Here is a 55,547-nt window from a genome sequence, read left to right on the forward strand (position 1 = left end):
ACTCGCGCGCCAGCGCCACCGCGGCGGCGCGCACCTGATAGCCGTCCCACTTCGGCTCCAGCGCGGAGTACAGATGCAGGCCGCGTGAGCCGGAGGTCTTGACTCGGGATTCGATGCCGAGTTCGGTCAGCAGATCCCTGGTGCGGATCGCGGCCCGGCGCAGGTCGGCGAAGGTGATGCCCGGCGAGGGATCGAGGTCGATGCGCAGTTCGTCGGCGATCTCCAGATTGTCGGCGCGGTTGGGCCAGACGTGGAATCCGAGGCACCCCTGATTCACCGCCCACAGAATATGGGCGAGATCGTGGGCGACGAGGGCGTCGCTGGTGGTGCCGTTCGGCGTGGTCACCTCCACCGTGCGCAGCCATTCCGGTGCGGATTTCGGCACCCGCTTCTGGAACCAGGATTTGCCCGATGCCCCGTCCGGGTAGCGCTCCAGCAGCAGCGGCCTGCCGCCGACCACATTCAGGAACGGTTCGGCGACCGCTTGGTAGTAGCGCACCAGATCGAGCTTCGTCTCACCGCGCTTGGTGAAGTAGATCTTGCCCGGATTGCTGATCGTGACGGTGCGGCCGTCGGTCTCGATGTCGACGGACTCGGTCATCGTGCCGCGCCTTCGCCGAACAGCATGCTCAATTCCGCGGGAGCGACTTCGTCGAGCTGCGCGTAGGTACATGATTCCGGGGTCCGGTCGCTCCGGAAGCGCACCAGCCTGCCACCGTGGCGCAGCCGGCCCGACTGCACGTGCTCGTAGCGGACTTCGGCGACCAGCTCCGGTCGCAACGCCTCCCAGGACAGATCCTTGCCGCCGGTCCAGCGGCTGACGCCGCCGGGCATCTTGCCGTCCGCGGCCGCCTGCGCCGCCGCATCGGCCCACTGCCGCCAAGGGTGATCGTCCAGCGCGTTCTCCCGCAACGGCGCCAGCTCCTCGATCAGTTCCCTACGCCGCGCCGCGGTGAAGCTGCTGGCCACGCCGACGTGATGCAGGTGGCCCTCGTCGTCGAAGAGCCCGAGCAGCAGCGAACCCACACCCGCTCCGTCCTTGTGCCAGCGGAAGCCCGCCACCACACAGTCGGCGGTGCGTTCGTGCTTGACCTTCAGCATCACCCGCTTGTCCTGGAGGTAGGCGAGGTCGTCGGACTTGACCATCACGCCGTCGAATCCGGCGCCCTCGAAACGGGTGAACCAGTCCTCGGCAACGTCCGGGTCGTGGGTGATCGGCGTGAGGTGAACCCGCGCAAGCGCGGTGTCCAGGATCGTCTCCAGCAGCCGCCTGCGTTCGGTGAACGGCTCGCCGGTCAGGTCCTTGTCGCCGAGCGCGAGCAGATCGAAGGCCACGAAGCTGGCAGGCGTCTCCACCGCCAGCTTGGCGACCCTGGACGCGGCCGGGTGCAGGCGGTTCTGCAAGGTGTCGAAATCCAAACCCTGCTCGGTGACCACCACGATCTCGCCGTCGACCACGCAGCGGTCCGGCAGCGCCTGCTTCAGCAACTCGGCGACCTCGGGAAAATACCTGGTCAGGGGCCGGTCATTGCGCGAGCCGAGCTCCACTTCGGCGCCGTCGCGGAACACGATACAGCGGAAACCGTCCCATTTGGGTTCGTAGCTCAGGCCCGGCTCGCGCGGCACCGCGGGTGCGGATTTGGCCAGCATCGGCCGCACTGGGGGCAGAACCGGTAGATCCACGCGATCCTCCTCGGGTTCGATCCTCACCCATACCGACGGTGCGCGCCGAGCGAACTCATCGGTCTGTGGCCGTGGTCTCGGCTCGATCGTAGGCGGACACCCCGACAGTGATCGTGGAGTTCGCCGCTCAGTTCTCCAGCCAGCCCTGCTGGTCGGCGAACGCGGTGAGCCGGTCGCGGATGGTGAGGATCTCGCCCGCGGTGAGCGCGGGGCTCGCGTCCAGGAGCAGTTCGGTGATCAGGCGTTTGTGCTCGCCGACGGTGAGCGGTCCGGAACCCGGCCGGTCCTTTCCCTTGTGCCGCGCCGGGGGCGCGGACGATCCGCCGACCACGTTGAGATTGACCGCCTTGGGTCCGCGGTCGCCTTCGGTCACCTCGAATTCGAACACCCGCCCCTGCCGCAACTCGTCCTCGTCCAAGCCGATGTCGTTGACGTGGACGAACACGTCCGGTCCACCGTCCTCCGGCCGAATGAATCCGAATCCCCGAGAGCTGTCGAACGACACCAATTTCCCGATGGACACCAACACCCGCTCCTCGTCGCCGTCGCTACCGGGCAACTTTAACCCGCGTTTTCGCCGTCGTCGGTGGAAAGCGCCTTTTGCAGCGAATGGAAAACGGTCAGTCCTTGACCGACCATTCCGTTCACCAGTTCGCCCACTCCGTCCGGCCCGTTCAGCACGGTGAGATTCGCGTTCGCCAGCCCGTTCGACGCCTGCTTCACGATTTCCGGCAGTTGTTCGATCAACAACTGATCCAGCGCGATCCGGTTGTTCGACGCGGCCGCGTCGGCCTGGATGCGGGTGCGGTCGGCCTCCGCCTCGGCCAGGATGCGCACCCGATCCGCTTCGGCCTGAGCGGGTTTCACGACCTCGGTCTGCAACTGCTGTTCCCGCAACTCGGCCTCTTTGCGCGCCTGCTCGGCCTGGGCGGTGAGCACCTCCTGCAGCGCCATCGCCTCGGCCAGCGGGCCCGCCTGCGCGGCCTCCGCGTTGGCCTTGTCGATATCGCGCTGGTATTGCGCGCGCAGGATCGCCGTCTCGCGCTGATATTCCGCCTGCCTGCGCTGGGATTCCTGCTCGGCCTGCGCCGCCGCCTGCGCGGCCTGCGATTGCGCGATCTGCGCGTCGCGCTGCACGGCGGCATTGTGCGGCGCGGCGAGCGCGGCGATATAGCCGAGGTTGCCGTCGTCGATGGACTGGATCTGGAAGGAGTCGACCCACAGGCCGATATTGCTCATCTCGACTTTCGACGCGACGAGCACTTCGTCGGCCAGTTTCTGGCGCTCCCGGATGATCTCCTCGACCGTCATCGAGCCCACGATCGACCGCAGGTGCCCGGAGAAGATGCGCCCGGTCAGCACCGACATCTCCCGCTCCTGCTCGGAGAGGAACCGCTGTGCGGCGTTCACGATGGACTGGGTGTCGTTGGCGACCTTGAACGCGATCACCGCGCGTACATCGAGTTGGATCGCCTGCTTGGTGACACAGCGCTCCTTGATCTCGGATTCGAACATCGCCAGCGACAGGTAGCGGACTTTCCGGAACAGCGGAACCGCCCAGGCGCCGCGCCCGATGACCACCTTGAACGGCGCGTTGTCGCGGCTCTTGGCGCCGCTGACCAGCATCGCCTCGTCCGGGTCCGGCACATGGTAACCCAGCACGTCTGTCTCCCTTACTTTTTCAGGTTTCTCCGGCCGCGTCCGGGGTGAGCGGAATCCATGGGACGACGTCGACGACGCGCCCCGGATGGACCGCGATGACCAGCACGGCCGCACCGGCCGGGATCGGCTCGGTGGACTGTGCGATGTACAGCTCGGTTCCCCCTCGAATAGCGACCAGGACCTCGCCCAGCGTCCCGGCGCCCCGGATCGGCGATGTGAGCGTACCCGTCAACCCCACCACCGGGTCGATCATCCCAGGATCTCCTTCCGACGATCCGCCCGTCAGCCTACGTCTCGCACAGCACCTTTCGATATCGGCCGGGCGGGACCGCCGCGGGGCGCAGGTATGTTTCTTGCATGGGAGGACGGCTGGCGCTGGTGGTGGGGTCGGAATGCGCGGCGCTGGGAGAATTGGGATTCACCGAGGAACTCGCCCATGGGCTGTACGGGAGCCTGACCGAAGCGGGAGGTTGGCGGCCCGCGATCGATGTCGACGGCCCGGTGCTGAATCCCACTGCCGCGCAATTGTTCACCGCCGTCGACACGGCATTCGCGGCGGCATCGCAGCGGCAGGCCACCCTGCTGCTGGGCTTCATCGGCCACGGCGTGGCGACGACTGCCGAGGACTTCTACCTGTTGAGCCACGACTCACCCGGTGAACCCACCTCGCACAACGCTTTCCACCTGACCCAGGAGATCCGCGAGCGGCTCGACCGCGCCGCGCTCGACGGGCTTGTGCTGCTCGTCGACGCCTGCGAGGCGGGTCAGGGCGTGCAGGGCGCCGCGCGCCGGTGGACCGATCTGCTGGCGCAGTCGGGCGGCCGGATGGAGCTGCTGGTCGCCTCGGGCGACGGTCCCGCGTACTCCGGCTGCTTCACCCGCACCATGCTCGCCACCTTCGACCTGGGCCTGCCGCTGCGCGGGGAGAACCTGCTGCCCTCGGACCTGGTCGATCCGATCGCCGGGCAGTGCACCCATCAGCAGCCGCAGCATCTGTCCTTCAGTTCCGGCGCGGTGTCCACGACGCAGGGTGTCGACCCCGGATTGTGGCTGGTGCCGAACACCGCCCGCCACCGCGACGCGGTGAGCGGACGTTCCGCCGCCGGGTTCGTCGACCAGCTGACCCGGCGTCTGCTGTTGACGCCCGATGTGCGCGAACGTCTCGACGCGATCATCGACGCGGGCAGCCACCGGTTGCGGGCGGTGCTCGGGCCCGCGGGCGTCGGCAAGTCCACGCTGCTGGCCATGCTGATCCGCCCCAGCCTGGTCGACGGCCTCGCCGTGACCCCCGACTACATCACCGCCGCGGTGTTCCTGACGGTGAACAGCTCGGTGGAGTCGGTCGCCTCGGAACTGGCCGCGCAACTCGACGCACGACTACCCGGCTTCCGGGAGGCGGCGCGCGCGGCGCGGGCGCACCGGCCCAGGGACGAGTTCGACATCTTCGACATCCTGGTGCGTCGCCCGCTGGCGCGCCTGTCCACCGCGGGCCGGCGGGTCACCCTGGTCTTCGACGGATTGAATCAGCCGCAGGAGGGCACCAGGCGGTTGCTGGTGGCCGCGATCGCCGATCTGACCCGCCGGGAAGACCTCCGGCACGTCCGGGTGATCGTCGGCATCCGGCCGGGCACCGGTGTCGAGGACGATCCGGGGCTGGCGCACATGTACCGGATAGATGTCGCCGAACCGGCGGCCGACGACATCGCCGCCGTGGTGGACTCGGCGCGCGGAACGGCGCCGGTCGGCCCGGTCGACTGGATCGGCTGGATCCAGCGGCTGCTGGCCGAGACCCCGACCGACGCGACCGGTTCGCGGGTGGTCTCCGGCGGCTGGCTGGTGGCGCGCATCCTGCTGGAGGTGGCCTCGAGATTGACCGACCGCGCGGTCGCGTCCGGGATCGGTCTGGACCGGGTCATCGCGCTGCGGGTCGAGACCGCGCTGCGCGGGGCCGATCCCGCGACCGCGAGTGACACGGCGAACCTGCTCGGGCTGCTGGCCGCGGCGGGAGTCGGGCCCGTGCTGCCGCTGGAGCTGCTGGATTCGGCGCTGTTGTCGCTCGGTGTAGACCTCAGCGCCGCCCGGATCCGCGACATCGCCGTCAATCTCGGCGATTTGATCACCCGCAGTCATCCCGGCACCGTTCGCGAGTCGCTCGGTGTCACCCACAGCGCGTTCCTGCCCGCACTGGAGGCGGAATGCCGTCGTTCCGGTGTGCGCATCGCGGACGCGCACCGTGCCCTCGTCGCGGCGATCCAGGCCGACGACGGTGACCGGGCCGCCGACTACGCGCGGGGCGCGGCCGTACGCCACTGCCTGGCCTACGGTGATTCCGCCTTGGCGATCGACTTCTTGATGAAGCTGGAAACCGGCAGATCGGCCGACGATCGCGACCTGTGGGCGGCGTGGGCGCCGGACTTCGTCGAGTCGCTGGGACCGGATCATCCCGACACCTTCACCACGCGGGAACGGCGGGCCTTCCACCGCGCCGAGAGCGGCGACCTGGTCGGCGCCATCGCCGATTTCGAACAGTTGCTCGCCGACCGGCTGCGGGTCTTCGGCCCCGACGACCCGGCCACCTTGGACACCCGCGACAGGCTGGCCAGCTACCGCGCCCGCTGCGGTGACCACTCCGGTGCGGGCGAGGAATTCGAACGACTGCTCACCGACCAGCTGCGCCTGCTCGGCCGCGATCATCGCGAAACCCTGCGTACCAGAAACAATCTGGCGTCCAATCGCGGCGACGTCGGCGATTTCGCCGGGGCCATCGCCCGCTTCGAACAGCTGCGCGCCGACCGCGCCCGCGTGCTCGGCCCCGACCATCCGGACACCCTGCGCACCCGCAACAGCCTGGCGTACTGGCGTGCCGACAGCGGCGACCTCGACGGCGCCCGCGCCGAGTTCGAGCAGCTCGTGGCCGACTATCTGCGCGTCTTCGGCGCCGACCACCCCAACACACTCGGCGCGCGCAACAACCTCGCGGCGTTCCGCGCGCGCAGCGGTGATCTCGCCGGGGCGGGCGCGGAGTTCACCCGCCTGCTCGACGACCGTCTGCGGGTGCTCGGCCCGGACCACCCCGACACGCTGCTCACCCGCGGCAGGCTGGCCGGTTACCGCGCCGACAGCGGTGACCTCGACGGTGCGATCACCGACCTGGAGAAACTGCTCGGCGACCGGTTACGGGTGCTCGGCCCGGATCATCCGGACACCTTCGGCACCCGCAACGAGCTCGCGGGCTGCCGCGCCCGCCACGGCGACCTCGACCGCGCGGTCGCGGAACTGGAGGTTCTGCTGGTGGCGGAGTTGCGGGCCCTCGGCCCCAATCACGCCGCCACCATCCGGACCAAGGACACCCTGGCGTATTGGCGGGGTCGGTCCGGGGATTGACGGCAGGCGCTCGGCTCGCGAGGCGGGTCAGGACCGGTAGAGCGAGCGGTACACGGTGAGCATGGCGAGGCAGTGCTCGATGATCTGCTCCCGGGTGGCGCGCAGCGAGCCGTTCAGCCACGCCGAGAACATGCCCGCGTTTCCGCTGGCCATGCTCACCGCAGCCAGCCTGCGTTTGACCGGGTCGTCGATGTGGCCGAACAGATGGTCCTGCATGACCCGGGTGAAGACCGGCATGACGGCGAAGGTGGTCTGCCCGAGGCCGGTGCTGGAATACGGCTCGACCAGGAACAACCGCGACTTGCGCGGATCGTCGAGCACCTTGTCCACGAGTATCTCCGACAGCGCGCGGTCGCGGGACGGGTCGTCGGTGGCGGCGAAGGCCGTCATGGGCTCCAGGAATTCCTCGGCGACCTGACGGTAGAGCACGTCCAGCAACTCGTCGCGGCTGGCGAAGCTCTCGTAGAAGTAGCGGTCGGTGAGGTTGGCCTTGCGGCACACCGCCCGCATGGTGACGCCGCTCGCTCCGGACTCGCCGATCAGATCTAGCGCGGCCTCCAGCAGCGCCGCCCGCCGCGTCTCCCTGCGTTCGGTGAGCGTCGTCCCACCCCAGATCCGCGGGCCCCCGTCGTCGTCTGCTTCCTGACCTGTCTGCACGGCCCCACGATAATGCCTGGCGGCGCGCTCCCGCGCCGCGCGCACCGGGCCCGGCCTCCGCGGTCTTGCCGAAATGGATCCCGCGCCGTCACGGCATGGTAACTGTCGGTTTACTCGATCTGGTTACGACCTCGAATTCGGTCTCGTCGACCGGTACGACCGGCTCGGCGCGCCCGCGGGCATCGACGGGGTCTTCATCTACCCGACGGCGCTGTTCGAGCCGGGTACGGCGGAGGCGTTCGTCGAATTGTTCACCGCCACAGTCGAACTGCTGGCCACGGGCTACCGCGGCCCGGTCGCCCCGTTGCTGTCGGGCTTTCCCGCCGCACCGAGGTGACCGACGGCCCGCGAGCCCGCGGAGATCAGCCTCGTTCCAGCGGCAGCCCCGCATCGCGCCAGGCGACGACACCACCGGCCAGGGTGGCGGCGTCGTATCCGGCTCGACGGGCTCGCGCGGCGAAACGCACCGACAGTTCACCCACGGGGCAGACGAAGACCACGGGCCGCGAGCGCGGGAACGGGATGCCGTGGCCGAACATGTCGTCGAGCTGGTCGTCGCGAATGTTCAACGCGCCGGGTACGTGCCCGATCCGGTAGGCCATGGCGCCACGGCTGTCCACGATGGTCGGGCGGCCGGTCCGGTCCAGCTCGGCGAGCTGCTCGGGCGACAGGCGCGGCACCGCCGCCAGCTCGTCCGCGCTCGGCGCCGTTTCGCGTTCGGCACGGCCGAACAGTTCCGGCCTGCGCTTCTTGATGTAGGACAGGTACGGCTCGAGCCGATCGCAGACGATGAACACCGCGACGATCGGGTCGTCCGGATCGGTGGCCGAGCGATCGAGCGCGCCGAGCGTGTCCAGCGCGGCGGTGTAGGCCGCGCCGCTGGTCGGCCCGGCCAGGACGCCGTATCCGGTCGCCAGGCGCAGCGTCGCGTCCACGGCCTCGCCCGCCGACACGGTGACGATCCGGTCGTAGAACTCCGGCTGGAACAGCCCGACATCCCACATCTCGGTCTCCGACCGGATGCCGGGTATGAAGTCCGACCGCTCCGAGACAACCGCGACGGTACGCAATTCGGGATTGTGTTTGCGCAGATAGGTGGCGGTCCCCCTGGTGGAACCGGTGGTGCCGAGCCCGCCGATCAGATAGTCGATCCTGGTGATGCCATCGGCCGCGAGGTCCTCGTGGATCTCCCGTCCGGTGCCGTGGTGGTGCGCCTCGATGTTCTTCTCGTTGGTGTACTGCGACAGATGCCGGTAAGCGCCGGGATGCTGCGCCATCGTCGCCTCGATCACCGAGTAGACGTCGTTCGGTGTGGTCGGGTCCGGGCACTCGGACAGCCCGGGCAGTTCCACGATCTCGGTCCCGAACAGCTGCAGCAGGTCACGGACCTCGCCGACTTTGATCCGGTTGGTCACCGCGCGCAGGTCGATGCCGTACATCGCGCCGAGGACGCGCAGCGCCTTGGCCGTGTTCCCACTGGAGGCCTCGATGAGTGTCCGGCCGCCTCCGCGCAGCTCCGTCAGTTCGTCGCGCAACATCGCCCAGGCCACCCGGTCCTTGACCGAGCCGAAGGGGTTGTGCGACTCCAGTTTCGCGTAGAGCTCGACACCGGCCAGTCCGTGCACCGCGGGGTCGAGCCGCAGCAGCGGCGTGTCACCGATGAGTTCGGTGATGTGGTCGTATCGCATCAGGAGGCCTCGACCGATCGGACCGGGCCGGCGGCGTGCGTCGCGAGAGGACGCCCCCGCGACGACTCGACGGGGAAGCCGGGTTCGTAGGCGGTGTCGTCGACGATCCGGAATCCATCGGGCGCCCGGGTGACCGCGAGTTTCGCGGGAAGCGGATGCATGGAGGCCGTCGCCGCGGACAGGTCCATGTGATAGGCGGCGGTGTTCGGGAACACCACCGTGTCACCCGGCAGGGGGCGGACGGGCAGCCACACCTTGTGATTGGTGATCAGGTCTCGCTCCAGGCACAACCGTCCGGCGATGTAGACACCGACCGGGCCCTCCGCGCGGTCGCTTCCAGCGGCGAGGCCCGCGCGGGGCAGCAGGATCGGGTCGACCATGACCTCCTGGTCGGCGGGCGTCACGGCGTCGCGGCTGAGATCGACGTGCACCAGCACGCTGCCGTCGGCGACCTCCTTGACGAACTCGACCGTGGCCAGCGTGATGCCCGCGTGGTCGACCAGGGCCTTGCCCGGCTCGAGCCATATCTCCAGCAGATTGTCGCCCGCCACCTGCGCGACCGTGCGCCCGCCGTGTCGCTCCAGCGGCGCGTCGAGAAGATCGGCGAGCATGCGGTCGGCGGGAACGGTGTTGGCGTACTTGTGGAACACCGGTGTGCCGTGCACGGCGCCGCCCGCGACGTGATAGCCGAAGGTGTTACTGCCCCAGGTCATCGGTTCGCCACGGCCGAGCAGCGACTCACGCAGCGCCAGCACATAGGCGTCGAACCGTTCGGCGTCGGCGGTGAACACCTGACGGAGCCCGCCGCCGATGTCGAGCACCGAAGGGGCGAGCCCGCGATCGTAGGCTCGTTCGATCAGGCGCAGGCAGGCATCGATCGCCCGGACGCGTTCGCCGAGATCGCCGGAGTCGAGGTGGAAGGCGAACCCGAGGAAGGCGATTCGCCCGCGCTGTGCAGACAGCAGATCGAACGCCTGCTCGACATGCGCGACCGGCATCCCGAACCGGCTCACCTGTCCCGTGCCGATACCGGAGACCCGCAGCAGCACAGGTATTTCCGCATTCTCGGGGGCCAGTTCCGCGATGCGGCCCAGTTCCCACAGGTTGTCCACGTTGATCGTCACTCCGCGGTCGACGAGCTCGCGCAGGAATGCTTCCCCTTTCGGCCCGGTGACCTCGATGCGCTCCGGACCGAACCCGGCGGCGAGGGCGCTGGACAGTTCGTGTGGTGACGCGGCGTCGACGGCGATGCCCGCGCGCTCGGCGGTGCGGACGAACGCGCGAGACTGATTCACCTTGTGCGCGTAGCAGATTCGGTGCCCGGACAGGCGTTGCTCCAGCACTGTGCGCAGACGGAGCAGATTCTCCGAGTAGACCTGCGGGAACACCAGATGTACCGGGGATCCGAAACTCGCCCGCGTTTCCGTCGCGAGGCCGGGAGTGTCGAGAAAGGCGCGGACCATCGGATGCAGCTTCGCGGGCAGCGCAGGCGGCCGAGGCGTCATACGGCGGCTTCCGATGCCTCGGTGACCGATGCACGCGTCGCGCCGTCGGGGCGTTCCGCGACCGGGTTGTAGCCGCCGTCCCGGATCGCTTCGAAGGCCCGGGCGCGATTGCGCGGGCTGCGGAACTCGGCCACCACCCGTTTGCTGTCCAGATCGATCTCCACCACGCGGATGTCCATCGATTCCAGGACTCCGCCGATCGTGCGGACGCAGTGTTTGCATGTCATGTCCGGCACGTAGAACACCTGGTCCTCGGCGGTGGCGGCACGGTCGGCGGTCGCCTCGTCGAGTTCGGCGCTCAACTCCGCGACCTCGATGCGGCCCGCGATCTCGGTGAATGTCGCGACGAACCGGTCGACCAGCGACGGCAGGATACTGACATGCCCGCTGTCGAGCTGGTGCGGCGTGGCCGCCAGGCAGGCCGGATGACTGCCGGCGGGCAGCAGTGCGTACTGCCGGGAGATCAGGTCCAGGTCGTCGTGATACTTGGCGATCGCCTCGGCGACCGTGAGACCTTCGACGGTGGTGGCGCGCTCCATCACGGCGTGCGCGTCGGCGATGGTGGCGTCCTTCATGGCGCGCAGGGTCGCGACCGTCTCCGCCGAATAGCGAACGGTGCCGTCGGGCTGTGCGACGAGCGTCACCGGGATCATGCCCCGCCGATAGGTCGAGGCCTGCAGCTCCCAGAACCATCGAGTGGCCACCGAGGTGAAGATTCCGGAAGCCCGCAGGCCCTCGGCGAACTCGGCGGTATCGCGGTAGGGGGTCTGCGCGGCCAGCAGCGCGTGCTGGGCCAGTACGCGCCCGGCCGCCTCGATGCCCACCCGGAAGATGTCGCGCGGATCGTGGTCGGTGGTCGTGCCCGCCAGCACGGCGTGTTCGCCCGGCCCGAGCGCCGCGATCCGCGCGGCGAAGGCCGGGTCGGCGTCGAGCTGGTGCCACAGCGCCAGGACGGTCTCACGCATCGCGATCGGCACCGAGGGCCCGAGGCCGCCGGCGCGGAAGTGGCCGGTGTTCGGGATGCCGTCGCTGTCGGTCCACGCCATCCGGTGCGTCGCGGTGGTCACCTGATCCGCGCGGCACGGCCGCATGAACCGCTCCAGATACAGCCGCTGGGAATAGGTGAGATGGTTGCCGGGCTCGGGACGCAATGCGGCGCAGGTGAATTCGAATCGCCGCGGCGGGGGAGCGGGCGTGAGCGCGCTGTGCGACCCGGGCTGCGCCAAGTGCGCCAGCACCCTGGACGCGGCCCGCCGGTCGTAGCGGGGGATGTCGTTACTCACGTGACCTCCTCGGCGATGGTTCGCACGCACGCGACGAATCGGTCGATCTCGTCGGGCGTGTTGTAGATGTGCGTGCTGACCCGCACCGAGCCCGCGCCGTCGGTGTCGGCGGGGACGCAGTGCGCGCCGGTACGCACGAGGAAACCCAGCTCGCTCAGGACGAATCCCGCGTCGGTGGCCGAGATCCCGTCCAGGGTGAAGGAGACGATGCCGTAGCCGACCTCGCACGCGGCATGCGCCGGACCGGGTAGGAACTCCAGGCCGGGGATCGGTCGCAGCCCGTCGATCAGGCGCAGGGTCAGGGCACGGTTGTGCGCGGCGATGACATCCATGCCGAACGATTCCAGTACCTCCAGCGCACTGCCGAGGGCGAGGATGCCCGGGATGTCGGGCGTGCCGCCTTCCAGCAGCGCGGGCATCGGCCCCGGCCGCAGACCGCCCGGATCCGTGGCGATGCCGGAATTGCCGCCGGGCAGGAACGGCACGAGCCGGTCGTGCACGCGCCGGTGGCAGTACAGGATCCCGGTGCCGGGAGCCCCGAACATCTTGTGTGCGGCGAAGATCGCGAAATCCGCACCGAGCGCGGTCACGTCGACCGGAAGATGCCCGCCGCTCTGCGAGCAGTCGAAGCACAGCAGGATGGCGGGGTCGATCCGGCCGCGCAATTCCTCCAGGGTGCTGAGACCGCCGAAGACATGGTGCAGATGCCCGGTGGTGATCAGCCGGGTGCGCGGTGTGATCTTGGCCAGGATGTCGTCGGTGTCCGCCTCCCCGGCGGCGGTCGTCCGGTAGGGGATCGGATGGATGCGGCGTCCGAACCGGGCGAGCAGTCCGCGAAGGTGCTGCCACGGGTACACGTTCGACGCGTGATCGCTCGCGTTGTAGAGGATTTCGTCGCCGTCGGCGAGCGCCGTGAGGCCCCACGACAGCGCGACGGCGTTGAGTGCGGCGGTGGCTCCCGCCGTGAAGACCACCTCGTCCGGGTGCTCGGCGCCGATGAAGGCGGCGGTGCGTTCCCGGATCCGGGCGATCCGGGCGGTCAGGCCGGTGGCCCACGGATAGGTGCCGCGGCCGACGTTGGCGGTGCCGTTGCTGTGATAGCGCTGGATGGTCTCGATCACCGGAAGCGGCTTCTGTGTGGTCGCGGCGCTGTCCAGGTAGACCTCGGTGGCGCAGGCTAGCGCCGGGAACAGCGCCCGTGCCGCGACCGGCGGCGTCGCCGATGGCCGGGGAGTCTCGTCGGTCCGCGTCACCGGCGATCTCGGGGCAGGGGACCGCAACGTTACGCTCCCTTCACCGGTAACTCGGACGTCACCCACGATACGCATTTTCGGTACGGACTTCGAAGCGTTGTCGCCGACAACGGCTTTCGGGACTAGCCTGGGCGATATGCCCCTGAGCCCGCAAGAGCGTCAAGAGTTCCTCGCGCAGCCGCATGTCGCGGCGTTCGCAGTGGCGGCGGGTACCGGTCGTGGCCCGCTGACCGTCCCGATCTGGTACCAATACAGCCCCGGTGGCGAGATCTGGATCCTGACCGGCCCGGAGTCGCAGAAGATGCGCTACCTCCGCGAGACCGGCCGCTTCAGTCTGATGGTGCAGCAGGTCGAGCCCACGGTCCGGTATGTGAGTGTGGAGGGCCCGGTCACCCGGACGGTCCCGATGACCGACGAGCAGCACCGCGAGATGGCCGCGCGATATCTGCCCGCCGAATCGGTCGACGGCTACCTGAAGGCGGCCGAGGCCTTCGGTGAGCAGGTCGCGGTCTACCTGCGGCCGGAGCACTGGCTGTCGGCCGATCTGGGGGACCCCAGCGCGTTCTAATATCTGCCCTGCAGATACTCGACGAGGTGCTCGCGTTCGGTCGCCAATTCGGAGATCGCGCTCTTGACCACGTCGCCGATGCTGACGATGCCGACCAGCCTGCCCTCGTGTACCACGGGCAGGTGCCGGATGCGATGGTCGGTCATGGTGCGGCGCAGACCGTCGACCCGGTCGTCGGGTGCGCAGGTGCGCACCGCGGAGGTCATGATCGCCGACACCGGTGTGTCCAGCAGTTCCGCGCCCCGCGCGTGCAGACTGCGCACCACGTCGCGTTCGGAGACGATGCCCGCGATCGTGTCGCCGTCGGGGGAGACGACGACCGCGCCGATGTTCCGCTCGGCCAGGGTGGCGAGCAGTGTGCGTACTGTCGTGTCGGGTGCGACGGTGGCCACGTCGCTGCCCTTCCTGCGCAGGATCTCCGAAATTCGCATATTTCACCATCCAGACGTCGGGGCACTACCAGGATCGCAAGTTCACGGCGCGGTGACCAGCACGAATCCGTTACAGGCCACGGTTCGGTCACGGTGGGCAGGTCAGAGCCTGCGCGCGACGCTGCGGTCCAGATCCCGGGCCAGCAGGGCGATCGCCGCCTGGGAGATGCCCGCCGAGGTCGCCAGGTCGACGGAGGTCAGCTGCGCGATGCGGCGCAGGCGGTAGTCGACGGTGTTCGGGTGCACGTAGAGCTGGCGGGCGGTGAGCTGCCGGTTCATGTCGTTGCCGAGGTAGGCGCGCATGGTGTCGAAGAGCTCGGGGTGGTCGTCCAGCGGGTCGAGGATGGTCGCGATCCGGCGGGTGGCCGGGCCGCTGCGGGTGAGCTGGTATTCCACGGCCAGATCCGACATCTGGTAGAGGCCGGGCGGCCGGACCCCGACGCGTACGAGATTGAGCAGCTCGTGCGCTTGATCGGCCGATTCGGGGATCTGATCGGTGTCGGTCGGCACGACGGTCGCGGTGAGCGGCACCTCGGCGGCAGCGGCGAGCAGCTCGAGCGTCGTGCCGGTGAGGACCGGCTCGGCCTCGTCGCCCAACGGGATGAGCAGCGTCCCTCCCTTGGCGCTGAGCAGGGCGAGTGCGCGGGAGGCGAACACGGTGGCCAGCTCGGACTGCAGCCGCCGCAGCTTGCGGCGCGCGGCCACGTTCCCGTCGACGCGCGGATCGCGCTCGTCCGGATGTTCCGGAATCGACAGGGCCACAACCTGATAGGCCTCCGCGATCGGAATGCCGGTCTGCCGCGCCAGAGCCGAGCTGCCGCGACCGCTGAGCAGTGCCGAGGCGAGCGTCTGCGTCGCCGTCTGATGCTCCTTGGCGACCAGGTGCTGTTCGTCGACGTAGGCATCGGACACCGCCGCGGTGATCGCCTCGAGCAGTTCGAGAAGCAGATCGGCGGCGACCAGCACCTCGTCGACGTCGTCGGCCGCGGCAGGCGCGGTGACCAGACCGAAGGCGATGCGCAGTCCTTCGTGATAGGCGCGCAGGATCGTGCTCAGCGGCACGGCCTCCCGCGCCCAGCGAGCGGCAGCCGCGCGGACCGGGCCGAGCTGGTGCTCGTCCGGTACGGTACGCCGGTCGAACATCTCGGCAGCGAGGTTCAGGCAGCTGCGGGTGAGTTTCGTGACGTCACCGCGTAATTGCTCGCCGGGCAGGGTGCGGCAGGGAGCCATGACGTTTTCGAAGTAACCGACCATGTGCGAAGCTACGCTGTCGGCGTTCAGCAAGGGCACCGAAGCCGGCTGTCCGCCGATTTCCAGTACCGGGTCGGACGAGTCGGGGGACAGATCCAACGCGGAGTAGGTCATTACGAGTTCGCTCCCAATGCCACGCCGGGCGTGCGAGAAATCGCGCCCGGGTCGATCGATCACTATACGAAAGCGCCGTGTGCACGGGGAGTGATCTGTGAGATCGTCTGGGAGCCGGACGCGTTCCGCGTTGGCGCTCTTCGGCCGCGGCGCGGGATCGCGAAGCGCTACCGGCCGGTCACGGCGTCGGAGCCGGCTTCACCTGCGGCGAGGGCTCTTGCGTGCCTGCTGAGGCAGGGTTACTCGTCGTCCAGCCCCGCTGACAGATAGGCGGCGGCGGCCAGCCATTGCCTGCACTGCGGACCGTGGACTTCGTGGGTGTAGAGAATGTCGCGGGCCTGCCGGTAGGTGAGGCCGCGGGGCTCGACCCCGCAATCGGAGAGGGCGAACTCGGGCGCTGCGGAGTACTGGCGCAAGGGCTCGGCGCCAGCCCCATCGATGACAGCAACCCGGGGCGTTCGAAATGGCTCGATCATTCGACTACCCCTCGCGTCCGACGTGCGGCGGGGAGGCCGAAGTGCCGGTGACGCAAGCTCGAACTCCCTGCGTACCTCCCCGATTTCGAGTTCGAGTCTATGCCTCCGTTACTTACAGATGCAAGTACATCTGCACGATCGGTCGGAGAAAAAACGGCGGCGGCCGCCGGTGCGAGACCGGCGACCACCGCTGTGCCGCTTAGGGTTTGATGTTCAGGGGCCTTACGGCTTGCGAGCGACCCCTCCGTAGGCGGAGATCGGCCGGGTCTCACCGACCTCGGTGTCGCCCGAGCGCCACTGCGTGATGGACACGAAGCCGGGGTCGACGAGTTCCAGACCGTCGAAGACGGCCTTGATCTGAGCCTGCGGGCGGGGGACGTAAGGGGTGCCGCCGGTGCCGGTGTAGTTCTCGCACAGGGTGACATACGCCTTGCTGTCGTCGGTGCCGTCCCACATCACCAGGTAGCTGCCCGACGGCACCGCGTCCAGCACGGTGTGCACGATGCGCAGCAGATCGTCGTAGGTCTTGGCATGGCCGAGCACGCCCATGAACATCACGGCGACGGGCTCGTTGAAGTTGAGGACGTGCTTGGCGTCGGTGACGATCCGCTCGGGATCGTGGTAGTCGGCGTCGATGTAGGTGGTGACGCCCTCCGGGGTGGTGGAGGTGAGCAGCGCCCGCGCGTGCGTGAGCACCAGGGGGTCGTTGTCCACGTAGACGATCCGGGACTCGGGTGCGACGGTCTGGGCGACCTCGTGGGTGTTCTGCATGGTGGGCAGGCCGGTTCCGATATCGAGGAACTGTCGGATGCCCATCTCGCCCGCGAGGTAGCGCACCGCGCGGATGAGGAACTGGCGCGACTGCACCGCCATGGTGGTGATGTCCGGATCGACCTCGATGCCGGCGTCGCCTGCGATGCGGTCGATCTCGTAATAATCCTTGCCGCCCATCCAGTAGTTCCAGATCCGCGCGGAGTGGGGGATGTCGGTCCGGATGAGGGGGCTGTGGTCTTCGGGCATGGGGTGGTACTCCTCGGCAATAGCGTGTCCGCGACACTGCCGTGCGGGTGGGTGCGTGGGGGCGTCGCGAATAACTGGTGCATCCGATGTGCACTGCGACACTACAAGATTCGAACTCGTCCAGCGGGGTGGATCGGGGGAGCTGATCTCGCTGTTTTCGAGGCGAGGTAACGGCGTTTCACATCGCCGCCCTGATGCCTCCGCTCTGCGAGCGCACGGAGGGCGAACTTCGTGCTATCGTCCGGTGTTGGTGCAAATGCAAGAACGTTTGAACGTGCATCTGCACGAACCGAATCGCCTAACTGCGGTAACCGAGGAGTGGGGAAGATGTCGGATACGTCCACCAACGAGATCATCGGAACTTGGCGTAAGAGTTCCTTCAGTAATCCGAGCGGCAACTGCGTCGAGGTGGCCGAAACGGCCAACGGCCAGGTGGCGGTGCGGAACTCGCGGGACCCGGAGGGTGGGTTCCTCGTCTACACGCGTCCGGAGATCGACGCGTTCGTCCGCGGCGCGAAGGCCGGGGAGTTCGACTATTTGACTAGCTGAGCGGTAACATTAGCGGTCGGTACGGTGTGTTTCGCGACAGGTGGTTGTGACACACTGTGGGCAACCCCCGGAGTATCGGAGACGAACTCGATGATCGCTGAACCCGATGACGATGGTCATGTGCAATCCGTTGTCGCGGAACGTGGTCCGACCGTGCTACGCATCGCACTGGGCGGTCAGCTGCGGAAGCTCCGGGAGAAGAGGAACATCACCCGCGAGGCGGCGGGCGATGCGATCCGCGGATCGCACGCCAAGATCAGCCGTCTCGAGCTCGGTCGTACCGGCTTCAAGGAACGTGACATCCGCGACCTGCTGACCCTGTACGGCGTCCATGATCCCGAGGAGCGCGAGTCGTTCCTCGAATTGGCCAGGCAGGCCAACGAACCCGGCTGGTGGCATCGCTACAGCGACCTGCTGCCGCAGTGGTTCGGTACCTACCTCGGCCTGGAACAGGCCGCGAACAAGATTCGCACCTACGAGTCTCATCTTGTTCCCGGCCTGCTGCAAACACCCGAATACGCCAGGGCGGTCGTGGCGCTCGGGTACGAGGACGTCGATACGGAGCGGCGGGTCGCGGTACGTCAGCGCAGGCAGGAAATTCTCTTCCGCTCGGATCCTCCGGTGGTCTGGGCGGTGCTCGACGAAGCCGCGCTGGTGCGACCGGTGGGTGGCCCGGAGGTGCATCGAGAGCAGATGTTGCACCTGGTCCGGCTGGCGAAGCTGCCGAACGTGACGATCCAGGTACTGCCGTTCACCGCGGGCGAACACGCCGCGGCGGGCAGCTCCTTCAGTATTCTGCGTTTCGCCGAGCCGGAACTCCCGGACATCGTGTACCTCGAACAGCTGACCAGCGCGCTGTATCTCGAGCGGCGACAAGACCTGGCGCTGTACCTGTCGGTGATGGACCGGCTCAGTGTGCAGGCCGAGCGTCCGGAGAAGTCGATCGAGATCATGGAGAAGTACGCCGACGGGCGTTGAGATCGCGCTATAGCGTCTCGCGGCCGGGAAAACCCCGATACGCCGAACGGCCACCTCCGGAATCGGAGGTGGCCGTTCGTTGTGCTGTCCAATTGCTAAGCGGCGGTGGCCGCGGAAATGGTGTCTATCCGGGCCCGGCGTCGGCGGCATCGTCGTGGCTGCGCACCTGCGTCGGGACGCGACAAAAGTGCTCGTGGCACAAGGCATTCAGCTATCCGCCGGTGCTCGGATGGCGGGCTCGGGCCTACTGCCTGATGAAGCTGGAGGCAATTCGCCAGAATGTCGCGGGTTGCAATGTCTCGAGATCCCAATCGTCGGCCATCGCATGCGCGGTGGTGACGATCCGGTCGATATCGAAATCGTGCCGAGTTGCCGCCCCGGTGGATTCGACGGCATCGATGACGTATGCCACGGCGGTTTCTCGGGAAAATGCGGTATTGCTGTGGCCGCTGCGGGCCGTCGATGTGCTCATATGTCTACCGTTCGCTGGCTGGTCGGCCAGTGCGGTGTCGGTTGATCCGAACCGACCGCCGGTAAGTGGTAGTTCCATTCGAACGCCCCTGCTTGTCGGCGGCGGCAAACCCACGGCGGCTTCGGCCTTCGGCTCGCCCACGCGGCCTTCCCTGGTGGTCCCCTGTAAAGCGTTGCGGGACCGAGTTTATGCCGCTGTACCTTTCAGATGCAAGCACATCTGCACGATCGATTGCACGTGCGCAGTGCGTATTTCGAGGCCGGAAGTTTGCGGATGAGGTGCCCGGCGGCGGAATTTCAGTCGCGGGCGAATAGGACGTCCGTGCTGTAGTCGATCTGTGTACCCGGCTCGACGAATTGGTCCGCGGCGGCCCGCCAGGCCAGAAAATGTTCGGTGAAACGGTGTGCTTCCGCTGCCTCGTCATCGGTGTAGAGCTGGTAGAGGAAGAATCGGTGCGGATCCACCCGATCAGCGCAGATGTCGAAGCGCAGACAGCCGGGCTCGGTCCGTACGGAGGCTTCGGCGCTGCGGGATATGGCCGCGAGGAACTCGGCGCGAGAGCCGGGGCGGATCTTCATCGAGACGATTCGACTGAACACGGTTGTTCTCCCATCGTGACCGTTGCGGTCGATCGGCAAGGGCGGTGGCGAGCGAGACGACAGCTCACTCGGCCAGTTGCGCTATTGCCTGGCTAATCGGATCGCTGCCGGAAACGAGTTCGAGGGTCAGCTCGAAGGTGTGCGCGGCGGGCAGCAGTCCGGCCAGTACGGCCGCGACGTCGGCGCGGGGGACCTCGCCGCGCTCGACCGGGGGCGGGGCCAGAGTCACCAGTCCGGTGCCCGGAGCATCGACCAGCCGGCCGGGGCGCAGGATGGTCCAGTCGAGAGCTCTGCTGCGCAGATCGTTCTCGGCCTCGGTCTTGGCATCTATATACGCCGCCCACACCTCGTCGGAACCGGGCGCGGGCGACGCGCCCGCGCCCATCGTGGAGATCTGCAGGAAACGGCGCACCCCGGTTCGCTCGGCCGTCTCGGCCAGCCGGACGGAGCCGCCCAGGTCGACGGTGTATTTACGTTCGACGCCGCTGCCCTGCCCCGCGCCCGCGGCGAAAGTCGCCGCGTCGCAGCCTTCCACGACGTCCGCCAGTTCGTCGGTGGCCGCGTGCTCCAGGTCGCACAGCACCGGCTCGGCGCCGGTGACGCGCACCTCGTCCGCGTGCTCGGGATTGCGGATCAGGGCGGCGACCTCGTGGCCGTTCGCGGTGAGCACGGGGGCCAGCAGCAAGGCGATCTTCCCGTGTCCGCCTGCGATGACAATGCGCATGGATGGCTCCTTCCGGTCGGGGCGGCGCCCGCGCTCAGCGCTCGGGGCCGCCGGGATTGCAGTGCGCTTCGACGGTGGCCGGATAGCCGACCGCCGGGCGCCAAGGTTCCAGGTTCCAGCTCGGCTTGTTCGGTTGGACCAGCCGCGCCCACGCCCAGTGACAGATGAACTGATCGCGCATGCCGGGTGCGTCGGCGTCCGCCGACCGGTCCACGACTTCCCGCCACGCCCGTTCGTCCGAGCCGGGGAAGGTGGTCTGCCGACCGGCCTGCGTGGGGAAGACGAGCAGTCGCGGGCCGTCGATGGTCTCGGTCCAGGTGACGTCATCGATCAGCGGCTGCCCCGCGTACGGGTCGACGGACGGTATCGCGGCCTGCGCTGTCGTGCTCGGCGACGCCGAGGCGCTGGAGGTGGTCGTGCGGCCGATATCCGCCGAGGGCGCGGACGCATCGGCACCGCAGGCGACCACCGAGGCAAGCAGGCCCGTCCCGAGGAGCGCGGCCGCGCGACGCCGGGTGACGAGGCGATGCGGGTACCGCTGCGCCACGGTCGAGCCTCCTGTGTTCTCCTCGGCACCGCTTTCCGGCGTGATCATCCGAGCCTAGCGAGCCGGGGCGGCCCCGGCGAGAGTCCCCGGCCGCGCCACCGAATGTGGTGGCTTGCCGGTGCGGCTCCGGCTGGGGATAGTCGGTCGGTGCGGTGTGGACGGATCATGGTGGGGGCGGCGGGCGTCGTGGTCTCGGTGACGGTCGCGTTGGCCGCGCCCGCGGGCGCTCGGGTGGGTGAGGCGCCGGGCACCGTGACGGACCTGGTGGAGCTGGCGGGGCGGCTGCGTGTGGCGGGGGCGACGACCGCCGAGCGGCTGACGTATTGGTCGCGTGGCCCGCGTGGGCCGATGCAGAGCACCGGAGTGCTGTATCTGCCCGAAGGCTCTCCGCCGCAGGGCGGTTGGCCTATCATCGCCTACGCGCACGGCACCTCGGGGATCGCCGACGAGTGCGCGTTCACGCTGCAACCCCGGGACTACTACCTCACGTCGGTGTACCCGGACCTGCTGCGCGCGGGATACGCGGTCGTGATCTCCGACTATGTCGGTCTCGGCACCCCCGGCGTGCATCCCTACCTGGACGGTCCGGCCCAGGCTCGCAGCATCATCGACGGCGTACGCGCCGCACGGGCGGTCGCACCCTCGCTCGGCACCCGCTGGGCGGTGTTCGGCCAGTCGCAGGGCGGGCACGCGGCGCTGTTCACCGCCCACCTCGCACCCGCTGACGCGCCCGAACTCGATCTGCGCGGTGCCGCCTCGACCGGGACGCCGTCGAACCTGGACGCGCTGTTCCCGCTGGCCGGGCCCTGGCTGCCGCGACTGCCGCTGCAGAAGACGACGACCTACTTCGGCATGCTGCTGGCCGGATTGCGCGCCAGTGCACCGGAGCTGGACGTCGACAGCTACCTGACGCCGGTGGGCCGGGACGTCCTGCGCATCGTGGAGGCGGATTGCGCCGCCGAGGCGGACGCGCAGGTGGCGAGTATCGGCATCGGCGCCATGCTGTCGCGGCCCTTGGACGATCCGGCGTTGCTGGCCGCGGTGCGCGCGATGTTGCGGGTGCCGACGAGCGGCTACTCCGTGCCGCTGTATCTCGGCCAAGGGCTGACCGATCTGGAGGTGCCCGCGCCGTTGACGCTCGAGCTGATCGCGGAGTTGCGCGCCTCCGGCGCCGATCTGCGGGTGGGCTGGTACCCCGGCGATCATCTGGGCGCGGCGCGGGAAGCGTTTCCCGACGCGCTCGCGTTCCTGCGCGGCGTACTCGATCGGCCCTGACCTCGCGTACTCAGCGCCAGAGCGACCGGCACGGTAGCCTGCGCAGGCCGGGACGGACCTGGGCGTCGACGGTGACGGTGAGCCCGGCGTGTGCGGCGGCCGAGGTGAACTCCCACGCCTCGGTCCTGGTCGCGGCGTATTCGAGGACCAGCGCGTCCTCGGGGGTGGAGCCGTCGAAGTAGACGGTGATCCGCCGGGTCGGCGGATCCTGGGTGTCGTCGCGGTCGGCGAATCTGCGCGCAGTGCCGTCCATGCCACCGTCTCCTTCCCACCGGCTCGGCAGCCGTGCCGGTGGATCTGACGGTAAAGGGCCGCCACTGTTGAGAACATGTTCCAAGTTATCGGCTGGAAATGTCACAGAACGGACGCCGGGCGGTCGGGTACAGTCACCAGCCGGGGCGCGCGACCGCCACAGGCCGGGCACCCGAAACTTGTGAATTGTCAACATGATCGCGTCGGGTAGTGCTCAGCGCAGGTGATGTTGCCGAGGATGAGTACAGCGTTGGACGATTCAGGAGGCACACGTCGATGAGTCAGGGCCCACGTTCGTTGGGTGGGGGAGTGGGACAACGGCGTCTCGCACGTGCGATCGGAGCGATGGCCGCGGGCCTGGTGCTGGTCGCGAGCATGGCCGGCGCGGCAACCAGCGCGCCGCTGTACCCCGAACCCGATCCGGATCCCTTCTACGCGACACCCGCGGATATCGCCGACCGCAAGCCGGGTGACGTCATCGCGACCAGGGTGATGCCGCCGCTGGCGATCTTCCCGGAGACCACGGTGACCGTGGTCCGGTTCCGGTCGACGAGTTCGGAGGGTAAACCGATCGCCGCGACCACCACGGTGCTGACGCCCAAGGCGCATCGCACCGACGGGCCGCTGCTGTCGTTCCAGCACATCATCAACGGACTCGGCTCGGAGTGCTCGGTCTCCCGGGTGCTCTACACCGGTGACCCGAACCTCGTCGTGCGGGAAGCGCCGGGCTGGAACGTGCTGCTGGCGCGCGGCTGGAGCGTCGCGCTGCCCGATCACCTGGGCCCGAATTTCGCCTACGGCGCCGCGAAGCTCGGCGGGCAGATCACCCTCGACGGGATACGCGCCGTCAAGCAGGTCGGCGAACTCGGGGTGCAGCGCAGCCCGGTGGCGATGGTCGGGTATTCCGGCGGCGGGATGGCCACCGCGTGGGCGGCCGCCCTGCAACCGAAGTACGCCCCGGAGCTCGACATCGCCGGCGCGGCCATGGGCGGCGTGCCGATGAATCTCGTGAAGATGCTCGAGGGGCTGGGTTTGAACCCGCACCCGGTGTTCGGGCTCGCGTTCGCCGCCGGATTCGGTTTGGAGCGTGAGTACCCGACTCGCTTCCCGCTCAGCGAGCAGTTGAACGAGCGGGGGCTGGCCGCCCGCGCGCAGATCGCCAACAGCTGCACCAACGACATCCTCTCAACCGGCGCGGGCCGCGGTGCGCTGGACTTCGCCAAGACGACCTCGATGATCAACGACGACACCGCGCGTGCCGTGGTCGAGGAGAACAGCCTCGAACTCTACGACGGCGTGCCGAAGATGCCGGTATTCGAATGGCATTCGCCGATCGACGGTCTCATCCCGATCGACGCGGTGGTCAACACCGACAAGCGGTGGTGTGCGGCGGGCGCCAAGGTGCAGGCCGAGCAGATTCCGGTTCCGGACCATCTGACCGCGGCGGTGCTCGGCATTCCCGCGGCTCTGACCTGGCTGGACGCCCGCTTCCGAGGGGAGCCCGCGCCGAGCAATTGCTGAGCGACGATACGCGACCGGCCGAGCCGGGACCCGTTCTCCGGATACGGTTCTCGGCCCGGTTGTTGCGATATGGATACGCGACAACACAACTCGGATGCTTTACTGCGTCCAGCCATGGCCGCTGACGTAGCCTGACGTCCTGGCTCCCGGTCTGACAGGGGCCGATTCGGGGGTCGAAGCCAGTGCGCCCGGGTGCCAGACGACGTTGCCGTTCGCACCCGAAGGCGTGTGCCATGAGAATTTCGCGTGCCATTGCTGTGGCTTTGCTCGCCGCCGGCTCGGCCCTGGCCGTCCCCGCTGCCGCGGAGCCCGCGCCCGCCCCACCGCCCGGCGGGCTCCTGCCCGGGCTGCAACAACTCATCGATCAGGTCATCCCGCCGCCGCCGATCCCGCCGCCGCCGGAGCCGAGTTCGCCAACGCACGAAGCGACTACGCTGTCGCCGTCGCTGGCGGCGCTACGCTCGGCCACCCTTCCGTCGGCCGTCGGTGATCCGATGTTCGACCTGCGCCCGGTGAATCTCGACGAACTGTCCGAGGGACAGGTCATCGAAATCCGTGACGTGAGCCCGACCACCGCACCGTTGATGCTGATGCCCATTCAGCGGGCGCTCCTGATGAAGTACCGCACGACGGACGCGCACGGCGCGCCGTCGTATGCCACGGCGACGCTGGTCGTTCCCGCCGCACCGTGGCCGGGACCGGGGCAGCGGCCGGTGGTGGTGAACAACCTGCCCATCGACGCCCTCGGCCGTACCTGCACGCCCGGATACACCCTCGCGCACGGGCTCAACCCGGACACCAGCTTCACCGATTTCCTGCCACCCACGACGCACGTGGCGGCGCTGCGCGGTTACGCCGTGCTGATCCCCGACCACGAGGGCCCGTCGATGGCCTACGCCGAGCCGATCGTGGCCGGGCACGCGGTGCTGGACTCGATCAGGGCGGTGCGCGGTCTGTTGCCGGAGGAGTTCGGCGCCGCGAAGTTCGGGCTCGCGGGGTATTCCGGCGGCGCGATCGCGACGCACGGGGCGGTCAAGCTGATCGATGGCTACGCGCCGGAATTGGCGGGCGTGATCGTCGGCGCCGCACTCGGCGGGGTGCCCGCCGACTTCGAGATCCTGGCGCGCAGCATGAACGGCAACCTCGCCTCGGCCGTATTCATGGGCGCGGTCTTCGGGATCGGTCGCGAGCGGCCGGAGATCCTGGCGGGGATGAACAATCTCGCCCAGTGGGTGGCCACCTCACCGGTGAAGAACATGTGCGGCAGCAGCTACGGCGCTATCGGTGTGCTGATGCTGCCGATCGACATCGCCGCGAACTTCCCCGATCCGCTGCACTCGGCGCTGGCCGGGGACATCTATCGGGTGACGAAGATGGCCGGCATGAGGTCGGCGACTCCGCTGTACGTCTACAACGGCGAGCAGGAGTTCTGGATCCCGGCCGAGGGTGCGCGCAATCTCTACGCGGAGCAGTGCCGCCTGGGGGTGCCCGCGGTATACCGCAGTGTGCTCGGTGAGCACATCATCGCGGGTGCGCTCGGATATCCGGAAGCCATGGTCTGGCTCGACGACCGGCTTCAGGGAGTCCGGGCACCCGACGAGTGCTGACCGGTTGACGGCGCGGTGCGGGCTCCGGTTAACACCGCGGGCCTGCGAGTGCGATCAACACGTGTCCCCTTCGGTTGGTATGCCCAGATCTGGCTAGAGTGCTGAGCGGTGTCGTCGCCGCTTCGGTACGGTTGGCGGTCCGGGCGGGGTGACGCCCGAATTCCCGAGAGAGGCACATGAGCGACATCACGACCACCGCGTCCGAGCAGGCCAAGGCACTGGTGGGGCGGCACTACCGCCTGACCGACCCGTACGAGGTGGGTCGGGAGAAGATCCGGGAGTTCGCGCGAGCGCTGCAGGACGGCCATCCGGCGCACCGGCACGAAGACGCCGCCGGGGGCTTGGGCTTCGACGGACTCGTCGCGCCGCTGACGTTCTCCTCGATCATCCTCATGTTGATGCAGCGCAAGATGTTCGAGTCCGTGCTCACCGGGTACGACCTCGGCCAAGTGCTGCAGACCGAGCAGTCGATCCGGGTGCACCGGCCGATCGTCGCGGGCGACGAGGTGCGGTGCGACTCCTACATCGAGTCGTTCCGGCAGTTCGGTGACAAGGACTTCATGGTCACCAAGAACGTGCTGAGCAATCAGCACAAGGAGGTGTTGCAGACCGCGCACACCACGGCGGTGGCGCAGACCGGAGTCGAGCTCGCCGCCGATCTGCGCGCGGCGGTCGATGGCGTGATCATGACCGGGCAGTCGGCCGCCGACCGCGCGGACGCGGCGGCCGCGCGCCTGGCCGACGACGACGGCGGGCTGGTCGAGAGCTTCGATGAGCCGGCGCAACCGGAAGCGCCCGCCGAGCCGCGCCTGCCGCGTACCCTTCCCGCTTTCGAGGACTTGTCCGTCGGCATGGAACTCGCCCCGCGCACGGTGCTGGTGTCCCGTGGTGATCTGGTGAACTACGCCGGTGTGTCGGGCGATTCGAATCCGATCCACTTCAGCGACGAGGTCGCACGCAGCGCCGGTCTGCCCGACGTGGTTTCGCACGGTCTGCTGACGATGGGCCTCGGCGCCGGATATCTCACCTCCTGGCTCGGTGATCCCGCCGCCGTGACGCGGTACGGGGTGCGGTTCGCCGGCTTCGCACCGGTCCCGGCGACCAAGGCCAGCGCGATCGAATTCCACGGCCGGGTCAAGCAATTGGATCCGGATCGCCGCGCGGCCACCATCGCGTTGACGGCGACCTGCGGGGACCGGAAGCTGTTCGGTCGCGCGACGGCGGACGTGCTGCTGCGCTGAACCGAGCGGCCGCCCTGGCCTCGTCATCGTCCGGGGATGTGGGGCCGGTGCCGTCGTGGGGGCGTCGGAAGCGCGCGGTGACGCGGCTCGGTCGGAGAGCTGTGCGTCCGGTATCGCGTTCGCGCTTAGCGAAGTTCAGCGCTGCGCCCGCCTGGGAACCGGTGGCTTCGCGGCACCTGGGTTTCGCGCGTACCGGGAGTATGTTGGTGCAGGAATGTGTGAAGTCGGCCTGCGGCACAGCGCTGTGCGCGACGTCGGGTGACTGCCACCGGCAGCGAGTGAAGTGCCCGCTATCCCGTGCATGATCTTGCGGATGTACTTACACCTGCGCATTCGCGTCGCCGGCGACGGCTCGGTGCTGGAGTGTGGGCAGTGCGCATGCAAGACTGCGTACATGCGTGCTTCGGTAGTGCGGCCTCAAAACGAAACCATCGCTCGTGGAACGGCTCCCGCCGCCGAGGGCGGCCCGACCGCCTTGCGGATGATCCTCGGCGGGCGGATGCGGCGGTTGCGGGAGGCATGCGGCATCTCGCTCGAGGAAGCGGGCGAGGCGATCCGCGGCTCGCACTCCAAGATCAGCCGATTGGAATTGGGGCGCACCGGTTTCCGGGAACGGGATCTGGTGGACCTGCTCGCGCTGTACGGCGTCACCGACGAAGAGGAGTGCGCGGAGTTCAAGCGGCTGGCGAAGCAGGCGAACACCTCGGGATGGTGGCATCGCGACGCCGACTGGCTGCCGAAGTGGTTCGACACCTACCTCGGGCTGGAGCAGGCCGCCCAGCTCATCCGCTGCTATGAGCCGCGGGTCGTCCCGGAGTTGCTGCAGACCCCCGACTACGCTCGCGCACTGTTCGTGCTCGCGCATCCGCACGAGGACGAGGAGTCGATCGAGCGGCGCGTGGCCCTGCGGATGCGCCGCCAGGAGATCCTGACCAGACCCGACCCGCCCCAGCTGTGGCTGATCGTCGAGGAGGCGGCGCTGCGGCGCAGGATCGGGGGATCGCAGGTCTGGCTGGCCCAGCTCGAGCACCTGCTGCGGGCCGCGGAGGCGCCGAACATCACGGTGCAGGTGCTCGCTGATCATGTCGGCGGCCCGGCGCTGGCCGACGGCGCGTTCGCGATGCTGCGCTTCGCCGAGGCGGATCTGCCCGACATCGTGTATCTCCAGCAGCTCACCGGCGCGCTGTACCTGGACAAGGACGCCGATCTCGCCGCCTACCGCGCGGTGGCGAATCTGCTGTCGGTGCACGCCGCGCCGCCCGAGTACACCCGCGACCTCATCGCGGCGTTGCGCGAGCGCGAGCCGCGGATCGTGGAGCTGCCGTCCGGCCACGCCTGACCGTCAGGCGCGGCGACGAGCCCGGCGGAGCCACGAATACCCAGCGGTACAGGGACTTTCGACCATAGATAACGACTGGGTCAACATGGCAGACTCGGGGCATGCGTCCTTCGAAGGAACGACAGTCGAGCGATTCTCCCGGGCCCGGCGGTCATCCGGTCTCCGGCGGCGGGCCGACGGTCCTACGCATGGTCCTCGGCGGCAGGCTGCGCCGCCTACGCGAGTCCCGGAATATCACCCGCGAGGCGGCCGGTGACGCCATACGCGGGTCGCATTCGAAGATCAGCAGGCTCGAACTCGGGCGCACCGGCTGCCGGGAACGGGATCTGGTCGACCTGCTCGACCTCTACGGGGTGACCGAACCCGACGAACGGGAGCGCTACCTGGAACTGGCCAGGCAGGCCAACGCGTCGGGGTGGTGGGCGCGGGACAACGACTGGCTGCCGAAATGGTTCGACACCTACCTCGGGCTGGAACAGGCGGCGCGCCTGATCCGCAGCTACGAACCGCGAGCGGTCCCGGAACTGCTGCAGACGCCGGAGTACGCCCGCTCGCTGCTCACCCTGTCGCATCCGGGGGAGCCGGAGGATTCGATCGAACGTCGTGTCGCGCTGCGCATGCGCAGGCAGGACATCCTCGCCGGTCCGCACCCGCCCCAGCTGTGGATGATCATCGAGGAGGCCGCGCTGCGCCGCAGGATCGGCGGCTCGACCGTCTGGCGCGCCCAGCTCGACCGCGTGCTGCGCGCGGCCGCTCAGCCGAACATCACCATCCAGATCCTGGCCGACCACGTGGGCGGCCCCGCCCTCACCGACGGCGCGTTCACCATCTTGCGTTTCGCCGAGGCGGATCTGCCCGATATCGTCTACCTTCAGCAGCTGACCAGCGCGCTGTATCTGGACAAGATCGCCGACCTGGATGTGTACTACGCGGCGCTGAACCAACTTTCGCTGCTGGCCCCTTCCCCGCAGCATTCCCGGCAACTGCTCCAGGTCTTGCGCGACGGCGTGCCGCCGACGGTCGACGAACCGGTGGACCACCCGCGAGGGTGACGGATCGCGCACCGCGGCACGCCGCATTCGCGCGCCGGAGAGAACTCCCTCGCCGCCCCGCACCCCGCACGGTCCATCCTGGATTCGGCGCGCCCGAATCGGGCATTTCCAGTTCGAGATGATCCGCATGCCGGGGAAAGGGCGAATATTGTCCCATTGGGACAATAGGGGGTAAGCTGTGTGTATGAGCGACGACGGTGTCGGTCTGGACGGCCGTCGGCTGCGCACTCGGCGCAGCCGCGAGGCGTTGTCGCGCGCGGCGTTCGACCTGCTCACCGAGCGGGGGCTGGAAGCGGTGGCCGTCGAGGACATCGCGGTGCGGGCCGGTGTCACCCGGCGCACGTTCAGCAGGCATTTCGCCTCCATCGAGGAAGCGATTCTGGGCGATGTCGATCAAGACGTCCACCTGTTCAACGAGGCGCTGCGCCGTCGGCCGCCGGGTGAGCCGCCCCTGACCGCCTACCGCAACGCCGTCCACGACTGGTTCGCCACCGAGTACGGCGGCGCGCGCGCGTCCCTGCTGGCCCGTCGCTGGGCTTTGTTCCAGCGCTTCGAGGACGAACCCGAACTGTTCGCCGGCTATCAGCGCATCCGCATCGATGGGCAGCGCGAATCGGTCCGGATCATCGCGGCGCGGCTGGGGGTGGATCCGCTGACGGATCCGCGTCCGGCGGTCGCCGTAGGCGCCGGCGCGGGCATCCTGCTGGCGGCGCTGCAGAGCTGGGCGGCGGGCCCGGATCCGATGGGTCTGCCCGGCCTCGTCGAAGAGTTCTTCGACACCCTCGTCACCCTCACCACCGAATTCCGTAACGAGGAGTCACCGTCATGTCTACCGGGTCGGTGAACATGTACCGCCGCACGTGCCGCCGCGTCGGCCTGGATCGAAATCCGCTGCGCCGCAGGGAAGACCGTGTGCAAACCGGGTTCGCGGTTCTGCTGGCCGTGGTGTTCCTGATCGTCGTGCCCGTGCTGGCGGTGACCGTCGGCGGCCGGGTGTACCGGGTGGAGACGGCCGCGGTGCAAGCCGAGACGGCGCGGTTGCATCAGGTCGACGCGACGGTGATCGAAACCGGGAAGGCGCCGCTGTACGCGCCGGTGGTGCCCGCGCGCGTGTCCTGGAAAGACGCCGACGGCGTAACCCATACCGGCGACTATCAGTCGACCACGGTGGTGGAGCCGGGCTCCGCCGTGCCGATCTGGCTGAACGAGCGGGGTGCGATCGTCGAGCCGCCCTCGTCGTCCCAGCCTGCCAGCAAAGCGGTCATGCTCACCGCGGGTGCGGTGCTCGGCGTCTCGATCGTGCTCGCGGGAAGTTACCTGTTGCTGTGCCGCGGACTCGATCGGCGGCGGCTGCGCCGGTGGGAAACCGAATGGGTGGCCGCCGACCTCACCTGGGGGCACGGCTGAGCCTTGGTGCGGCGTGCCCGCCGTGCGAGGGTAGGGAACAGGCGCAGCGGGCACGTCGCGTGCCGAGACGGCAACGCGGCGAACGAAGCGGCCCGGCACTGCCCTGAGATTAAGGCATCGGCGGGCCGGGTGGCCCCGTTCGGCGCGGATCGTCGGAGATCCCATCACATCGACCCGGTTACGTTGTGACACAACATAACCGGGAGCCGGGGTCCGCTCAGACCGGGAAGAGGCTGTGCTTGCGCGGGTTGGGCTCGGCGCTCGCCTCCTTCTCGCGCAGCAGGCGCAGCGCGCGACGGATCTCCAGTCTGGTCCGCGATGGCTCGATCACCGCATCGATGTAGCCGCGCTCGGCGGCGATCCAAGGCGTGGCCACCGTGGCGTTGTACTGCTCGATCATGTAGTCGCGCACCGCCGCGCGTTGCTCAGGGGGTACCTGGGCGATCTGACGCTTGCCGACGATGCTCACCGCGCTCTCGGCGCCCATCACGGCGATGCGCGCCGTCGGCCAGGCCAGGCTGACGTCGGCGCCGAGTTGCTTGCAGCCCATCACGGCGTAGCCGCCGCCGTAGGCCTTGCGCACCACGACGGTGACGATCGGGACGGTCGCCTCGATCACCGCGCGGAAGAACCGCCCGCCGCGTTTGATCACCCCGCTGCGCTCCTCCTCCACGCCGGGCAGCACACCGGGGGTGTCCACGACGAAGATCAGCGGCAACCCGAAGACATTGCACAAGCGGATGAAATGCGTCGCCTTGTCCGAGCATTTGGCGTCGATCGCGCCGCCGAGCACCAGGGGCTGGTTCGCGATCACCCCGACGCTGCGCCCGTCCACCCTGGCGAAGCCGGTGATCAGGTTCTGCGCGGTGGCCGCGCTGATCTCGTGGAAGTCACCGTCGTCGAACAGGCGCAGCAAGATCTCGTGCATGTCGTAGCCCTGCCGATCGGAATCGGGAACGATCGAGTCCAGCTCCAGATCGTGCGGCGTGACCTGCGGCTCCAGCCCGGGGTTGACGATCGGGCCGGGCTCCAGGCAACTCGACGGAAGATAGCTCAGATAGGTCCTGGCCCAGTCGAAGGCGTCCTGCTCGGTGGCGGCGACGTGGTGGACGGTGCCGGTCGCGGCCTGCGCCTGCGCGCCGCCCAGCTCCTCCATGGTCACCTCCTCGCCGGTGACCTCCTTGATCACCTCGGGGCCGGTGACGAACATGTACGACTTCTCGGTCGCGATCAGGACGTCGGTGTTCACCGGTGCGTAGACCGACCCGGCCGCGCATTTGCCGAGCATGATCGATACCTGTGGCACGAAGCCCGACAGCCGTTCCTGGCGGCGGCTCATCAGCGCGTACCACGCCAGCGAGGTGACCGCGTCCTGGATGCGGGCGCCACCGGAGTCGTTGATCGCGACGACCGGGCAGGCATTCGTGGTGGCGAAATCCAGTGCGGCGGCGACTTTGCGGCCGAACATCTCACCCACCGAGCCGCCGAAGACGGTCTGATCGTGCGCGATCACCACGACGGGTCTGCCGTCGATCCGGCCGCGCCCGGTGACTACTCCGTCGCCGTACATGGCGCCGGGGGTGCCCGGCTGGCGCACCAACGCGCCGATCTCCACGAAACTCCCGGGGTCGAGGAGTGCGCGCACCCGCTCCCGCGCGCTGGGGATGCCCTTGCTCTTGCGCTTCGCGATGCCGTTCTCGCCTGCGGGCTCCTCGGCCAGCTCCAGGATCGCCCGCAGCTCGTCCAGCTTCTCTCGCGTACCGCTCATATGTGGTGTAGCCCTTCGAAACTCGTCGCGGCGCCGTACGGCAGCGCGGCGCTCGATGCTATCGGCGCCGCGATCCGCTGCACAGTGGTTCGGAAGATCTCATGGAACAGCTCACAGGTTTGCCTTTCGATTCCACGGTTCATAGCACGCGCCGGGCCGGTCGGCCGCGACGACACGGACTGTGCGACGTCCCAATCGTGGCCGTGAGCTTCGATGAACCGTCCTCACAGCGTCGATGGGGGCTTCTCAGGTCGGTGCCAACGGATCTAGGGTGAGCTCGACGCAGCGCCGGAAATGCGCGGACGGCGCTGCGTCACATACTCCGGAGATCGGTGGGCCTGCGACCGCTCGGGCGCCGGATTCGAAAATCGCGGTGCCGCAGCAGTTCCGTCCGTGGCGGACGCCGTCGGCCTCGATCCGCTCGAAAAGCTTGTGATCGTGCCCAACCGGTCGCGCGACCACTGATGACTTACCCGATTCGGCGCGACATATCTCGATTCCATCACGATCCGTCGCTAACCTTCGGAAGGCATGATGGGCAGGAAGCCGAGAACGAGTACCGAGACATTGACATCGAAACTCGTCGAACACCTCGCCGAGCGCGTCGGCCACGACGCCTCCGGCGATGTCGCGAGCACCGCGCGAAACTGTTTGGCGGCCGCCGTCGAACTGCTGGCGCCGCGTCCGGCGCCTGCGGCGTCGCGACCTCCGGAGATCGCCGGTTTCGCCTCGCGCTGGGCGCGGGAGGGCATCGCGCTGGAAACGGTGCTCGGCGCGTATCACGACGAAATCCGCAACGGACTGGAATTGCTCGCCGACGAGGTCGCCGACGAGCGGACCGACCATTTTCTCGCGGGTGCGCGACTGGCGATCCACGTCCTGGAAATGGTGACGGTGGCGGCGTCGACCGCTTACGTGGACGAGCATCGCGCGGTCGCGCGGGAACATCAGACCGCAGCCCAGACGCTGGTCTCCGCGTTGCTGGGCGGGCACGCGGTCGGCGAACTCGCCAGGGCGACCGGCATTCCGATCGCGCGGTCGTACCAGGTCGTGGCGCTGGGCATCCCGGCGCACCCGGACGAGCGAAGACCCGTCACGGGCACGGACGCGGCCCGGCGCAAACTCCGGCGGGTCCAGGCCGCGCTGGCCGATCCGCTCGGCTCACGGGCGCTGTCGGTGCTGTCCGCCGCCGGCGGCACGGTGCTGGTGCCGATCGATGACGTGCCCGCCCGCACCGGAACGTTCAGCATGACCCCCGACGTGCTGGCCATCGTCGGCGAGGCCGCCGAGGTGCCGTTGACCGCCGCGGTGGCCACCGGGCGCACCGCGCGCATTCCCGAATTGGCCGGGCGCGCCCACGATCTGCTGGACCGGTTGCGGGCGGCGGGCAGGCCCCCTGGGCTGTATGGGGTGACCGACGCGGGTGACATCGCGGGTTGTGAACTGCCCCAGCCGGGTCATATGACCATCGTCACCTCGCCCAACGATCACGTAATCGGCCGTTCGGCCTGAAATTTCGCCGGTATCGTCGAGTGTGCCCTGAAATCGAGGGTGAGCAAAGGAGTGCGAGTGACCACCGCGTTGACCGACCGCGATATTCTACGCGAACTCGAACCCACCGCCGAACGCCTGCTCAACGACCATCTGCGCAAGGCCAAGTCCTGGAATCCGCACGATTACGTGCCGTGGGACGACGGGCGTAATTTCGCCGCCCTCGGCGGAATCGATTGGGAACCGGGACAATCCGGACTTTCCGAAGTCGCGCAGACGGCGATGATCACCAATCTGCTCACCGAGGACAATCTGCCGTCGTATCACCGGGAGATCTCGGACGCGTTCTCACTGGACGGGGTGTGGGGCACCTGGGTGGGCCGGTGGACTGCCGAGGAGAACCGCCACGCCATCGTGATGCGCGACTATCTGGTGGTGACCCGCGCGGTCGATCCGGTGCTGCTGGAGCAGGCCAGGATGGCGCATATGACCACCGGCTTCGCGAAACCCGACACGGAGCAAGTGCTCCTGCGTTCGGTGGCCTACGTCACACTGCAGGAGCTGGCGACCAGGATCAGCCACCGGAATACCGGAGCGGCCTGCGAGGAGCCCATCGCCGAGCGTATGCTGCAACGTGTCGCCGCCGACGAGAACCTGCATATGATCTTCTACCGGAACATCAACGCCGCCGCTCTGGACCTCGTGCCGAACGAAGCGCTGCGCGCGATCACCACCGTGGTCACCCGCTTTCAGATGCCCGGACTCTCCCAGCCGAACTTCCGGCGTAACGCGGTGCTGCTGGCCGCGCACGGCATCTACGATCTGCGACAGCATCTCGACGTGGTCGTGCGCCCGGTGCTGCGTGCGTGGCATGTCTTCGAGCGCACCGACCTGACCGGCGACGGCGAACGCGCCCGCGACGAACTGCACGCCTACCTCGAGGACATGGAGCTGAAGGCGCGACGGTTCGAGGAGCAGCGCGAGCGCGCGGCGGCCAGACGAGCGGAACGGGCCGCTGCGGCAGGATGAGGTCGCGCGTACCGATCACCGCGGCGGCGATGGCCCTCATCGCCGCGGTCACCGCTGCCCCCGTGTTCGCCGATCCGGTGCCGCAGGCCCCGCCGCCCGCGGTGGACCCGGCCATGACCCGTACGGGGCTGCTGTCGATCGAGAAGGTCGCCGAGGGGCATGAACGGCTCTCCATCGCTTCCGCGGCGATGCGCAGGATCATCTCGGTCGACGTGCTGCGCGGCAGCGGCGAGGCGCCACGCCCGGTGCTGTATCTGCTCGACGGCGTGGACGGCGACGCCACATCGGCATGGCTGGGTAAGGGCGGCGCCGCCGAGTTCTTCGCGGGCAAACCGGTCGACGTGGTGCTCACCGGCGGCGGCACCGGCAGCATGTACAGCGACTGGGTCCGCCACGACACCGCGCTGGGACTCAACCGCTGGGAGACATTCCTCACCACCGAACTTCCGCCGATCGTGGAATCGCTGCTGCGCACCGACGGCCGCCGCGCCGTCGCCGGCGTGTCGATGGGGGCGCAGGCGGCGATGATGCTCGCCCAGCGCCACCCCGGCTGGTATCGCGCCGTCGCCGGGATGAGCGGGTGCTATTCCACCGCGGACCCGCTCGGTCACGCGGTCACCACCATCACGGTCGCCTCGCGCGGTGGCAACGTCGACAATCTCTGGGGCCCGCCGTCCTCACCGGAATGGGCCGCGCACGACAGCCTGCTGCATGCGGAGAACCTGCGCGGCACCGCTGTCTACCTCTCGGCGGCCGCCGGGCTGCCGACCGGCGCCGACCTGGTGGCGGTCGCGAACTCCCCGTCGGTCGCGGACGCGCTGCGCACCGCGGGCGGCGGCGCGGCGCTGGAGGCGGGCGCCCGGGCCTGCACCGAGCGGTTCGCCGCCCGCCTGTCCGAGCTGCGGATTCCCGCGACCGTGGAGTACACCGCGGAGGGCATGCACACCTGGCCGGATTTCCAGGCCCAGCTGCCGCGCGCCTGGCGGGTGCTGGCGGAGGCGCTCGGAGTGCCGTCCGCCCCGTGAATCGGCGCGGAATCAGCGCGGCGCGCTCGCGTTGACATCGGTATGACATCGGCGCTGTCCTCTGTCCGGTTCTCCGTCCTCGATCGGTCGCGCGTACGGCGCGGTCAGAGCCATCCGGCCGCGCTGCGAGAGACCGTCGAGTTCGCCCGGCTCGCTGAGGAGTGGGGCTATCACCGCTTCTGGGTGTCCGAGCACCACAGCGTGCCCGGCGTGGCGGGTTCGGCGCCGACCGTGCTGGCGGCGGCCGCGGCGGCGGCGACTTCGCGGATCCGCATCGGCACCGGCGGCGTGATGCTGCCCAATCATCAGCCGCTGGTGGTCGCCGAACAGTTCGGCGTGCTGGAATCGCTGTACCCGGGACGCGTCGACATGGGGTTGGGCCGCTCGGTCGGCTTCACCGACGGCGTGCGGCATGCGCTCGGGTACGACAAGCGCGACGCGGAGGACTTCGACGCCCGGCTCGCCGAACTCCTGGCGTACTTCACCGAGGGAAGGCAGGGGGTGCACGCCTGGCCCGCCGAGGGACTGCGGGTTCCCGCCTTTCTGCTGGCGACCGGCTCCGGCGCCGAACGCGCCGCCCGTTTCGGGCTGCCGCTGGTGATCGCCCCGGCCGGCGGCGAGGACCGCATGGTCGAGGCCATCGAGCGCTACCGCGCCGAATTCCGCCCCGCCCTGGCAGGCGCCGAACCCTACGTGATGGTCTCCGGTTCCATCGTCATCGCCGACACCACCGCGCAGGCCCACCGGCTGCTGCTGCCGGAGGCGTGGTCCGCCGCGTACGCGCGCACCCGTGGCGAGTTCCCGCCCCTGTTGTCGCCCGCCGAGATCGAGGCACGCACCATGACCGACCGGGAGCGCCGAATCGTCGAGGAGGGGCTACGCGGCCATCTGTACGGCACCGAGGACGAGGTCGCCGACCACCTGGAGCGGCTGGTGACCAGGACGGGCGCGGACGAGATCCTCGTGCACACCAGCACTTACGATCGCGCGGCGCGGCTGGATTCGCATCGCCGCCTGGCGCTGCTCACCGGTCTGTCGCCCGACCGCGCAGATCGCGATCGCGCGGACGCGCGGTCCGGCCGGGCCGCCTGATCCCGATATCGCCTACGGGAAGAGCACTTCGGCGGCGGCGTAGCCGAACAGTCTGCGTCCTTCGGCGCGCGCGTCGACCGCGATGGTCGCCCGCCGCTTGCGCGCGTCGATCGAGGTGACCCGGCCGCGGAAGTGGATCGTGCCCGCCCCCAACGACGGTATCCGCAGGTGATGGGTGTTGTGCGCGAACTGCGCGCGGAAACGGGTGACCGCCGCGGGATCACCGAGCCAGGAACTCAGGAACGAGGTGGCCAGCCCCAGTTTCAGCATGCCGGGCGCGACCACGGTCGGCAGACCGCTGGCGACGGCGACGCGTTCGTCGAACAGCACCGGATTGGATTCGCCGGTCACGCCGGCATAGTTGACCAGGTCGCCACGGGACAGGCGCATGGTGCGAACAGGCAGCTCGGTGCCCACCGCCAGGTCTTCGAAATCGACACGCGTGCGCGGTAACCGAGGGTCGGGCGTCGGCGCGAGATGGTCCGCCGCGGCCGGGGCGACGGCGCTGCCCGGGGCCGGCTCCTCAGGGCAGCGATGCCCCATGGCGACTTTGCGCACCGCATCGGCCAACCCGGGATCACGCTCGCCGGCGCGCGCGAGCAGCGCGCTGGAACCGGTCTGCACCACGGCTCCGTGCTGGTCGATCAGCACACTCTTGATCGCGAGGACGTCGTAATCGCCGAAGTGCCGGAACGATTCGAAATAGATGTCGCAGGTCAGCCGATCACCGGCCACCAACGGCCTGCCGAAGTCGAAGACCTGGTCCGCGTGCAGAATCCGGGTCGGCTCGTAACCGGTGATCAGCGTGTCCAGTATTTCGCGATGCACCCTGGTGAGAATGATCGAGCTGAACGTCGCGGGCGCGATGAGTCCGGAAAAGCCGAGTTCGGCCGCGGCGGCCTCGCTTCGATGCGCCGGATGCGAATCCTGGACGGCGCGGGCGAATTCACGGATCTTTTCCCGTTCCACCTCGTAGCGAAGAGTGGAACGGTAACGATGGTCGACCAGCGACATCGCCTGTCCGACGGGATTCACCGCGGTCTCGTTCATGGTTGCTCCTGTATTGCGAAACGGTAATCGACGGCGGCATCCGGTCAGGGGAGCGGACCGAACCGCCAGAGTGCGGGCGGCACCTGCTCGGGGGTAACGGTGCCGACGACGTCCACCCCCGCCTCGTGGAAGGTGCCCACCGCCCGGTCCATGTGGTCGGCCGACGTGATCACCACGGCGTCGCGTGCGCCGATCGCACGCATGATCGTGGCCGAGCGCACGGCGTTCTGCGCGGTCGTGTCGGCCTCCGGCTCGAGCTCGATCCGGGCGGGCGGGACGCCGCGGGCGATCAGCCAATCGGCCATCGCCCGTGCCTCGGTGACGCCGTTGCGTGCGTTGCCGCCGGTCACGATGATCGGCGAGAAGGGTGCCAGCAGCGCCTGCGCGTATCCGGCGTGCAGACGATCGATCAGTTCCGGGCGCATGCCACCGTCGGGCAGCAGTCCGTAGCCGAGCACGACGATGGCGGTGACCGGCCCGCGCACCGTCGGCGCCGGAGCGGGGATGAGGGCGAACGGCGCGGTGATCGAGGGGCCCGCGTCGGCGGAGCCCGGGCCGTCCGCGGCGGCGTGCGGGGGGTTGGTCAGCGCGGCGGTGACAGCGAACGCGCCCAGCACGGTGCGGGCGAGGGTAACCATGGTGGCGGACACGGGATCTCCCAGTGGTTAGCCACCGGATGGCCACCGATGGCTGGGTTCAGCGTCCATCCATGATGCGGCCGTCGACCGTTGCGGAACCGTAATCGCCTGGTGATCTGGATAATTCACCGTTTCGGCGCTATCGGCTTGTGCCGGCCGACCTATTCGCCGAATTCATGAAAATGCCCTTTTCGCGTACTTTGTGCCGTCTCCCTAGCCGTGGCCGAACGCATTCGTGAGGTCTCCAGATCCAGCTCTTCCGCATAGGCCGTCCCGTTTTCCGGTTCTAGCGTTGGCGCAGCTTCGGTGCCGTCTACCAGCGAGAACGGCGCCGGTCGTCGAACACCGTGGTTCTGCAGGAAGGCAAATCATGAAACGAAGTACCTATGGGCGATCGTCCTTGGCGGCGGTGCTGCTGAGCGTTTCGGTGCTCGCCGTCGGTGCGTCCGGCGCGAACGCGGCGCCGGAGGCTCAGCCCACCGAACAGCAGTTGGCCGACTACATCGCGGCGGGCCGCACGGCCGCACCGGTGGCGGATTCGGGCAGTGCGGGCACCGGCTCGGCCTGCACCTCGGGCAGCGGCGCCGGGTCGGGCAACGGATCCGGGGACTGCTACGGCGGATCCGGCAGCAGCTCGGGATCCTCCGGCGGATACGCCAGCGACACCGTGGGTTACGGTCCGCCGATGACCTCGTGGCTGGCCGCGTTCGGCTACGGGTTGACCCATCCGGACGCCGCCCCGCCGGGCACCAACGACTGGAACTGCAAGCCGACCGCCGAGCACCCCCGCCCGGTGGTGCTGGTGCACGGCACCTGGATGAACGCCTACAACGGGTTCGCCTTCATGGGCCAGCCCATCAAGGACGCGGGCTTCTGCACCTTCACCTTCAACTATGGCCGGTCCAACCTGCTCGAGGGCGGCGGTCTCGGATCGGTGCTGCCCGGGGTGATGGGCACCGGCTACATCCAGGACTCGGCCAAGCAGCTGGCCACGTTCGTCGACCGGGTGCTGGCCGCGACCGGGGCGTCGGAGGTGGACCTCGTCGCGCATTCGCAGGGCGGGTCGATGTCGAACTGGTACACCAAGTTCGAAGGCGGCGCGGCCAAGGTGAAGAATCTGGTCACCTACGGCGCCACGCATCACGGGACCAGTCTGGACGGCATCGGTGCGCTGGGCCGGGCGATCAACAACTTCGGCATCGACATTCTCGGCTTCATCGAGATCTTCGTCGGGCACGCGGGCATCCAGCAGACGATCGGCTCGGACTTCGTCAACAAGCTCAACGAGAACGGCGACACCGTCTCCGGGGTCGACTACACCGTGGTCGGCACCCGCTACGACGAGATCACCAATCCCTACGATCTGACCTTCCTGAAGGCGGCGCCCGGCGTCACGGTGCAGAACATCACGCTGCAGGACGGATGCGAACAGGACGTGTCCGACCACCTCACGATGATGTACTCACCGCGGGCGCTGTCCATCGCGCTGCGCGCGCTCGACCCGGCCGGCCATCCGAATCTGGAGTGCACCTTCAACCCGTGGTTGCTCGGCGGCGGAGGCTCGCTGTGATCACCGGATGACCTGCTCCCGTCGAGCGGCGTGGCTTGTGCCCCGACTCCGCCCGCCTGCTCGACGGGAGCACCGGCCGCCACGCGTTTCTGCCCGCCGGACGGGATCCCTCGACCCGCCCTTGTCCGGCGCGTACGTCCCCGGCGCGCGGCGGTATGCCCACCGAGTGGCCCTCGCACCCGCTGCTCGGTGGGCATCGGCGTGTTCCGGGACATTCCGTTCCGCGCACTATCGCCAACATTGGCAATCGACGATGTCTTTCAGCGCCCTAAGGTTGACCGACCTTATGTTCGTCCGAACCGCTTTGTGCCCGAACAGGAGCCATGCATGCTGGTATCCGGTTCCACGCGCAGATCCTTCTTGTGCGCGGCGGGCTTCGGCGCGGCGGCATTGTCCGCCGCCTGCACCGGATTCGCCACCAGCGGCAACGGCGGAATGATTTTCCTGTCCACGCAGTTCCGTCCCGCCGACGAGGCCGAACGGTTCCGCGGCCTGCTCGCCGATGCCGCACCCGGCGTCGGTTACGTGACCATCGAGGAGAGCCCGTTCGCGAGCCAGGTCCGCAGCCAGGTCGACGCGGGAGCGACGCAGATCGGCCTGCTCGGCGGCCTGCACGGCGACATCGCGCCGCTCGCCGACGGCTATTTGCAAGACCTCACCGGTTTGGTCGCCGACCTCGGCCCCCGCGGCTGGCCCGCCGCCTACCTGGAATTGGCCAGGGTGGGCACCGACCGCACGTGGTACATCCCGTGGGCCACGGCGAGTTATGTCCTTGCCGCACATGCGGATGCGCTGGAGCATCTGCCGTCCGGCGCCGATGCCGCGTCGCTGACCTATGACCAGTTCCTGGACTGGGCCATCGCCGCGCGCCGCGCCAACGGCAATCGTCCCGTGCTGGGCCTGCCCGCGGGACCCAAGGGCCTGCTGCACCGCTTCGTCCAGGGCTTCCTGCTGCCTTCGTTCACCGGCGGCCAGATCACCACCTTCCGCTCGAACGAGGCCGTGACGGCGTGGCGATACCTGCGTGAGTTGTGGGCGAACTGCGTCCCGGCGAGTACGAACTTCGACTTCATGCAGGAGCCGCTCGACAGCGGCGAGGTGCGCCTGGCGTGGGACCACGTCGTGCGCGTGGTCCACGCTCCCGAGCGCGACCCGCGCAACTGGCGGATGCTTCCCGCGCCCCGTGGCTCGCACGGCCTCGGTTACATGGCCGTGATCGCCGGACTCGCGATTCCCGAGGGCAGCCCGGACCCCGAACTGGCGCGGCGGACGATCAGCACGCTCACCCGTCCGGACACTCAACTGCGGCTGCTGCGTTCGAACGGTTTCTTCCCGTCGGTCGACACGGCGATCCCGGGCGACCTGCCACCGGCCATCCAGCTGGAGGCCGATGCGGTGCGCAGGCAGCAAGAGGCGCCCGGCGCCATTCTTTCGCTGCCACCGGTGGGTCTCGGACAGCGTGAAGGCGAGGTGAGCAAGGTTTTCAAAGACAGTTTCCGCTCGATCGTGCTCGACGGGGCCGATATCCGCTCCACGCTGGATCAGCAGGCTCGGGTCCTGCAAGGCATCCTCGACGACCTGAAGGTGCCGTGCTGGGCTCCGGATCCCGCCGCCGAACTCTGCCGGGTGAGCTGACCATGATGTCGCGACCGCGCTCCCCGTGGATGCTGCTGCTGCCCTCGACCGTCCTGATGGCGGCGCTGTTCGGCTGGCCGCTCGTGCAGGGCGCGCTCGAGGCGTTCCGTGGCGACGACGGACCCACCCTCGCCAACTGGGAGCGACTGTTCGACGATCCCTACATCTTCACGGCACTGCGCAACACGGTCCTGCTGATCGTGATCGTCGTGCCGATCCAGCTCGCGCTCGCCGTCGGCATGGCGCTGCTCATGCAGGCGCGGCCGCGGTTCGCCGGTGGCCACTTCTACCTGTGGTGCCTGCCGCTGGCGATCTCCGAATTGGCCGCGGGCCTGGTCTGGCTGTCCATTTTCGACAACCGCGGCTATCTGAACTCCCTGCTGGTCGGCCTCGGAGTCTCCGACGACGGCGTGCAGTGGCTCGGCTACCAGAACGCGGGCACGATGCTGCTGGCCGTCGTGGTGGCGGAGGTTTGGCGCGCGACATCGCTGGTGTTCGTGATCGTGGTGGCGGGCGTGCAGATGATCCCGCGTGATTACGACGAGGCGGCGCAGGTGTTCGGCGCGAACTTCTGGCAGCGGCTGCGGCATGTGACGCTGCCGCTGCTCGGGCCGAGTCTGCAGGTTGCGCTCATCCTGCGGACCATCCTGGCCCTGCAGGCGTTCGCGGTGGCGCAGGCTTTGACCGGGCGGGACTTTCCGCTGCTGGTGGGCGAGACCTACGAGTGGTACGCCAATCTGCAGAATCCCGCGGTCGCCAGCTGCGTCTCGCTGATCGTGCTCGCGATCTCGCTCGCCACCGCGGTCTTCTACCTGCGGGCGGTCCGGCAGCCGGAGCAGGCGCGATGAACCCGGACAGCGCCCCGTCGCGCGCACTGCCACCCGTCGATCGCGCGCCGCTGCGCAGGCGCCGCAGGCGCGCGGTGTGGGTGCAGGTGGCCTGCTCGGTCGTGAGCCTGTTCATGGCGTTGCCGATCGTTCTCATCGGCCTCGCCGCGGTGTCATCCCGCGAGGCGCTCAACGAGTTCCCGAAGCCGCTGATCCCCAGCGATTTCTCCACCGAAACGCTGGTGGCGTTCTTCCGGGCGACGGGAACCGCCGCCGCACTGGGCAACTCGGTGCTGGTCGGCCTCTACACGGTGTTCTGGTCCCTGGTGATCGGCGCGCCTGCGGGATATGCGCTCGCGCGCCACGTGTTTCGCGGCAAAGACACCTATCAGGTCTTCATCCTCTTCGTGCGCGCCTTGCCGATCGTGGTGCTCTCGGTGCCGCTGGCCACGATGTTCCTGCGCGTCGACGTGTACGACACGGTGCTGGCCGTGACGCTGGTGCACACCACGCTCGCGTTGCCGACCACCGTGCTCATCACGGCGAGCATCTTCGTCGCGGTGCCGCCCGATCTGGAGGAGGCGGCCCAGGTCTTCGGGTGCGGCCGCTGGCAGGCCGCGCGCCGGATCGTGGTGCCGCTGGCGCTACCGGGGCTGGCCGCGTCGTCGATCTTCACGTTCGTCCTGTCGTGGAACGAGATCCTCGGCGCGACGATCGTGACACTCGGGCACCGCACGTTGCCCGCGCAGGTGCTCACCGCGCTGGACGAGGCGTCGACGGCCTACCGCTTCGCGGGCGGCTTCGCGTTGATCATCCCGGCGCTGGCGTTCATCTTCGTGATGCGGCGCTACCTGGTGAACATGTGGGGGACGACGCTGCGATGACAGGGGTTCGCTGATGGCTGAAGTGGTGGTCCGGGATCTGGCGAAAACCTATCCCGGCGGTACGGCGCGCGCCACCGACGAGGTCTCGCTGGAAATCTCCGACGGCGAGTTCATGGTGCTGCTCGGACCGTCCGGCTGCGGCAAGACCACCTTGCTGCGCATGATCGCCGGGTTGGAGCTGCCGGACTCGGGTCAGATCGTGATCGGCGGCAAGGACGTCACCTATCTCGAGCCGCGGCGGCGCAATCTGTCCATGGTGTTCCAGTCCTACGCCGTGTTCCCCAACAAGAAGGTCGCCGACAACATCGGTTTCGGCCTGCGCGTGCACGGCGTGCCTGCCGACGAGATCCGTCGCAAAGTCGCATGGGCCGCGGAGTTGTTGCAGCTCACACCCTACCTGGACCGCTACCCCGCGCGGCTGTCGGGCGGGCAGCGTCAGCGCGTCGCGGTAGCGCGGGCGATCGTGATGGACGCCGACGTGCTGCTCATGGACGAGCCGCTGTCCAACTTGGACGCGCTGCTGCGGCTGTCGTTCCGGGCCGAGCTGAAACGACTCGTCGCCGAACTCGGCACCACCACGATCTACGTCACCCACGACCAGACCGAGGCGCTGTCGCTGGGCAACCGCGTCGCCGTGATGCGCGCCGGAGCGATCGTCCAGTGCGGCCCGCCCACCGACGTCTACGACGACCCCGCCACCGAATTCGTCGGCGGCTTCCTCGGTAGCCCGCCGATGAACTTCCTCACCGGCACGGTCGCCGCCGGAGCAGCCGGGCCGCGCATCGACCTGGGCGGGCAATCGCTCGCCGTTCCTGCCGAGCTGGCCTCCTTCGAGGGCAAGATGTTGCGGCTCGGCATCCGCCCCGAGGCCGTCGTGTTGGCCGACAACCCCGCGGACGCGACAGTGCGGGCCGAGCTCGAAGTGCTCGAGCCACTGGGCTCCTCGACCCTGCTCACCACCCGTCTCAGCGGGCAGACGGTGAAAGTCCAAGCGCCGCCGGGCTTCCGCGCCGACGAGGGCGGCACTGTGAATCTGCACCTGCCTCCCGAAGCATGCCGCTGGTACGACCCGGAAACCGGGCTGCTCCTGCCGGTCGGGTGAGTACCGGACTCCGGCCCGGCATCTGCGCGAGCTTCTCGCGGCACCCGAGGAGTTCGATCCAACCGGCGGCGCCGAAAGCGAAGGCCCGAGGTTTCCGAGCCGGTCGGGTGCCGAGGTGGTGGGCAGCAGATGCGGCAGGGCCTCGCGATCCGATTGCCCGACGCTCCGGCGCCCGATCCGATCGGGATCGACGCCGTCGCGACTGCCTAGGTGTATCCGGGAGAGACGGGCGAGGTCATCGGCTCTCTTCCGCGCGGCCGGAGGTCGCAGGCACCTGTGCGCGGCGGATTCGGACACCGACTCGTCCCGCCTTGCACTGCTTGATGTGGGCTCGGCCGACTATGCGGCAGGCTCGGGCAACCGGGCGGAGGCGGGCAGTGTGAGCCCGGCCGGCGGGGTCGGCAGGCGCAGCTGACGCTTCAGCGCGGCGACCAGCGTCGCACTCTCGTCCGGTTCCGCGGTACCGAAGACGTACCGGTCCGGGCGCAGCAGCACGACACCACCCGGATGCAGCCGGGCGCGGCGGAACCAGCGCACCAGCACCCCGGTGTGGTCCTCGACGTCGATGACGTCGCCGCGGTCATCGCCCGGTTTGCCTTGCGGACGCCCGCCCAGCGGGTAGACCGTGACGAAGCGAGTATCGAGCGCACGCAGAACTTCCAGGTCCCCGGCGGAGAAGCTGCGGCGCGGGTCGACCCCGTAGCCGAGTACTGCGAAACCGAGGCCGAGGCTGTCGTCGAGGCGGCCGTGGCGCCCGTCGTAGCTGCGCACCTGCGGTTGCGGCGCCAACCGGCCTTGCACGCCGCGGATCAGCGGGCGGGGCAGGCCCAGGTAGGCGCCGCGGCGGAAGCGCGGGGCGGGCTTCATCTTCGCCGCGCGGATCCAGCCACCGAGGCCGGGTACCCGCACCGCGGTCCGCAGCCCGATATCGCGGGCGGCGGCGAGGAACCGGTTGTCGAGGGAGACGACGTTCTTGTTGATTACCGACAGGTCGATCATGGCCTTGGCATGCGGTCGGCGTTCGCTCTCGTAGCTGTCCAGGATCGCCGGGTCGGCGCCGTGGCGCAGGATCGCGGTGAGCTTCCAGGACAGATTATCCGCGTCGCGCACACCGGAATTCATGCCCTGGCCGATGAATTGCGGGGTCATGTGCGCGGCGTCGCCTGCGATCAGGATCCGGCCTTCGCGCCAGCGGTCGGCGACCACGGCGTTGAAGGTGTAGACGAGCTTGCGCAGCACCTCGACCTCGTCGGGGTCGATGTAGCGGGAGATGTGGCGGCGCACGGTGTCGGTGTCTTCCATCTCCTGCTCGGTCTGGTCCTCGCGCAGCATGAACTCGAAGCGGTGGTGCCCGTCCGGCTGCGGGCAGGACACGATCGGCAGCTCGGGGTCGCAGACGAAGTCGAAGTAGGGCAGGTGCCGGAACGCGTCGAGGCCCTCGCGCGCCTTCAGATCGACGACCAGCCAGCGCTCGGGAAAGCTGGTGCCCGACATATTGATTCCCAGCTCGGTGCGCACGATGCTGCGCCCGCCGTCACAGCCGACGAGGAATTTCGCCCGCACCCGTTCGGCCGTGCGCGGGTCGATATCCGCATCGCGTTTGCCGTAGCCGGTGCCCGTGCACGCGGCGTGCTCGACGCTCACCGACTCGGCGTCCTGGTCGAAACCGGTCACGGCGCGCCCGCGGCGCACGGTGACGTGCGGGTACCGGTCGAGAGCGCGTTCGAGGCTGTTCTCCAGGTAGGGCTGGTAGAGGAAGTTGGACACGGGCCAGCTCAGGGGCCGGTCGATCTGGTTGAACTGGGCCAGCACTTTTCCGTCGCCGCGGACCCATTGGACGGTGGAGTCGAGGTTCATCTCGGCGTTGATCTCGTCGGCGACGTCGGCGGTTTGGAAGATCCGCATGCATTCGTCGTCGGTGTAGACCGCGCGGGCCAGGCCGTAGTACTCGGGTTCGCGTTCGAGAACGAGCACGTCGACGCCGCGGCGGCCGAGCAGGTTGGCCAGGGTCAGGCCGGTCGGGCCGAGCCCGACGATCACGATCTCGTGATCGAATTCGCTCATCTGACAACGCTTCCGGTGAGTTCGGGGACGGTGATTTCCGGGGTGCGCAGGCGTGCGGCCGCGGTGCGGAGCTGGGCGAGCTTGTCCAGCGGGGTCTCGGAGACGGTGTGGTGGCCCCAGATGCTGATGCCCTGATAGGTCGTCGCCGCCCATGCGGCGTCGAGTTCGGGGGTGATGACGATCGGGTTCCAGCCGACCTCGAGTTCGAAGCCCGACGGAGTGACGCAGTAGAACGACAGTTCGCGGTCGTTGGTGTGCTGCCCGACCGACCACGCCATCCGGAACCCGAGATCGGTGACGCGGCCGTAGGCGGCGAGCATGTCCTCGAGGGTGGCGGACTGGATATTGACGTGCTGGACCCGGGTGCGGATGGGATCGATCTTGATGCCGCGGATGTTGGCGACGGCGACCGAATGATGCCGTTCGTCGACCCGCAGGAAGCGGATCTTCATCTTCAGCCCGGAGATGTTCTCATCGATGAAGTCCGACAACCGCGAATCGAACAGGGTCCGGTAGTAGGCGTGCATCGACTCCGGCTTCCGCGACAGGATCGCCACATGGCCCATGCCTGCTTCGCCGGTGACCCAGCCGGTGTTGAGCATGCGCAGTGGCTCGGTGGTGGTGACCGGCGTGGTGAAGATCTCGGTGGCGATGCCTTTCGGGCCGGGGAAGCGCCAAAGCCGTTCCACCCCGCGCGGCGCGGTCTCCTCGGCGGCGCCTTCCTCGATCGGCACGCCGCGGTCGCTGACCCGGGCGAGGATGCGGTCGAATGTCTCGTGGTCGTCGACCTGCCAACCCATGCCGGTCACATCCTCGGCGGGGCCGCGTCGGATCAGGAAACGGCAGGCCCGGTCATCGAGACGGAATCGCAGGGTATCGGCGTCGAGCCGATCGGCGTGCAGCCCGATCGCCGACGCGCCGAAGCGCTCCCAATCCGCCAGCCGCTGCGACTGCACCGCCAGGTAGCCCAGGTGGACCGCACCGTAGACCGAACCGTCGGAGGTGGGACGCGAGAAGCCGGTCACCGTGATCCTTCGAGGAAGTTCGCGGCGAGATCGTTGAACAGCTCCGCGCGTTCCCACTGCACCCAGTGCCCGGTGCGCGCCGCGAGGTAGACGTCGCAGTCGGGCATGCGGTCGGCCAGCATGCGGGCGCCGCTGGGCCGGTTCACCTGGTCCGCGGCGCCCCACACCACCAAGGTGGGGTGCCGGACCTTACCGAGCCGCGGGTCGCGGGTGAAGTCCATCCGCCACACGGTGCGCAGCGCGCCCGGCCCGGACGGGCGCTGCAGTGGCGGGCTCGCGATCACCTCGGGGTCCAGGCTGGCCTTGTACCGGTTGTCGATGATGTCCTCGCCGACGGCGCTCGCGTCGTAGACCAGGTAGTCCCGCACGAACTCCGCGAGCTTCTCCCGGCTCGGGCCGGTGCCTGCGTAGTAGGACAGCAGTGACTGCAGGCCCTGGGTGGGCAGCGCGCGGGTGGTGCCGACACCGCCGGGGCCCATCAGGATAAGCCGGTCCACCTTCTCCGGGCGGTCCATCGCCAGCCGCAGCGCGGCCGCGCCGCCGTAGGAGTTGCCGATCAGATGGGCGCGGGGCACGCCCAGCGCGTCGAGCAAGCCGCCGACCGCCGCGGCGAGATCGCCGAACGGGTCGGACTGGTCGATCCGCTTGCTGGAGCGGCCATATCCGGGCATATCCGGAACGATCACCCGGAACCGCGCGGCCAGAGCCTCGATATTGCGCGAGTAGTTCGACAGTCCGGAGGCGCCGGGGCCGCCGCCGTGCAGTAGCACGACGACCGGGCCCGCACCGGCCTCGGTGAAGTAGATATCGCGGTCGCCGACCCGGACCATCCGCCCGGCCTCGACTCCGTTGTCAGTGCTTGGCACAGCCACCTCCACAGTTCTAGTGATGAAATCATCAGTCACGATGGAGACGTCTGTCAAGGCGATATTGATGATTCGATCAGAGTTGCTCGCGTCGCGAATCGTAACTGACTGATCCCTCAGTTATGATTTCTCTAGAACGAACAGGGGAAGGGCTGATGACTGCCGAACCAGTGGTGCGTACCCGCACCGATCGCCGCCGTGAACGCACCCGCAACGCCCTGCTCGGTGCGGCGCGCAAGTTCCTGTCCGAGGGACGTTCGGCGGTGAGCATCCAGGAGATCACCGAGGCCGCCGACGTCGGATTCGGCTCGTTCTACAACCATTTCGAGTCCAAGGACCAGCTCTTCGACGAGGCGGTTCGCTCGGCGCTGCAGGTCTACAGTGAAATGCGCGACGAGATCGTGGCCCTCTACGAGGACCCGGCCGAAGTGTTCGCCGTGAGCTTCCGGATGACCGGTCGGTTGCAGCGGCGCATCCCGGAGATGGTGCGTGTGGTGCTCAACTCCGGCATGGGCGTGATGCTGCGAGACGAAGGCCTCGCGCCCCGCGCCCGCCGCGACATCCGCGCGGCCCAGGAGGCGGGCCGGTTCGAGCCGATGGATCCGGACCTGGCCGTCATGGCCGCCGGCGGCGCACTGCTGGGCTTGCTGCAACTGCTCGATGCCGACTCGGCCGCCGACGCCGACGCGCTGTCGGACGAGATGACCTACCGCATGCTGCGCATGTTCGGGATGAACAAGCGGACCGCGCAGCGTCTCAGCTCCGGCGACCTTCCCGACATCCCGCAGCTGTGAGCGGTGCGCCCAGCCGCCTCGAACTCTGGCGAGCAGGGTCGGCAGCGCCGCCGCGCTCGAAGACAGGGCGGTGGCTGTTCACAACGAGCCTCCTCGCCGGTGTGGTCGTGGTCATTTCATGGTGGCGAGGTTGTGCCAGAGGTGTTCGAGGCTGTCGGTGCCGCCGAAGAGCGTGGTGAAGTTGGTGGAGTCGATGAGCACGATATCGCCGGTGCGTCGCCCGGCGGGCGGCATCCAGATCAGAGCGTTGAATTCGGTGTTGCCCGCGGTGGTGAACGGGTGGGGGCGGGTGGGGTCGACGCGCTGGCGGGCCAGCACCCGCAGCGAGTCGCCTTCGGGCGCGGTGAGTTGGTAGTGCGGCAGATGGGGATGGAAGTTGAATGTGGTGACCTGGTCGAGGAGCCGGGGTGTGTCCAGGTCGCGGTACGCGGTGACGGGGGAGATCTGATCGGTGCCGTTCACGACCGCCGGGCGTAGGCCCCATGTGTTGTGAATCGGCACGTCGAGCGCTTTCATCAGCGAGCGCGTGTACTGGCCGAATCGCTGCTGGCGGGGGACCAGCGGATCGCCGTGATGGCGGTATTCGATTTGTCGCTGCGCGTTGTCGTCGCTGAAGCCGACGTCGTGGTGCGGCGCGAGCAGCAGGCAGGTGCCGTCGCGTTGCAGCCACTCGCCGATGGCGTCGCTCTCCTCCGGTGCGGCCTGCTGTTCGGAGAGGATGTGGTCGAGCCCGAATATCATCAGGGTGTCGGTGTCGGCCAGGATGCGTTCGTCGATGGGCAGGGTGTAACCGGCTTGGTCGATGCGCTGGAAGACCGCGACGGGATGACCGGTGGCCTCCTCGGCCAACTGTTGGAAATCCAATGTCGAGCGGTGGAACAGCTCGAGGGTGCCTGCGATGCCTTGCAGGAAATGCGCTCTGTCGTAGTCGGGGGTCTCGTAGGCCGGCCACGCGGCGTTGCGGACTTCGGTCATCGTGGAGAAGCGGTTGTAGATTTCGGCGGGGTCGCGTTGGGCTTCCCACGGATAACTCCACGTCCAGTAGATGCTGATCCGCCGCCGCCCGTCGGCCTTGCGCGACATGTGGCTCTGGTTGTAGGTGCGTGCCGTCGGCAGGCTGCTCATGAGGTCACCTCTGGGCTGTCGAGCCCGGCCAGGTAGCGCAGGGCGCTGATACCGGGCAGGAAGAAGTACGCGCCGCCTTTGAGCGTGGTGAACGCGGGCAGGCTCGCGAATACCGTGCGGATCGGCCGCTTCGGGACGGTGAACTCCAGGCTGCCGTCCTGGGTGCCGCAGATGGGATCGTGCTCGTTGCCGAGTTCGTGAAACGACTTGTCGTTGATCCAGACGTTCTGGGCGAACTCGAACTGGCGAACCAGACTGGCGCAGATGATGAAGGCGGCGATACCTCGGTCCGCGCCGTCGTCGGAGGCGTCCGGTGGCAGCGCGGACCCGTAGGTGGCGCCACGACGAATCATCCTGCGCCGGTTCATATGCACCGCGGTGTCACGCGGATTGAGCCGCCGCGCATGCGCGCCCAGCGGCACGGCATAACCGTGCGGGTCCATCTCCCTATAGTTGAAGTCGTTGTTGCGTGAGGGATCCGCACCCAGCTCGGGGTCGTCGCGGTCCGGCGAAAGCACGAGCGGTGCGCCGCTGCGCCACCGGCCCATGAGTTTGGCGGCGAGTAGTTCCTGCCCGTCGGGGGTGTCGGCGTGCTCGCGCAGGAAGTCCCGGAATGCGCCCACGTGTTCTTGCAGCCGCCGGTAGGCCATGTAGCTGCCGTTGCGGGACAAGACCTCCGGCTGGGGCTGCCCCCGGGGCGGTCCTTCCTCGTCGGGGTAGCCCAGGATGAATTCACCGGGCTGCAACGGCGCGCCCGAGCCGGGGGTCGGGTCCTCCCCAGATCCTTCGATCGCAGGCTGGGACAACCGGTCGCGGAATCCGAAGTGGTCGTGGGCGTAATTGAACGGCGGTGTCGCGTTCAAATCCAGGAACGACAACACGCGCACACCCGGACAGCCGACCACCAGTTTCTCGTGCTCGGCCGTGCAACGCTGTCGTTCGGCCTCGGTGCGGGCGAACAGGATTGCGATGGCATGCAGATCGTCACCGGCCAGCCCGCCCACCCAGTTGTCGGGATGATTGGCGCCGGTGTCGCCCAGGATGTCGGCGCGGGCGGCCATGCCCTCGCGGAACTCGTCGGGGAAGGTGGCGAGCGCTTGCCCCGGCACCCCGAGCGCCCGCAGCCCGTTCCAGGTGAAGGCCAGTGTGACCCAGCGCTGCGAGCTGTCCATAGTGGCGCGCACGTCCGCGGCCGACTGCACCCGGTCCAGCAGCGCAGCCAACCAGGCTCGGCCCCCGGCGGGGTCGTCGAAGGACAGGAACTCATAGCGGCCGGTCACCGCTGGGGTGCGGGTCAGCAGGATGTGTTGAATGTCGTCGAGTTCGAGCATGGCGCCGGGTTACTGCATCTGATCGAGCATGTCGGAGAACGCCGCCTTCAACCGCAGCGCCTTCTTGATCTCCTCAGCGCTGACGTAAGGGTATTCGCCGTACTCCAGGAAACTCGGAAACTGATGTTTACGAACGAATTCGACGAACGCGTCCGGATTTTCCTTCCAATCCTCCGGGAATCCCTCGAGGTTGGTGAAAACGGTGTTTATACCGGTCTGCGTGAACAGCATCACGGCGTCTTCGGTGTACTTGTCGAAATCGGTATCGAAGATGCCCTGATATTGGAAATACAGTCCGAAACCGACGTCGAACAGCAGCCACCGCAGGTAGTGCAGCCGCAGCGGTGCCAGTACGTCCGGGCTTGCCGCTACCGCGTCTTCGATCTGCTTGCCGTGCGCGCGGATGGCCTCTTCCCGGCCGGGTTTCACCTTGGCGATGATCGAGAACCCGAAGCAGGCCGGAGTTCGTGGATATATGGGACCGTATCGGCCGCGCTGCAGTTCGAAGTAGCCCTCTGCTGGGATGGCCAGCGCCGCTGGTTTGCTCCAGTCCTGATCGGCGGTCGGCATATTGTGCACCTACCTTCGCTGCGTGAGCCAACCGAGGCCCAGAAGTCCAAATCGTTTTCGATTCGTGACGCGGGCCGGCGTTCGCATCGCCGCACCCGCGAAATAACGTCGGCCGGCACCCGATTTTGGCAGGATGGCCTCATGCCGACTCCGTCGCAACATACCAAGCCTGCGCCGCCCCTGCGTCGATTGTCAACGCCGCGAGCCGCCGCATCGGCAGGGGTGGTCTTCGCGGTGTTACTCGGTACAACGCTGGTCTTGATTCGGATCACAATGCCGAAACACGCCGAGGATTCGACGCAATGGCTACAGGATCGGCACGGCGTGATCACTACGGCGACAGTGCTGATGCCCTTCGCCGGAATCAGCTTTCTGTGGTTTATCGGCGTCGTACGCGACGGGTTCGGACAGTATGAAGACCGGTTCTTCCTGTCGGTATTCTTGGGCAGCGGACTGCTCTTCCTGGCGATGATGTTCGTCGCGACCGCCGGTGCCGCGGGCCTGGTGATGAGCAACGACAGCGTTACCGACCAGGGCGCTCGCGCCGAGGTGATCAACTTCGGGAGGATGGTGGTGGTTTCGGCGAGCCAAACCTACGCGTTGCGGATGGCCGCGGTATTCATGATCTCGCTCGCGACGATTTGGGCGAAGACAAGGCTGATGCCCCGTTGGCTCGTCGGTCTCAGCTACCTGCTCGCTGTGGCGCTGCTGGTCGGCAGCGAGATGAACCGGTGGGTGACGCTGGTGTTCCCGGTGTGGGTGCTCGTGGTCAGCGGCTTGCTGCTGGCTCGCGCCGGACTGATCGACCAGCAGCGCGACGAGCGCGGTGAATCGCGGCGGCAGCTTTCATGAACGAAACACCGTCGCGGCATTCGCCCGAGTTGAAAATGCTCTATCAGGCGGTGGCGGACCGACACCTGCAACACGACAACCTGCTCTGGCAGGTACCGGCCGTCAGCCTCACAGCTCAGGCCTTCTTGTTCAGTATCTCGATGGGAGCGGGCAACGACGCCGTCGCGCGGATCGCCTCCTCGCTGCTCGCGCTGAACGTGTCGGTCATCTCGATCATGCTGATGGCGAGCCATCGCCTCGCCGCACGTAAGGATGCGCTCTGGCTGGAGCGTTTCGAACAGAACGAACTAGCGGCCGGAACCTGGGGCGCACACGGCACGGCGTTCGAGACACAACAAGACATCGCCGACCTGGACGCCGGATGGGTGGGCAACCTGATACCGAGGCGGCAGATGTTCACGGTCTGGGTCGTCGGACTCGCCTGCTTCGGCCTGGCCGCCGTCTTCATGATCCTACGGACACTCATCGGCCTCGCCCGATGAGCGGATCTCACCCGGCCGGGCGCGGATGGGCCCCGAAACGGAGACTCCCAGCATCTGGTGCACCCCGTTCTCTAGTGGCTTCCGGCCGATCGCAGTAGCCTGGTTGAATCACGTCCTTTCCTCATCGTCGCGGAAGAGGTCATCGCTTCGGCCGGAGCGCCGGTGTCGAAGCCGCCAGGTCCACGCAGTCGCGAGAGGGTTTGGCGCCGGACCGTCCTGCACAGGGTGTGGTTCGGCAATTTCACCGCACGGTTGACGCTCGCCGTGCGAGACCGTAACAACCGGGTCGGGGTCGAGAACAAAACAAGCGCGTCATAGTCGGCGCAGCCGGGCACTGTCTGTCTCGGCAGATTTCGCTCACCCGCTGGCCGTCACGTCGTTCGACGGCACCACATCGCTGGTCGGCTGCAATGCACGCGCATCGAACCAATCACTCGATATCGAGGGAACAAATATGTCCAGCAAAATGATGAAGTTCGTCGCCGCAACCGCTATTGCCTTGCCCCTGGCCACCCTCGCAGCTCCGGCGGCTTCGGCCACGCCCCTTGGAACGGCGCCCGCGAGTTCGACATCCACAGCGGTCGTTCCTGCCGGGGGAACAGGATCAGGAGCAGGATCAGGATGGGGATCGGTGGCAATCTGCTTCCCCTTGGGCAGTGTGGTCTGGTGCATCTGAGACCACCGGCCAACGTCTGCACGCAGTCGGGAAGGAGCCCCGAATAGACGACCTGGCATCCCCGGATTCCGCCTTCCTGGCGCCGGGGATGCCCCCACAACGCCAGACATATCGGCAATCAGGGCCCGTGTGCGTTGTTTCGTCGACGGGAGGTATGCCATGCCACAACTGAACATCTATCTCGAAGGCGGACCGGATGGTCTGGCCGAACACGCTCTGCCGCTTGCGCCGACCGCTGAAATCAAGATTCCCTATCGTGGCGGCTACGAACACTTCATCCCGACACCACGGTTTCGCAATACCGCGATAGGCCGCGCCCGTGTTTTCGAGTGGACCTACCGGACCATATCGCCGAACAGCTCGTAGGCCCTCCGCCACCCGATTCCGGCACAGTCCGCACTTTTCATCGCCATTTGCGGCTCTCGTGTCATGATGTGAGGCGATTCCGCGGCTCGCTTCGATGTGAGCGGCGAGCCGGATCGAACACAGGATGCGGGGGTTTCCGAGCCTCGGGTACCTCGCTCGAACCGCGCAGGGGGAGCGGAATGAGGGTATTCCTCAGCCACACGAGCTACGACGCCGGAGTGGTCAGGTACTTGCGCAGCCTGCTGGAACACGACCTCGGGGTCGAGTTCTTCCTCCTCCCCGACGACGCGCCGCACGGTCTTCCTTGGATCGAACAGATCAAGCTGGGTGTCGAGAACAGTGACGAATTGTTCACCGTGATCACCCCGGAGTCGGTGCACCGCCCTTGGGTCTCGGCCGAATGGGCATGCTTCTGGATGCAGGGTAAGCCGACGACACCGCTGCTCCTCGAGGTCGGCGTCGACCGGTTGTGGGAGCCGATGCGCGCGTTCCAAACTGTCGACCTGCTCGACGTATCGTCGCTGACCCGCTTTCTTCGCACCATCGCCGACCGAACCGGGTGCGAACCGACCTCCGGTGTGACTCCTGTGGCGCACCAGATGGTCAGGGAGATCCCGCGCATCCGTGAGCGGCAGGCCGTAGCGGATCTGGAGCGCACCCTGGAACGGCTGCAACGCACCGTCACCGCGAATCACACCAATGTGCGGGCTGGTGACGTTCGAGCACTCATCGCTCGTGATCGCCTGG

56 protein-coding genes (2 of these 56 running past the window's edge) are annotated in these 55,547 nt (G+C 68.2%); 27 read left to right on the forward strand and 29 right to left on the reverse strand.

Translation table 11 applies throughout. The features are described 5' to 3' along the window. The 5 genes from ligD to ABZ420_RS13400 form a co-directional block, all read right to left on the reverse strand. Positions 1–601, reverse strand: the 5' portion of a protein-coding gene (gene ligD, locus ABZ420_RS13380; protein WP_357121336.1) for a non-homologous end-joining DNA ligase. 401 nt of this gene lie to the left of the window's left edge; the window shows 601 of its 1,002 coding nt (coding positions 1–601); its start codon is at positions 599–601; the stop codon falls past the left edge of the window. Beyond that, complete coding sequence (locus ABZ420_RS13385) at positions 598–1,683, reverse strand: ATP-dependent DNA ligase (protein ID WP_357121339.1); 1,086 nt, start codon at positions 1,681–1,683, stop codon at positions 598–600. Before ABZ420_RS13385 ends, ligD begins: the two co-directional genes overlap by 4 nt. Before the next feature lie 127 nt (positions 1,684–1,810). Next, positions 1,811–2,212: a cold shock domain-containing protein gene (locus ABZ420_RS13390; RefSeq protein ID WP_357121605.1), complete on the reverse strand. Its 402-nt coding sequence runs from the start codon at positions 2,210–2,212 to the stop codon at positions 1,811–1,813. A gap of 32 nt (positions 2,213–2,244) precedes the next feature. Further along, complete coding sequence (locus ABZ420_RS13395) at positions 2,245–3,345, reverse strand: SPFH domain-containing protein (protein ID WP_357121341.1); 1,101 nt, start codon at positions 3,343–3,345, stop codon at positions 2,245–2,247. Positions 3,346–3,364: 19 nt separating this feature from the next. After that, the gene (locus tag ABZ420_RS13400) at positions 3,365–3,598 is read right to left on the reverse strand and encodes a hypothetical protein (protein WP_063050972.1); all 234 of its coding nucleotides are present in this window, start codon (positions 3,596–3,598) and stop codon (positions 3,365–3,367) included. A gap of 104 nt (positions 3,599–3,702) precedes the next feature. On the opposite strand from ABZ420_RS13400, the gene ABZ420_RS13405 reads away from it, so the two are divergent. Beyond that, positions 3,703–6,729: a tetratricopeptide repeat protein gene (locus tag ABZ420_RS13405; protein WP_357121344.1), complete on the forward strand. Its 3,027-nt coding sequence runs from the start codon at positions 3,703–3,705 to the stop codon at positions 6,727–6,729. 27 nt (positions 6,730–6,756) lie between these two features. On the opposite strand, the gene ABZ420_RS13410 is transcribed toward ABZ420_RS13405, so the two are convergent. Then, entirely contained in the window at positions 6,757–7,386 is a 630-nt protein-coding gene (locus ABZ420_RS13410; protein WP_051175165.1) for a TetR/AcrR family transcriptional regulator, read from the reverse strand. Positions 7,387–7,459: 73 nt separating this feature from the next. Between ABZ420_RS13410 and ABZ420_RS13415 the strand changes: the two genes are divergently transcribed. Continuing rightward, a complete protein-coding gene (locus ABZ420_RS13415; protein WP_357121347.1) occupies positions 7,460–7,723 on the forward strand; it encodes a hypothetical protein in 264 nt (87 codons plus the stop codon). A gap of 25 nt (positions 7,724–7,748) precedes the next feature. Here the strand turns inward: ABZ420_RS13415 and ABZ420_RS13420 are convergent, their stop codons facing one another. From ABZ420_RS13420 to ABZ420_RS13435, 4 genes are read right to left on the reverse strand one after another with little or no spacing between them, the layout of a single operon-like run. Beyond that, entirely contained in the window at positions 7,749–9,074 is a 1,326-nt protein-coding gene (locus ABZ420_RS13420) for a pyridoxal-phosphate dependent enzyme (RefSeq protein WP_357121350.1), read from the reverse strand. Next, positions 9,074–10,579 (reverse strand): decarboxylase, encoded by a 1,506-nt coding sequence (locus ABZ420_RS13425; RefSeq protein WP_357121353.1) that lies wholly within the window; start codon positions 10,577–10,579, stop codon positions 9,074–9,076. The genes ABZ420_RS13420 and ABZ420_RS13425 overlap by 1 nt, the downstream gene beginning before the upstream one ends. Continuing rightward, positions 10,576–11,862: a heavy-metal-associated domain-containing protein gene (locus ABZ420_RS13430; protein ID WP_357121356.1), complete on the reverse strand. Its 1,287-nt coding sequence runs from the start codon at positions 11,860–11,862 to the stop codon at positions 10,576–10,578. Before ABZ420_RS13430 ends, ABZ420_RS13425 begins: the two co-directional genes overlap by 4 nt. Beyond that, positions 11,859–13,115 carry an aminotransferase class V-fold PLP-dependent enzyme gene (locus ABZ420_RS13435; protein ID WP_357121358.1) on the reverse strand — a complete coding sequence of 419 codons (1,257 nt, stop codon included), beginning with the start codon at positions 13,113–13,115 and terminating at the stop codon, positions 11,859–11,861. The genes ABZ420_RS13430 and ABZ420_RS13435 overlap by 4 nt, the downstream gene beginning before the upstream one ends. Positions 13,116–13,251: 136 nt before the next feature. Here ABZ420_RS13435 and ABZ420_RS13440 point away from each other — a divergent pair, with 136 nt between their 5' ends. Next, complete coding sequence (locus ABZ420_RS13440) at positions 13,252–13,683, forward strand: pyridoxamine 5'-phosphate oxidase family protein (RefSeq protein WP_357121361.1); 432 nt, start codon at positions 13,252–13,254, stop codon at positions 13,681–13,683. Here ABZ420_RS13440 and ABZ420_RS13445 read toward each other — a convergent pair. From ABZ420_RS13445 to ABZ420_RS13460, 4 genes are all read right to left on the reverse strand, one after another. Beyond that, positions 13,680–14,114: a CBS domain-containing protein gene (locus ABZ420_RS13445; RefSeq protein WP_040866584.1), complete on the reverse strand. Its 435-nt coding sequence runs from the start codon at positions 14,112–14,114 to the stop codon at positions 13,680–13,682. The genes ABZ420_RS13440 and ABZ420_RS13445 overlap by 4 nt on opposite strands. A 102-nt stretch (positions 14,115–14,216) precedes the next feature. Further along, positions 14,217–15,479, reverse strand: coding sequence for a helix-turn-helix domain-containing protein (locus tag ABZ420_RS13450; RefSeq protein ID WP_357121364.1), 1,263 nt, complete (start codon positions 15,477–15,479; stop codon positions 14,217–14,219). 239 nt (positions 15,480–15,718) lie between these two features. Further along, a complete protein-coding gene (locus ABZ420_RS13455) occupies positions 15,719–15,955 on the reverse strand; it encodes a hypothetical protein (RefSeq protein WP_357121367.1) in 237 nt (78 codons plus the stop codon). A 222-nt stretch (positions 15,956–16,177) separates the two neighbouring features. Next, a complete protein-coding gene (locus ABZ420_RS13460) occupies positions 16,178–16,975 on the reverse strand; it encodes an SAM-dependent methyltransferase (RefSeq protein ID WP_357121370.1) in 798 nt (265 codons plus the stop codon). A gap of 327 nt (positions 16,976–17,302) precedes the next feature. Between ABZ420_RS13460 and ABZ420_RS13465 the strand changes: the two genes are divergently transcribed. Together ABZ420_RS13465 and ABZ420_RS13470 are read left to right on the forward strand one after the other, a co-directional pair. Beyond that, positions 17,303–17,524, forward strand: coding sequence for a DUF397 domain-containing protein (locus tag ABZ420_RS13465; RefSeq protein ID WP_040866650.1), 222 nt, complete (start codon positions 17,303–17,305; stop codon positions 17,522–17,524). Between the two features lie 90 nt (positions 17,525–17,614). Continuing rightward, positions 17,615–18,502, forward strand: a complete 888-nt coding sequence (locus tag ABZ420_RS13470) for a helix-turn-helix transcriptional regulator (RefSeq protein ID WP_357121373.1) — start codon at positions 17,615–17,617, stop codon at positions 18,500–18,502. Between the two features lie 244 nt (positions 18,503–18,746). Here ABZ420_RS13470 and ABZ420_RS13475 read toward each other — a convergent pair whose 3' ends face one another. The 4 genes from ABZ420_RS13475 to ABZ420_RS13490 form a co-directional block, all read right to left on the reverse strand. Continuing rightward, complete coding sequence (locus tag ABZ420_RS13475; protein WP_357121376.1) at positions 18,747–19,115, reverse strand: hypothetical protein; 369 nt, start codon at positions 19,113–19,115, stop codon at positions 18,747–18,749. A gap of 155 nt (positions 19,116–19,270) precedes the next feature. After that, on the reverse strand, positions 19,271–19,573 hold the full coding sequence (locus ABZ420_RS13480; RefSeq protein ID WP_040866588.1) for a putative quinol monooxygenase: 303 nt from the start codon (positions 19,571–19,573) through the stop codon (positions 19,271–19,273). Positions 19,574–19,637: 64 nt separating this feature from the next. Then, positions 19,638–20,297, reverse strand: a complete 660-nt coding sequence (locus ABZ420_RS13485; protein ID WP_357121378.1) for an SDR family oxidoreductase — start codon at positions 20,295–20,297, stop codon at positions 19,638–19,640. Between the two features lie 34 nt (positions 20,298–20,331). Then, complete coding sequence (locus tag ABZ420_RS13490) at positions 20,332–20,844, reverse strand: DUF2599 domain-containing protein (RefSeq protein ID WP_357121381.1); 513 nt, start codon at positions 20,842–20,844, stop codon at positions 20,332–20,334. Between the two features lie 147 nt (positions 20,845–20,991). On the opposite strand from ABZ420_RS13490, the gene ABZ420_RS13495 reads away from it, so the two are divergent. Next, complete coding sequence (locus tag ABZ420_RS13495) at positions 20,992–22,119, forward strand: lipase family protein (protein WP_357121384.1); 1,128 nt, start codon at positions 20,992–20,994, stop codon at positions 22,117–22,119. A gap of 10 nt (positions 22,120–22,129) precedes the next feature. Here the strand turns inward: ABZ420_RS13495 and ABZ420_RS13500 are convergent, their stop codons facing one another. After that, positions 22,130–22,372 carry a hypothetical protein gene (locus ABZ420_RS13500; protein WP_040866591.1) on the reverse strand — a complete coding sequence of 81 codons (243 nt, stop codon included), beginning with the start codon at positions 22,370–22,372 and terminating at the stop codon, positions 22,130–22,132. Positions 22,373–22,716: 344 nt separating this feature from the next. Between ABZ420_RS13500 and ABZ420_RS13505 the strand changes: the two genes are divergently transcribed. The 7 genes from ABZ420_RS13505 (at position 22,717) to ABZ420_RS13535 (ending at position 30,538) form a co-directional block, all read left to right on the forward strand. Then, the gene (locus ABZ420_RS13505) at positions 22,717–23,892 is read left to right on the forward strand and encodes a lipase family protein (RefSeq protein WP_357121387.1); all 1,176 of its coding nucleotides are present in this window, start codon (positions 22,717–22,719) and stop codon (positions 23,890–23,892) included. A 233-nt stretch (positions 23,893–24,125) separates the two neighbouring features. Beyond that, entirely contained in the window at positions 24,126–25,499 is a 1,374-nt protein-coding gene (locus ABZ420_RS13510) for a lipase family protein (protein ID WP_357121390.1), read from the forward strand. 176 nt (positions 25,500–25,675) lie between these two features. Further along, a complete protein-coding gene (locus tag ABZ420_RS13515; RefSeq protein ID WP_357121393.1) occupies positions 25,676–26,740 on the forward strand; it encodes a fused (3R)-hydroxyacyl-ACP dehydratase subunits HadA/HadB in 1,065 nt (354 codons plus the stop codon). Positions 26,741–27,134: 394 nt separating this feature from the next. Continuing rightward, positions 27,135–28,079 carry a helix-turn-helix transcriptional regulator gene (locus tag ABZ420_RS13520; RefSeq protein WP_040866595.1) on the forward strand — a complete coding sequence of 315 codons (945 nt, stop codon included), beginning with the start codon at positions 27,135–27,137 and terminating at the stop codon, positions 28,077–28,079. A gap of 188 nt (positions 28,080–28,267) precedes the next feature. Beyond that, positions 28,268–29,131, forward strand: a complete 864-nt coding sequence (locus tag ABZ420_RS13525) for a helix-turn-helix transcriptional regulator (RefSeq protein ID WP_357121608.1) — start codon at positions 28,268–28,270, stop codon at positions 29,129–29,131. 184 nt (positions 29,132–29,315) lie between these two features. Continuing rightward, positions 29,316–29,975 (forward strand): TetR family transcriptional regulator, encoded by a 660-nt coding sequence (locus tag ABZ420_RS13530; RefSeq protein ID WP_357121396.1) that lies wholly within the window; start codon positions 29,316–29,318, stop codon positions 29,973–29,975. Then, entirely contained in the window at positions 29,957–30,538 is a 582-nt protein-coding gene (locus tag ABZ420_RS13535; protein ID WP_357121399.1) for a hypothetical protein, read from the forward strand. The genes ABZ420_RS13530 and ABZ420_RS13535 overlap by 19 nt, the downstream gene beginning before the upstream one ends. Positions 30,539–30,755: 217 nt before the next feature. On the opposite strand, the gene ABZ420_RS13540 is transcribed toward ABZ420_RS13535, so the two are convergent. Beyond that, complete coding sequence (locus ABZ420_RS13540) at positions 30,756–32,306, reverse strand: acyl-CoA carboxylase subunit beta (RefSeq protein ID WP_062967345.1); 1,551 nt, start codon at positions 32,304–32,306, stop codon at positions 30,756–30,758. A gap of 567 nt (positions 32,307–32,873) precedes the next feature. On the opposite strand from ABZ420_RS13540, the gene ABZ420_RS13545 reads away from it, so the two are divergent. Genes ABZ420_RS13545 through ABZ420_RS13560 form a run of 4 tightly spaced genes read left to right on the forward strand, consistent with a single transcriptional unit; the run spans position 32,874 to position 36,943 of the window. Beyond that, entirely contained in the window at positions 32,874–33,818 is a 945-nt protein-coding gene (locus ABZ420_RS13545; protein ID WP_357121403.1) for a transcriptional regulator, read from the forward strand. Positions 33,819–33,875: 57 nt separating this feature from the next. After that, positions 33,876–34,826 carry an acyl-ACP desaturase gene (locus ABZ420_RS13550; protein WP_357121406.1) on the forward strand — a complete coding sequence of 317 codons (951 nt, stop codon included), beginning with the start codon at positions 33,876–33,878 and terminating at the stop codon, positions 34,824–34,826. Continuing rightward, positions 34,823–35,851 (forward strand): alpha/beta hydrolase family protein, encoded by a 1,029-nt coding sequence (locus ABZ420_RS13555; RefSeq protein WP_357121409.1) that lies wholly within the window; start codon positions 34,823–34,825, stop codon positions 35,849–35,851. Before ABZ420_RS13550 ends, ABZ420_RS13555 begins: the two co-directional genes overlap by 4 nt. A 42-nt stretch (positions 35,852–35,893) precedes the next feature. Then, complete coding sequence (locus tag ABZ420_RS13560) at positions 35,894–36,943, forward strand: LLM class flavin-dependent oxidoreductase (RefSeq protein ID WP_357121412.1); 1,050 nt, start codon at positions 35,894–35,896, stop codon at positions 36,941–36,943. 12 nt (positions 36,944–36,955) lie between these two features. Here the strand turns inward: ABZ420_RS13560 and ABZ420_RS13565 are convergent, their stop codons facing one another. After that, positions 36,956–37,993 (reverse strand): fused (3R)-hydroxyacyl-ACP dehydratase subunits HadA/HadB, encoded by a 1,038-nt coding sequence (locus ABZ420_RS13565; RefSeq protein ID WP_357121415.1) that lies wholly within the window; start codon positions 37,991–37,993, stop codon positions 36,956–36,958. A gap of 44 nt (positions 37,994–38,037) precedes the next feature. Further along, positions 38,038–38,643 (reverse strand): YdcF family protein, encoded by a 606-nt coding sequence (locus ABZ420_RS13570; protein ID WP_357121418.1) that lies wholly within the window; start codon positions 38,641–38,643, stop codon positions 38,038–38,040. A 358-nt stretch (positions 38,644–39,001) separates the two neighbouring features. On the opposite strand from ABZ420_RS13570, the gene ABZ420_RS13575 reads away from it, so the two are divergent. The 5 genes from ABZ420_RS13575 (at position 39,002) to ABZ420_RS13595 (ending at position 44,649) form a co-directional block, all read left to right on the forward strand. Continuing rightward, entirely contained in the window at positions 39,002–40,201 is a 1,200-nt protein-coding gene (locus tag ABZ420_RS13575) for an alpha/beta fold hydrolase (protein ID WP_357121421.1), read from the forward strand. A 327-nt stretch (positions 40,202–40,528) separates the two neighbouring features. Continuing rightward, positions 40,529–41,836 (forward strand): extracellular solute-binding protein, encoded by a 1,308-nt coding sequence (locus ABZ420_RS13580; protein WP_357121424.1) that lies wholly within the window; start codon positions 40,529–40,531, stop codon positions 41,834–41,836. Between the two features lie 2 nt (positions 41,837–41,838). After that, entirely contained in the window at positions 41,839–42,684 is an 846-nt protein-coding gene (locus tag ABZ420_RS13585; RefSeq protein WP_357121425.1) for a sugar ABC transporter permease, read from the forward strand. Further along, entirely contained in the window at positions 42,681–43,547 is an 867-nt protein-coding gene (locus ABZ420_RS13590; protein ID WP_357121428.1) for a carbohydrate ABC transporter permease, read from the forward strand. The genes ABZ420_RS13585 and ABZ420_RS13590 overlap by 4 nt, the downstream gene beginning before the upstream one ends. Positions 43,548–43,560: 13 nt before the next feature. After that, positions 43,561–44,649, forward strand: a complete 1,089-nt coding sequence (locus tag ABZ420_RS13595) for an ABC transporter ATP-binding protein (protein ID WP_357121431.1) — start codon at positions 43,561–43,563, stop codon at positions 44,647–44,649. 339 nt (positions 44,650–44,988) lie between these two features. Here ABZ420_RS13595 and ABZ420_RS13600 read toward each other — a convergent pair whose 3' ends face one another. From ABZ420_RS13600 to ABZ420_RS13610, 3 genes are read right to left on the reverse strand one after another with little or no spacing between them, the layout of a single operon-like run. After that, the gene (locus ABZ420_RS13600; RefSeq protein WP_357121434.1) at positions 44,989–46,713 is read right to left on the reverse strand and encodes a bifunctional 3-(3-hydroxy-phenyl)propionate/3-hydroxycinnamic acid hydroxylase; all 1,725 of its coding nucleotides are present in this window, start codon (positions 46,711–46,713) and stop codon (positions 44,989–44,991) included. Then, positions 46,710–47,738, reverse strand: a complete 1,029-nt coding sequence (locus ABZ420_RS13605) for a VOC family protein (protein WP_357121437.1) — start codon at positions 47,736–47,738, stop codon at positions 46,710–46,712. Before ABZ420_RS13605 ends, ABZ420_RS13600 begins: the two co-directional genes overlap by 4 nt. Continuing rightward, positions 47,735–48,568: an alpha/beta fold hydrolase gene (locus tag ABZ420_RS13610; protein ID WP_357121611.1), complete on the reverse strand. Its 834-nt coding sequence runs from the start codon at positions 48,566–48,568 to the stop codon at positions 47,735–47,737. Before ABZ420_RS13610 ends, ABZ420_RS13605 begins: the two co-directional genes overlap by 4 nt. 191 nt (positions 48,569–48,759) lie before the next feature. On the opposite strand from ABZ420_RS13610, the gene ABZ420_RS13615 reads away from it, so the two are divergent. Continuing rightward, a complete protein-coding gene (locus tag ABZ420_RS13615; protein ID WP_357121440.1) occupies positions 48,760–49,398 on the forward strand; it encodes a helix-turn-helix domain-containing protein in 639 nt (212 codons plus the stop codon). 111 nt (positions 49,399–49,509) lie between these two features. Here the strand turns inward: ABZ420_RS13615 and ABZ420_RS13620 are convergent, their stop codons facing one another. Genes ABZ420_RS13620 through ABZ420_RS13630 form a run of 3 tightly spaced genes read right to left on the reverse strand, consistent with a single transcriptional unit; the run spans position 49,510 to position 52,424 of the window. After that, complete coding sequence (locus ABZ420_RS13620; RefSeq protein WP_357121443.1) at positions 49,510–50,523, reverse strand: hypothetical protein; 1,014 nt, start codon at positions 50,521–50,523, stop codon at positions 49,510–49,512. Continuing rightward, positions 50,520–51,854: a peroxidase gene (locus ABZ420_RS13625; RefSeq protein WP_357121446.1), complete on the reverse strand. Its 1,335-nt coding sequence runs from the start codon at positions 51,852–51,854 to the stop codon at positions 50,520–50,522. The genes ABZ420_RS13620 and ABZ420_RS13625 overlap by 4 nt, the downstream gene beginning before the upstream one ends. A gap of 9 nt (positions 51,855–51,863) precedes the next feature. Further along, positions 51,864–52,424 carry a hypothetical protein gene (locus ABZ420_RS13630; RefSeq protein WP_357121448.1) on the reverse strand — a complete coding sequence of 187 codons (561 nt, stop codon included), beginning with the start codon at positions 52,422–52,424 and terminating at the stop codon, positions 51,864–51,866. A gap of 141 nt (positions 52,425–52,565) precedes the next feature. On the opposite strand from ABZ420_RS13630, the gene ABZ420_RS13635 reads away from it, so the two are divergent. Both ABZ420_RS13635 and ABZ420_RS13640 read left to right on the forward strand, forming a co-directional pair. After that, on the forward strand, positions 52,566–53,276 hold the full coding sequence (locus ABZ420_RS13635; protein ID WP_357121451.1) for a hypothetical protein: 711 nt from the start codon (positions 52,566–52,568) through the stop codon (positions 53,274–53,276). Then, on the forward strand, positions 53,273–53,758 hold the full coding sequence (locus ABZ420_RS13640) for a hypothetical protein (RefSeq protein WP_357121454.1): 486 nt from the start codon (positions 53,273–53,275) through the stop codon (positions 53,756–53,758). The genes ABZ420_RS13635 and ABZ420_RS13640 overlap by 4 nt, the downstream gene beginning before the upstream one ends. 357 nt (positions 53,759–54,115) lie before the next feature. Here ABZ420_RS13640 and ABZ420_RS13645 read toward each other — a convergent pair whose 3' ends face one another. Then, a complete protein-coding gene (locus ABZ420_RS13645) occupies positions 54,116–54,430 on the reverse strand; it encodes a hypothetical protein (protein ID WP_357121457.1) in 315 nt (104 codons plus the stop codon). 163 nt (positions 54,431–54,593) lie between these two features. Here ABZ420_RS13645 and ABZ420_RS13650 point away from each other — a divergent pair, with 163 nt between their 5' ends. Both ABZ420_RS13650 and ABZ420_RS13655 read left to right on the forward strand, forming a co-directional pair. After that, positions 54,594–54,800, forward strand: coding sequence for a DUF5988 family protein (locus tag ABZ420_RS13650; protein WP_357121460.1), 207 nt, complete (start codon positions 54,594–54,596; stop codon positions 54,798–54,800). 179 nt (positions 54,801–54,979) lie between these two features. Further along, on the forward strand, positions 54,980–55,547 hold the 5' portion of the coding sequence (locus ABZ420_RS13655; protein WP_357121463.1) for a toll/interleukin-1 receptor domain-containing protein. It continues 338 nt past the right edge of the window; only the first 568 of its 906 coding nucleotides appear in the window; the start codon lies at positions 54,980–54,982; its stop codon lies beyond the right edge, outside the window.

Source organism: Nocardia sp. NPDC005745 (assembly GCF_040630775.1).
In the GTDB taxonomy this organism is placed as follows: domain Bacteria; phylum Actinomycetota; class Actinomycetes; order Mycobacteriales; family Mycobacteriaceae; genus Nocardia.

Bases quoted from the DNA above. Each gene is read 5' to 3' on its own strand.
- ABZ420_RS13400 (WP_063050972.1), bottom strand. From the start codon at position 3,598: ATGATCGACCCGGTGGTGGGGTTGACGGGTACGCTCACATCGCCGATC.
- ABZ420_RS13405 (WP_357121344.1), top strand. From the start codon at position 3,703: ATGGGAGGACGGCTGGCGCTGGTGGTGGGGTCGGAATGCGCGGCGCTG.
- ABZ420_RS13415 (WP_357121347.1), top strand. From the start codon at position 7,460: ATGGATCCCGCGCCGTCACGGCATGGTAACTGTCGGTTTACTCGATCT.
- ABZ420_RS13420 (WP_357121350.1), bottom strand. From the start codon at position 9,074: ATGCGATACGACCACATCACCGAACTCATCGGTGACACGCCGCTGCTG.
- ABZ420_RS13425 (WP_357121353.1), bottom strand. From the start codon at position 10,579: ATGACGCCTCGGCCGCCTGCGCTGCCCGCGAAGCTGCATCCGATGGTC.
- ABZ420_RS13440 (WP_357121361.1), top strand. From the start codon at position 13,252: ATGCCCCTGAGCCCGCAAGAGCGTCAAGAGTTCCTCGCGCAGCCGCAT.
- ABZ420_RS13445 (WP_040866584.1), bottom strand. From the start codon at position 14,114: ATGCGAATTTCGGAGATCCTGCGCAGGAAGGGCAGCGACGTGGCCACC.
- ABZ420_RS13450 (WP_357121364.1), bottom strand. From the start codon at position 15,479: ATGACCTACTCCGCGTTGGATCTGTCCCCCGACTCGTCCGACCCGGTA.
- ABZ420_RS13455 (WP_357121367.1), bottom strand. From the start codon at position 15,955: ATGATCGAGCCATTTCGAACGCCCCGGGTTGCTGTCATCGATGGGGCT.
- ABZ420_RS13460 (WP_357121370.1), bottom strand. From the start codon at position 16,975: ATGCCCGAAGACCACAGCCCCCTCATCCGGACCGACATCCCCCACTCC.
- ABZ420_RS13465 (WP_040866650.1), top strand. From the start codon at position 17,303: ATGTCGGATACGTCCACCAACGAGATCATCGGAACTTGGCGTAAGAGT.
- ABZ420_RS13470 (WP_357121373.1), top strand. From the start codon at position 17,615: ATGATCGCTGAACCCGATGACGATGGTCATGTGCAATCCGTTGTCGCG.
- ABZ420_RS13485 (WP_357121378.1), bottom strand. From the start codon at position 20,297: ATGCGCATTGTCATCGCAGGCGGACACGGGAAGATCGCCTTGCTGCTG.
- ABZ420_RS13500 (WP_040866591.1), bottom strand. From the start codon at position 22,372: ATGGACGGCACTGCGCGCAGATTCGCCGACCGCGACGACACCCAGGAT.
- ABZ420_RS13505 (WP_357121387.1), top strand. From the start codon at position 22,717: ATGGCCGCGGGCCTGGTGCTGGTCGCGAGCATGGCCGGCGCGGCAACC.
- ABZ420_RS13510 (WP_357121390.1), top strand. From the start codon at position 24,126: ATGAGAATTTCGCGTGCCATTGCTGTGGCTTTGCTCGCCGCCGGCTCG.
- ABZ420_RS13515 (WP_357121393.1), top strand. From the start codon at position 25,676: ATGAGCGACATCACGACCACCGCGTCCGAGCAGGCCAAGGCACTGGTG.
- ABZ420_RS13520 (WP_040866595.1), top strand. From the start codon at position 27,135: ATGCGTGCTTCGGTAGTGCGGCCTCAAAACGAAACCATCGCTCGTGGA.
- ABZ420_RS13525 (WP_357121608.1), top strand. From the start codon at position 28,268: ATGGTCCTCGGCGGCAGGCTGCGCCGCCTACGCGAGTCCCGGAATATC.
- ABZ420_RS13530 (WP_357121396.1), top strand. From the start codon at position 29,316: ATGAGCGACGACGGTGTCGGTCTGGACGGCCGTCGGCTGCGCACTCGG.
- ABZ420_RS13535 (WP_357121399.1), top strand. From the start codon at position 29,957: ATGTCTACCGGGTCGGTGAACATGTACCGCCGCACGTGCCGCCGCGTC.
- ABZ420_RS13540 (WP_062967345.1), bottom strand. From the start codon at position 32,306: ATGAGCGGTACGCGAGAGAAGCTGGACGAGCTGCGGGCGATCCTGGAG.
- ABZ420_RS13555 (WP_357121409.1), top strand. From the start codon at position 34,823: ATGAGGTCGCGCGTACCGATCACCGCGGCGGCGATGGCCCTCATCGCC.
- ABZ420_RS13560 (WP_357121412.1), top strand. From the start codon at position 35,894: ATGACATCGGCGCTGTCCTCTGTCCGGTTCTCCGTCCTCGATCGGTCG.
- ABZ420_RS13565 (WP_357121415.1), bottom strand. From the start codon at position 37,993: ATGAACGAGACCGCGGTGAATCCCGTCGGACAGGCGATGTCGCTGGTC.
- ABZ420_RS13575 (WP_357121421.1), top strand. From the start codon at position 39,002: ATGAAACGAAGTACCTATGGGCGATCGTCCTTGGCGGCGGTGCTGCTG.
- ABZ420_RS13580 (WP_357121424.1), top strand. From the start codon at position 40,529: ATGCTGGTATCCGGTTCCACGCGCAGATCCTTCTTGTGCGCGGCGGGC.
- ABZ420_RS13585 (WP_357121425.1), top strand. From the start codon at position 41,839: ATGATGTCGCGACCGCGCTCCCCGTGGATGCTGCTGCTGCCCTCGACC.
- ABZ420_RS13590 (WP_357121428.1), top strand. From the start codon at position 42,681: ATGAACCCGGACAGCGCCCCGTCGCGCGCACTGCCACCCGTCGATCGC.
- ABZ420_RS13595 (WP_357121431.1), top strand. From the start codon at position 43,561: ATGGCTGAAGTGGTGGTCCGGGATCTGGCGAAAACCTATCCCGGCGGT.
- ABZ420_RS13600 (WP_357121434.1), bottom strand. From the start codon at position 46,713: ATGAGCGAATTCGATCACGAGATCGTGATCGTCGGGCTCGGCCCGACC.
- ABZ420_RS13610 (WP_357121611.1), bottom strand. From the start codon at position 48,568: ATGGTCCGGGTCGGCGACCGCGATATCTACTTCACCGAGGCCGGTGCG.
- ABZ420_RS13615 (WP_357121440.1), top strand. From the start codon at position 48,760: ATGACTGCCGAACCAGTGGTGCGTACCCGCACCGATCGCCGCCGTGAA.
- ABZ420_RS13620 (WP_357121443.1), bottom strand. From the start codon at position 50,523: ATGAGCAGCCTGCCGACGGCACGCACCTACAACCAGAGCCACATGTCG.
- ABZ420_RS13625 (WP_357121446.1), bottom strand. From the start codon at position 51,854: ATGCTCGAACTCGACGACATTCAACACATCCTGCTGACCCGCACCCCA.
- ABZ420_RS13630 (WP_357121448.1), bottom strand. From the start codon at position 52,424: ATGCCGACCGCCGATCAGGACTGGAGCAAACCAGCGGCGCTGGCCATC.
- ABZ420_RS13635 (WP_357121451.1), top strand. From the start codon at position 52,566: ATGCCGACTCCGTCGCAACATACCAAGCCTGCGCCGCCCCTGCGTCGA.
- ABZ420_RS13640 (WP_357121454.1), top strand. From the start codon at position 53,273: ATGAACGAAACACCGTCGCGGCATTCGCCCGAGTTGAAAATGCTCTAT.
- ABZ420_RS13645 (WP_357121457.1), bottom strand. From the start codon at position 54,430: ATGCACCAGACCACACTGCCCAAGGGGAAGCAGATTGCCACCGATCCC.
- ABZ420_RS13650 (WP_357121460.1), top strand. From the start codon at position 54,594: ATGCCACAACTGAACATCTATCTCGAAGGCGGACCGGATGGTCTGGCC.